The sequence below is a fragment of the Nocardioides sp. CPCC 206347 genome (genome assembly GCF_048654605.1).
In the GTDB taxonomy this organism is placed as follows: Bacteria; Actinomycetota; Actinomycetes; order Propionibacteriales; family Nocardioidaceae; genus Nocardioides.
Window position 1 is genome coordinate 1 of the sequence record NZ_JBMCYZ010000010.1, and the last position, 55,783, is coordinate 55,783.

General features: G+C 70.8%; 53 protein-coding genes, 1 tRNA gene, 1 rRNA gene and 3 riboswitches. Of the genes, 25 read left to right on the forward strand and 30 right to left on the reverse strand.

Annotated features, from left to right (window positions below; translation table 11 throughout):
- Together rrf and ACOACQ_RS23430 are read left to right on the forward strand one after the other, a co-directional pair.
- Window positions 1-90 (forward strand): 5S ribosomal RNA (gene rrf, locus ACOACQ_RS23425); the annotation flags it as partial.
- Window positions 91-180: 90 nt separating this feature from the next.
- Complete coding sequence (locus ACOACQ_RS23430) at window positions 181-1,158, forward strand: tetratricopeptide repeat protein (protein WP_420289403.1); 978 nt, start codon at window positions 181-183, stop codon at window positions 1,156-1,158.
- A gap of 3 nt (window positions 1,159-1,161) precedes the next feature.
- Here the strand turns inward: ACOACQ_RS23430 and ACOACQ_RS23435 are convergent, their stop codons facing one another.
- Entirely contained in the window at window positions 1,162-1,815 is a 654-nt protein-coding gene (locus ACOACQ_RS23435) for a hypothetical protein (protein WP_378596450.1), read from the reverse strand.
- 56 nt (window positions 1,816-1,871) lie between these two features.
- Between ACOACQ_RS23435 and ACOACQ_RS23440 the strand changes: the two genes are divergently transcribed.
- Both ACOACQ_RS23440 and ACOACQ_RS23445 read left to right on the forward strand, forming a co-directional pair.
- Window positions 1,872-2,798, forward strand: coding sequence for an alpha/beta fold hydrolase (locus tag ACOACQ_RS23440; RefSeq protein ID WP_378596451.1), 927 nt, complete (start codon window positions 1,872-1,874; stop codon window positions 2,796-2,798).
- Window positions 2,799-2,992: 194 nt separating this feature from the next.
- A complete protein-coding gene (locus tag ACOACQ_RS23445) occupies window positions 2,993-3,490 on the forward strand; it encodes a DUF3145 domain-containing protein (RefSeq protein WP_056712098.1) in 498 nt (165 codons plus the stop codon).
- Between the two features lie 119 nt (window positions 3,491-3,609).
- Here ACOACQ_RS23445 and ACOACQ_RS23450 read toward each other — a convergent pair whose 3' ends face one another.
- The 5 genes from ACOACQ_RS23450 to ACOACQ_RS23470 all read right to left on the reverse strand — a co-directional run bounded on the left by ACOACQ_RS23450 (window position 3,610) and on the right by ACOACQ_RS23470 (window position 8,442).
- Window positions 3,610-4,860: a beta-ketoacyl-[acyl-carrier-protein] synthase family protein gene (locus ACOACQ_RS23450; RefSeq protein WP_378596452.1), complete on the reverse strand. Its 1,251-nt coding sequence runs from the start codon at window positions 4,858-4,860 to the stop codon at window positions 3,610-3,612.
- A 20-nt stretch (window positions 4,861-4,880) separates the two neighbouring features.
- A complete protein-coding gene (locus tag ACOACQ_RS23455; protein WP_056711007.1) occupies window positions 4,881-5,126 on the reverse strand; it encodes an acyl carrier protein in 246 nt (81 codons plus the stop codon).
- Between the two features lie 55 nt (window positions 5,127-5,181).
- The gene (locus ACOACQ_RS23460; protein ID WP_378596453.1) at window positions 5,182-6,180 is read right to left on the reverse strand and encodes a beta-ketoacyl-ACP synthase III; all 999 of its coding nucleotides are present in this window, start codon (window positions 6,178-6,180) and stop codon (window positions 5,182-5,184) included.
- Window positions 6,177-7,154 carry an ACP S-malonyltransferase gene (locus tag ACOACQ_RS23465; RefSeq protein WP_378596454.1) on the reverse strand — a complete coding sequence of 326 codons (978 nt, stop codon included), beginning with the start codon at window positions 7,152-7,154 and terminating at the stop codon, window positions 6,177-6,179. The genes ACOACQ_RS23460 and ACOACQ_RS23465 overlap by 4 nt, the downstream gene beginning before the upstream one ends.
- 106 nt (window positions 7,155-7,260) lie before the next feature.
- Window positions 7,261-8,442, reverse strand: coding sequence for a PucR family transcriptional regulator (locus tag ACOACQ_RS23470; RefSeq protein WP_378596455.1), 1,182 nt, complete (start codon window positions 8,440-8,442; stop codon window positions 7,261-7,263).
- Between the two features lie 106 nt (window positions 8,443-8,548).
- On the opposite strand from ACOACQ_RS23470, the gene ACOACQ_RS23475 reads away from it, so the two are divergent.
- On the forward strand, window positions 8,549-9,520 hold the full coding sequence (locus tag ACOACQ_RS23475) for an alpha/beta fold hydrolase (RefSeq protein WP_420289404.1): 972 nt from the start codon (window positions 8,549-8,551) through the stop codon (window positions 9,518-9,520).
- A 39-nt stretch (window positions 9,521-9,559) separates the two neighbouring features.
- On the opposite strand, the gene aceE is transcribed toward ACOACQ_RS23475, so the two are convergent.
- Window positions 9,560-12,337 carry a pyruvate dehydrogenase (acetyl-transferring), homodimeric type gene (gene aceE / locus ACOACQ_RS23480; protein WP_378596520.1) on the reverse strand — a complete coding sequence of 926 codons (2,778 nt, stop codon included), beginning with the start codon at window positions 12,335-12,337 and terminating at the stop codon, window positions 9,560-9,562.
- 285 nt (window positions 12,338-12,622) lie between these two features.
- Between aceE and ACOACQ_RS23485 the strand changes: the two genes are divergently transcribed.
- The 3 genes from ACOACQ_RS23485 to ACOACQ_RS23495 are packed head-to-tail and all read left to right on the forward strand — an operon-like array spanning window position 12,623 to window position 15,142.
- Window positions 12,623-13,000, forward strand: a complete 378-nt coding sequence (locus tag ACOACQ_RS23485; protein ID WP_378596521.1) for a DUF3052 domain-containing protein — start codon at window positions 12,623-12,625, stop codon at window positions 12,998-13,000.
- 10 nt (window positions 13,001-13,010) lie between these two features.
- The gene (locus ACOACQ_RS23490; protein ID WP_378596457.1) at window positions 13,011-14,642 is read left to right on the forward strand and encodes an AMP-binding protein; all 1,632 of its coding nucleotides are present in this window, start codon (window positions 13,011-13,013) and stop codon (window positions 14,640-14,642) included.
- Entirely contained in the window at window positions 14,639-15,142 is a 504-nt protein-coding gene (locus ACOACQ_RS23495; RefSeq protein ID WP_378596458.1) for a peroxiredoxin, read from the forward strand. The genes ACOACQ_RS23490 and ACOACQ_RS23495 overlap by 4 nt, the downstream gene beginning before the upstream one ends.
- 313 nt (window positions 15,143-15,455) lie before the next feature.
- On the opposite strand, the gene ACOACQ_RS23500 is transcribed toward ACOACQ_RS23495, so the two are convergent.
- Entirely contained in the window at window positions 15,456-16,136 is a 681-nt protein-coding gene (locus tag ACOACQ_RS23500; protein WP_378596459.1) for an alpha/beta fold hydrolase, read from the reverse strand.
- Between the two features lie 96 nt (window positions 16,137-16,232).
- Here ACOACQ_RS23500 and ACOACQ_RS23505 point away from each other — a divergent pair, with 96 nt between their 5' ends.
- Both ACOACQ_RS23505 and ACOACQ_RS23510 read left to right on the forward strand, forming a co-directional pair.
- Window positions 16,233-17,189 carry a helix-turn-helix transcriptional regulator gene (locus ACOACQ_RS23505; protein WP_378596460.1) on the forward strand — a complete coding sequence of 319 codons (957 nt, stop codon included), beginning with the start codon at window positions 16,233-16,235 and terminating at the stop codon, window positions 17,187-17,189.
- A gap of 51 nt (window positions 17,190-17,240) precedes the next feature.
- A tRNA-Val gene (locus ACOACQ_RS23510) sits at window positions 17,241-17,312 on the forward strand.
- Between the two features lie 15 nt (window positions 17,313-17,327).
- Here ACOACQ_RS23510 and ACOACQ_RS23515 read toward each other — a convergent pair.
- Entirely contained in the window at window positions 17,328-17,576 is a 249-nt protein-coding gene (locus tag ACOACQ_RS23515) for a superinfection immunity protein (protein WP_378596461.1), read from the reverse strand.
- A 317-nt stretch (window positions 17,577-17,893) separates the two neighbouring features.
- Between ACOACQ_RS23515 and ACOACQ_RS23520 the strand changes: the two genes are divergently transcribed.
- Together ACOACQ_RS23520 and ACOACQ_RS23525 are read left to right on the forward strand one after the other, a co-directional pair.
- Window positions 17,894-18,679: a hypothetical protein gene (locus ACOACQ_RS23520; protein WP_378596462.1), complete on the forward strand. Its 786-nt coding sequence runs from the start codon at window positions 17,894-17,896 to the stop codon at window positions 18,677-18,679.
- A 132-nt stretch (window positions 18,680-18,811) separates the two neighbouring features.
- Window positions 18,812-20,365, forward strand: a complete 1,554-nt coding sequence (locus ACOACQ_RS23525; RefSeq protein WP_378596463.1) for an AMP-binding protein — start codon at window positions 18,812-18,814, stop codon at window positions 20,363-20,365.
- On the opposite strand, the gene ACOACQ_RS23530 is transcribed toward ACOACQ_RS23525, so the two are convergent.
- Window positions 20,332-20,880, reverse strand: a complete 549-nt coding sequence (locus ACOACQ_RS23530) for a hypothetical protein (RefSeq protein ID WP_420289405.1) — start codon at window positions 20,878-20,880, stop codon at window positions 20,332-20,334. The two genes, ACOACQ_RS23525 and ACOACQ_RS23530, sit on opposite strands and share 34 nt — an antisense overlap.
- Window positions 20,865-21,019, forward strand: a riboswitch (cobalamin riboswitch). (Overlaps the previous gene by 16 nt.)
- A 30-nt stretch (window positions 21,020-21,049) precedes the next feature.
- On the opposite strand from ACOACQ_RS23530, the gene cobN reads away from it, so the two are divergent.
- The 5 genes from cobN to ACOACQ_RS23555 are packed head-to-tail and all read left to right on the forward strand — an operon-like array spanning window position 21,050 to window position 27,935.
- On the forward strand, window positions 21,050-24,685 hold the full coding sequence (gene cobN, locus ACOACQ_RS23535; RefSeq protein WP_378596465.1) for a cobaltochelatase subunit CobN: 3,636 nt from the start codon (window positions 21,050-21,052) through the stop codon (window positions 24,683-24,685).
- Entirely contained in the window at window positions 24,682-25,440 is a 759-nt protein-coding gene (gene cobF / locus ACOACQ_RS23540) for a precorrin-6A synthase (deacetylating) (RefSeq protein WP_378596466.1), read from the forward strand. The genes cobN and cobF overlap by 4 nt, the downstream gene beginning before the upstream one ends.
- Complete coding sequence (locus ACOACQ_RS23545; protein WP_378596467.1) at window positions 25,427-25,789, forward strand: hypothetical protein; 363 nt, start codon at window positions 25,427-25,429, stop codon at window positions 25,787-25,789. The genes cobF and ACOACQ_RS23545 overlap by 14 nt, the downstream gene beginning before the upstream one ends.
- Window positions 25,786-27,210, forward strand: coding sequence for a cobyric acid synthase (locus ACOACQ_RS23550; RefSeq protein ID WP_378596468.1), 1,425 nt, complete (start codon window positions 25,786-25,788; stop codon window positions 27,208-27,210). Before ACOACQ_RS23545 ends, ACOACQ_RS23550 begins: the two co-directional genes overlap by 4 nt.
- Window positions 27,207-27,935 carry a cobalt-precorrin-6A reductase gene (locus ACOACQ_RS23555; RefSeq protein WP_378596469.1) on the forward strand — a complete coding sequence of 243 codons (729 nt, stop codon included), beginning with the start codon at window positions 27,207-27,209 and terminating at the stop codon, window positions 27,933-27,935. The genes ACOACQ_RS23550 and ACOACQ_RS23555 overlap by 4 nt, the downstream gene beginning before the upstream one ends.
- A 4-nt stretch (window positions 27,936-27,939) precedes the next feature.
- Here the strand turns inward: ACOACQ_RS23555 and ACOACQ_RS23560 are convergent, their stop codons facing one another.
- Entirely contained in the window at window positions 27,940-28,362 is a 423-nt protein-coding gene (locus ACOACQ_RS23560; RefSeq protein WP_378596470.1) for a hypothetical protein, read from the reverse strand.
- A gap of 38 nt (window positions 28,363-28,400) precedes the next feature.
- Entirely contained in the window at window positions 28,401-29,246 is an 846-nt protein-coding gene (locus ACOACQ_RS23565) for an SDR family oxidoreductase (protein WP_378596472.1), read from the reverse strand.
- A gap of 101 nt (window positions 29,247-29,347) precedes the next feature.
- On the opposite strand from ACOACQ_RS23565, the gene ACOACQ_RS23570 reads away from it, so the two are divergent.
- Window positions 29,348-29,740 (forward strand): winged helix-turn-helix transcriptional regulator, encoded by a 393-nt coding sequence (locus tag ACOACQ_RS23570; RefSeq protein ID WP_378596474.1) that lies wholly within the window; start codon window positions 29,348-29,350, stop codon window positions 29,738-29,740.
- A 45-nt stretch (window positions 29,741-29,785) separates the two neighbouring features.
- Here the strand turns inward: ACOACQ_RS23570 and ACOACQ_RS23575 are convergent, their stop codons facing one another.
- The 5 genes from ACOACQ_RS23575 to ACOACQ_RS23595 form a co-directional block, all read right to left on the reverse strand.
- Window positions 29,786-31,390 (reverse strand): HYR domain-containing protein, encoded by a 1,605-nt coding sequence (locus ACOACQ_RS23575; protein ID WP_378596475.1) that lies wholly within the window; start codon window positions 31,388-31,390, stop codon window positions 29,786-29,788.
- A 99-nt stretch (window positions 31,391-31,489) separates the two neighbouring features.
- A complete protein-coding gene (locus ACOACQ_RS23580; RefSeq protein ID WP_378596477.1) occupies window positions 31,490-32,407 on the reverse strand; it encodes an SDR family NAD(P)-dependent oxidoreductase in 918 nt (305 codons plus the stop codon).
- Complete coding sequence (locus tag ACOACQ_RS23585; protein WP_378596479.1) at window positions 32,404-33,342, reverse strand: cobalamin biosynthesis protein; 939 nt, start codon at window positions 33,340-33,342, stop codon at window positions 32,404-32,406. The genes ACOACQ_RS23580 and ACOACQ_RS23585 overlap by 4 nt, the downstream gene beginning before the upstream one ends.
- 11 nt (window positions 33,343-33,353) lie before the next feature.
- The gene (locus tag ACOACQ_RS23590) at window positions 33,354-34,175 is read right to left on the reverse strand and encodes a CbtA family protein (protein WP_378596480.1); all 822 of its coding nucleotides are present in this window, start codon (window positions 34,173-34,175) and stop codon (window positions 33,354-33,356) included.
- A gap of 4 nt (window positions 34,176-34,179) precedes the next feature.
- Window positions 34,180-34,398 carry a CbtB domain-containing protein gene (locus ACOACQ_RS23595; RefSeq protein ID WP_182376890.1) on the reverse strand — a complete coding sequence of 73 codons (219 nt, stop codon included), beginning with the start codon at window positions 34,396-34,398 and terminating at the stop codon, window positions 34,180-34,182.
- 59 nt (window positions 34,399-34,457) lie between these two features.
- Window positions 34,458-34,528, reverse strand: a riboswitch (cobalamin riboswitch).
- An 83-nt stretch (window positions 34,529-34,611) separates the two neighbouring features.
- Here ACOACQ_RS23595 and ACOACQ_RS23600 point away from each other — a divergent pair.
- The gene (locus ACOACQ_RS23600) at window positions 34,612-35,286 is read left to right on the forward strand and encodes a GOLPH3/VPS74 family protein (RefSeq protein WP_378596481.1); all 675 of its coding nucleotides are present in this window, start codon (window positions 34,612-34,614) and stop codon (window positions 35,284-35,286) included.
- A 6-nt stretch (window positions 35,287-35,292) separates the two neighbouring features.
- Here ACOACQ_RS23600 and ACOACQ_RS23605 read toward each other — a convergent pair whose 3' ends face one another.
- The 12 genes from ACOACQ_RS23605 to ACOACQ_RS23660 form a co-directional block, all read right to left on the reverse strand.
- Window positions 35,293-35,814, reverse strand: coding sequence for a DUF1990 family protein (locus ACOACQ_RS23605; RefSeq protein WP_378596483.1), 522 nt, complete (start codon window positions 35,812-35,814; stop codon window positions 35,293-35,295).
- 770 nt (window positions 35,815-36,584) lie between these two features.
- Window positions 36,585-37,895 carry an HNH endonuclease signature motif containing protein gene (locus ACOACQ_RS23610; protein ID WP_420289406.1) on the reverse strand — a complete coding sequence of 437 codons (1,311 nt, stop codon included), beginning with the start codon at window positions 37,893-37,895 and terminating at the stop codon, window positions 36,585-36,587.
- A 246-nt stretch (window positions 37,896-38,141) separates the two neighbouring features.
- Window positions 38,142-39,140, reverse strand: a complete 999-nt coding sequence (gene cobC / locus ACOACQ_RS23615) for an Rv2231c family pyridoxal phosphate-dependent protein CobC (protein WP_378596486.1) — start codon at window positions 39,138-39,140, stop codon at window positions 38,142-38,144.
- Window positions 39,133-40,515, reverse strand: coding sequence for a cobyrinate a,c-diamide synthase (locus tag ACOACQ_RS23620; protein ID WP_378596487.1), 1,383 nt, complete (start codon window positions 40,513-40,515; stop codon window positions 39,133-39,135). The genes cobC and ACOACQ_RS23620 overlap by 8 nt, the downstream gene beginning before the upstream one ends.
- Window positions 40,516-40,522: 7 nt before the next feature.
- Entirely contained in the window at window positions 40,523-41,137 is a 615-nt protein-coding gene (gene cobO, locus ACOACQ_RS23625) for a cob(I)yrinic acid a,c-diamide adenosyltransferase (RefSeq protein WP_378596488.1), read from the reverse strand.
- A complete protein-coding gene (bluB, locus tag ACOACQ_RS23630; RefSeq protein WP_378596490.1) occupies window positions 41,130-41,771 on the reverse strand; it encodes a 5,6-dimethylbenzimidazole synthase in 642 nt (213 codons plus the stop codon). Before bluB ends, cobO begins: the two co-directional genes overlap by 8 nt.
- Complete coding sequence (locus ACOACQ_RS23635; protein ID WP_378596491.1) at window positions 41,768-43,843, reverse strand: magnesium chelatase subunit D family protein; 2,076 nt, start codon at window positions 43,841-43,843, stop codon at window positions 41,768-41,770. The genes bluB and ACOACQ_RS23635 overlap by 4 nt, the downstream gene beginning before the upstream one ends.
- Window positions 43,840-44,598 (reverse strand): precorrin-4 C(11)-methyltransferase, encoded by a 759-nt coding sequence (gene cobM / locus ACOACQ_RS23640; RefSeq protein ID WP_378596493.1) that lies wholly within the window; start codon window positions 44,596-44,598, stop codon window positions 43,840-43,842. The genes ACOACQ_RS23635 and cobM overlap by 4 nt, the downstream gene beginning before the upstream one ends.
- Window positions 44,595-45,809 carry a precorrin-6y C5,15-methyltransferase (decarboxylating) subunit CbiE gene (gene cbiE / locus ACOACQ_RS23645; RefSeq protein WP_378596495.1) on the reverse strand — a complete coding sequence of 405 codons (1,215 nt, stop codon included), beginning with the start codon at window positions 45,807-45,809 and terminating at the stop codon, window positions 44,595-44,597. Before cbiE ends, cobM begins: the two co-directional genes overlap by 4 nt.
- Window positions 45,797-47,341, reverse strand: coding sequence for a precorrin-3B C(17)-methyltransferase (gene cobJ, locus ACOACQ_RS23650; RefSeq protein WP_378596522.1), 1,545 nt, complete (start codon window positions 47,339-47,341; stop codon window positions 45,797-45,799). The genes cbiE and cobJ overlap by 13 nt, the downstream gene beginning before the upstream one ends.
- 8 nt (window positions 47,342-47,349) lie before the next feature.
- Window positions 47,350-48,024, reverse strand: coding sequence for a precorrin-8X methylmutase (locus ACOACQ_RS23655; protein ID WP_378596498.1), 675 nt, complete (start codon window positions 48,022-48,024; stop codon window positions 47,350-47,352).
- A complete protein-coding gene (locus tag ACOACQ_RS23660; protein WP_378596500.1) occupies window positions 48,017-48,889 on the reverse strand; it encodes a nitrite reductase in 873 nt (290 codons plus the stop codon). Before ACOACQ_RS23660 ends, ACOACQ_RS23655 begins: the two co-directional genes overlap by 8 nt.
- Window positions 48,890-48,958: 69 nt before the next feature.
- Window positions 48,959-49,168: riboswitch (cobalamin riboswitch) on the reverse strand.
- Between the two features lie 55 nt (window positions 49,169-49,223).
- Between ACOACQ_RS23660 and ACOACQ_RS23665 the strand changes: the two genes are divergently transcribed.
- From ACOACQ_RS23665 to ACOACQ_RS23685, 5 genes are all read left to right on the forward strand, one after another.
- Entirely contained in the window at window positions 49,224-50,345 is a 1,122-nt protein-coding gene (locus ACOACQ_RS23665; protein ID WP_378596502.1) for a Nif3-like dinuclear metal center hexameric protein, read from the forward strand.
- Between the two features lie 31 nt (window positions 50,346-50,376).
- On the forward strand, window positions 50,377-51,123 hold the full coding sequence (locus ACOACQ_RS23670; protein WP_378596504.1) for a zinc ribbon domain-containing protein: 747 nt from the start codon (window positions 50,377-50,379) through the stop codon (window positions 51,121-51,123).
- Window positions 51,120-52,373, forward strand: coding sequence for a bifunctional RNase H/acid phosphatase (locus tag ACOACQ_RS23675; protein ID WP_378596506.1), 1,254 nt, complete (start codon window positions 51,120-51,122; stop codon window positions 52,371-52,373). The genes ACOACQ_RS23670 and ACOACQ_RS23675 overlap by 4 nt, the downstream gene beginning before the upstream one ends.
- Window positions 52,374-52,430: 57 nt before the next feature.
- The gene (locus ACOACQ_RS23680) at window positions 52,431-52,904 is read left to right on the forward strand and encodes a DUF4279 domain-containing protein (protein ID WP_378596508.1); all 474 of its coding nucleotides are present in this window, start codon (window positions 52,431-52,433) and stop codon (window positions 52,902-52,904) included.
- 93 nt (window positions 52,905-52,997) lie between these two features.
- Window positions 52,998-53,366 (forward strand): hypothetical protein, encoded by a 369-nt coding sequence (locus ACOACQ_RS23685; protein WP_378596509.1) that lies wholly within the window; start codon window positions 52,998-53,000, stop codon window positions 53,364-53,366.
- 156 nt (window positions 53,367-53,522) lie between these two features.
- On the opposite strand, the gene yaaA is transcribed toward ACOACQ_RS23685, so the two are convergent.
- Window positions 53,523-54,302: a peroxide stress protein YaaA gene (gene yaaA, locus ACOACQ_RS23690; protein ID WP_378596510.1), complete on the reverse strand. Its 780-nt coding sequence runs from the start codon at window positions 54,300-54,302 to the stop codon at window positions 53,523-53,525.
- Window positions 54,303-54,338: 36 nt separating this feature from the next.
- Between yaaA and ACOACQ_RS23695 the strand changes: the two genes are divergently transcribed.
- Complete coding sequence (locus tag ACOACQ_RS23695; RefSeq protein ID WP_378596511.1) at window positions 54,339-55,781, forward strand: RNB domain-containing ribonuclease; 1,443 nt, start codon at window positions 54,339-54,341, stop codon at window positions 55,779-55,781.
- Window positions 55,782-55,783: the final 2 nt, after the last annotated feature.

Here is a 55,783-nt window from a genome sequence, read left to right on the forward strand (position 1 = left end):
CCCGGTCCCATCCCGAACCCGGAAGTTAAGCCTGCCAGCGCCGATGGTACTGCAACCGAGAGGCTGTGGGAGAGTAGGACGCCGCCGGACATACATTCAGGTAGAGGCCACCCTCGGGTGGCCTCTACTCTGTTTTGTACCCAACACTTTTCAATAGCGATTCGACACCAGGAGACTGCCGTGGCAGACCAGCGTGGACGGCGCGATGACGCGCCGAAGAAGGGTGGCCCCCGCGAGGGAGGCGCCCCCCGCAAGGGCACCTCGTCCCGTGGAACCAGCGGCGCCCGCAGCGGCGCCGGCTCGGACCGCGCACCCTATGACCGGAGCCCGCAGGGCCGCGGCAAGCCGTCGGATCGCTCGGGCAAGCCCGCTGAGCGTTCGGGCAAGCCGTCGGATCGCACCAGTGGTGGACCGCGTCGTTCGCCCGACCGCACCTCGGTGCCTCGTAACGAGCGCGTCGTGGACCAGGCGACGTACGACGGCCCCCCGTTGCCCGAGGACGTCAACGGGATGGAGCTCGACGCCTCGGTGCGCGCCCACCTCAAGGACCTGCCCGACAAGCTGGGGTCCCGGGTCGCGCGCCACCTCGCTGCTGCCGGCCGGCTGATCGACGACGACCCGGAGACGGCCTACCAGCACGCCCTGGCCGCCAAGGCGCGTGCACCGCGCCTGGCCGTGGTCCGTGAAGCGGTCGGCGAGGCCGCGTACGCGGCGGGTCACTACGCCGAAGCGTTGTCCGAGCTGCGCGCCGCCAAGCGGATGAACGGCGCCACGGCGTACCTCCCGATCATGGCGGACTGCCACCGGGCGCTCGGCAACCCCACGCGCGCACTCGAGCTCGCCAAGAGTCCTTCGGTCGTCAGGTTCGCTGCTCCGGCGAAGGCGGAGATGACGATCGTCGAGGCCGGCGCCCGTCGTGACCTGGGCCAGATGGATGCTGCCCTGCGCACCCTCGAGGTCTCCCCGCTCAACCACAAGGGCCGTGAGGCCTGGGTCGTACGCCTGCGCTACGCCTACGCCGACACCCTCGAGCACGCCGGTCGCCTGAACGAAGCCTTGGCCTGGTTCCACAAGACCAACGCGATCGACGCCGACGAGGACACCGACGCGGCCGACCGTGCCGAGTCGCTCGAGAAGCGCGTCGACCGGGAAGGCTGAGGCCTACTCCGTCGCGGTCCCATCGTCCGTCCCGGTCTCGGCTGGGCGGCCGGTGACCGTGACGATGGCCTGCTGGTGCCCAGCGGGCTGGGTGTCCCACCGGACGTCCTCGCGATAGGCGATGCGGATCCGGTCGATGACGGCCACGACCGGCTCGTCGGAGACGATCTTCAGCACGATCGAGTCGCCACCGACCATCCGGGCGCCCTCGGGATTGACCAGTTCGGCGCAGAACTGTTCGGGCTGCGTGGTGACGCCGACGGTGCCCCGGCGGCACAGGACGGGCGTGACGTCCATGTCGGCGCTCGTGGTGGCGTGCACCTGGACCCCTGAGATGCGCAGCGTCCGTCCGAAGTCATCGGAAGCGCTGAACATGCCGACGTACAGCGGGGTGCCGACCACGCCACTGGCGCTCATCGTCTTGGTGTCCGTCGGCAGGTCCTCGGGTGTGGTGGCATACCAGGCGAACCAGCCGATCAGCATCAGGACAGCGACCGCGACGATCGCAATGCGCCACGTCTTCGACTGGAACGACGGGCGGGGCACACGAGGCGCGCCCAACGAACCGCGTGTCCGCGAGCGCGCCTTCTTGGTCGGTTCGGCCCTGCGTCGTCCCGGGCCCTGCTTCGGAGCCGACTCCGTTCCCCCCACGGTCATGGTCGAACCTTAGGACACCGCCGCCCCGGCGCCGGGGACCTGCCAGACTCCGGTGCATGAGTCTCCGTGGGCGCAGTGCTGTGCAACCGAGGCGGCCGACGCTCGAGGGAAGTGTCGCGGTCCGCGACGGGCGCCGCCTGAGCTTCGCCGAGTACGGCTCTCCGCGCGGCCCGGCCCTGGTGTGGATGCACGGGACCCCGGGCGCCCGGCGCCAGATCCCCATCGATGCACGCAGGTACGCCGCGGAGGCCGGCCTGCGGATCATCGGTATCGACCGTCCGGGGATCGGGTCGTCCTCGCCGTACCTGTATCCGAACCTGTTGGACTGGACCCGGGACCTCGAGCTGCTGCTCGACGCACTGGCCGTGGACAAGGTCCGCGTGATCGGCCTGTCCGGTGGTGGCCCCTACGCGCTGGCCGCAGGCGCTGGCCTGCCCGATCGCGTGGAAGGGGTCGGGGTGCTCGGGGGAGTGGCGCCGACCAGGGGCCCCGATGCTGCTGCGGGCGGCATCATCCAGCTCGCGGTGCACACGGCGCCCCTGCTCGCGGCGACCCGGGTGCCGCTCGGCGTCGCCCTGACCGGCGCGATCCGCGCCGTACGGCCGTTGGCCGGTCCCGGGCTGGACCTGTACGCCGCCGTACAACCGGCGGGGGACAAGACCCTGCTCGGTCGTCCGGAGTTCAAGGCGATGTTCCTGGACGACCTGCTCAACGGCAGCCGCTTCCAGACCTCCGCGCCGATCTCCGACCTGGTCCTGTTCACCCGGGACTGGGGCTTTGCCCTGGCCGACGTCGCGGTTCCGGTGCGCTGGTGGCACGGCGACGACGACCACATCGTGCCGTTCCGGCACGGGCAGCACTGCGTCGACCGGCTCCCGGACGCCACGATGACCACGATCGACGGGGAGAGCCACCTGGGCGGCCTCGGGATCGCGCACCAGGTGCTGGACGAACTGATGGCTCTCGGGCAGGGTTCGGCGTAGGCGAGGACACGCGCTGAAACTCTGGTGTAGCGGCGTCCCATGGGCCACAATGGAGTTCACAACTACACACGCGTCACTCAACTGACCGATTTCATCAGTTCCGAGACAGATCACCTCCGAAGAGAGACCGCTGGGGAAGGCGTAACTCGCGCCGGAGGTAGGGAGTAGTCGAGGAGTTCGTGGTGACCGGAAGCATGAGTGCAACCAGGGGCGTGTTCTACGTCCACTCTGCGCCGTCCGCGCTGTGCCCTCACATCGAATGGGCCGTGGGCGGTGTTCTTGGCGTTGCCGTGAACCCGAACTGGACGCCCCAGTCGGCCCAGTCCGGCAGCTACCGCTGCGAGTTCTCGTGGGCGGGCAAGGCGGGTTCCGCGGCCGAGATGGCCTCCGCGCTGCGCGGCTGGAACCACCTGCGCTTCGAGGTGACCGAGGAGCCGACGCCGTCCACGGAGGGCGCCCGCTACTCCTACACCCCCGACCTCGGCGTCTTCCACGCCGTCACCGGCATCCACGGCGACATCATGATCCCCGAGGACCGGCTCAAGGCCTCCGTCGTGCGCGCAGCGCTCGGCGAGGTGACCCTCGAGAACGAGATCGACAAGCTGCTCGGCAAGCCGTGGGACGACGAGCTCGAGACCTTCCGGCACGCCGGTGAGGGCGCTCCCGTCCGCTGGCTCCACCAGGTCGTCTGAACCACCGACGAGAACCAGATCGACCCGGGTGCTGTGAGCACCCGGGTCGGTGTGGTTTTGCAGTCAGGACCGCCAGAGGGGAGGGCTCCAACGGTCCCGAGTCGAGGGGCCGGCGCCCGTCAGCTCATCGAGCCGAAGAGCACGGCCACGTTGGCGCCGCCGAAGCCGAACGAGTTGTTCAACGCCGCGATGTCGCCGAGCGGGAGGTCCCGAGGCTTCGTCGCGATGTCCAGCTCGACCTTCGGGTCCTGGTTGTCCAGGTTGATCGTCGGCGGAGCCAGCCGGCGGTGCAGCGCCAGCACGGTGGCGACCGCCTCGAGGGCGCCGGCGCCGCCGAGCAGGTGCCCGGTCATCGACTTGGTGCTGGTGACGACCAAGTCGCTCGCGTGCGCACCGATCACGGCGTGCAGCATGAGCGATTCGGCGACGTCACCCTGCGGGGTCGAGGTTGCGTGCGCATTGACGTGAGCGACGTCGGACGGGGAGATGCCCGCGTCCTGGATCGCGAGCCGGATGGCCCGCGCACCGCCGCGACCAGCCGGGTCGGGCTGGGCGATGTCATGGGCATCGGCGGTGATGCCGGTGCCGAGGACCTCGGCGTAGATCCGGGCGCCGCGCGCCTGGGCGTGTTCGAGGGACTCCAGGACCAGCGCCCCGGCGCCCTCACCGAGCACGAACCCGTCGCGCGCGGTGTCGAAGGGCCGGGAGACCGTGGTCGGGTCGCCCGGGTTCTTCGACAGCGCCATCATGTTGGCGAACGCAGCCATCGGCAGCGGGTGGATCGCGGCCTCGGTGCCGCCAGCAATCGCGACGTCGACCCGGCCGAGCCGGATCTGGTCGGCAGCCAGCGAGATCGCTTCGTTGCCCGAGGCGCAGGCGGACACCGGAGTGTTCACCGGCCCGCGGGCGCCGAACTTCAGGCTGACGGTGGCGGCCGGAGCGTTCGCCATCAGCATGGGGACGGCGATCGGGGAGACCCGTCGTACCCCCTTGTCGCGCAGCGCGTCGTAGTTGGAGAGCAGCGTTGTCACGCCGCCGATGCCGGACGCGAAGGCGACGCCGAAGCGGTCGCCGTCCACGTCGCCGGCCTCCATGGCCACGTCCAGCCCTGAGTCGGCCCAGGCCTCGAGCGCCGCCACGAGGGCGAACTGCGAGGACCGGTCCAGACGACGGGCCACGACTCGGTCGAGGACCTCGGACGGGTCGACAGCGACGGGCGCCCCGATGGTGACGGGCAGGCCCTCGGCCAGCTCACCGAGCTGGCGTACCCCTGAACGACCGGCGAGGAAGCCCTCCCAGGTGCTGGCGACGTCGCCACCGAGCGGGTTGGTGGTGCCCAACCCGGTGACGACGACGCGTGTGCGCGACATGGCTCTGTTCACCGTCCGGTTCAGGCCGCGCGGTTGCGCTCGATGAAGGCGACGGCGTCGCCGACGGTCTTGAGGTTCTTGACCTCGTCGTCGGGGATGGTGACGCCGAACTTCTCCTCAGCCTCGACCACGACCTCCACCATCGACAGCGAGTCGACGTCGAGGTCGTCGCTGAAGGACTTGTCGAGCTGCACGTCGTCGGCGGGGATGCCGGCGACCTCGTTGACGATGTCGGCGAGGGCGGCGCGGATCTCTTCGGTGCTCATTTTTTCTCCAGTGCTGATTCGTTGGTTGGTGGTGCTGGTGAACTGTGGGTGTGGCTCAGGGAACGACGACGACCTGGGCGGCGTAGGACAGGCCGGCGCCGAAGGCGATCAGCAGGGCGATGTCGCCAGGACGTGCGTCGCCCTCCTCGATCATCCGCTGCAGGGCCAGCGGGACCGAGGCCGCGGAGGTGTTGCCGGCGTCGATGATGTCGCGCGCGATCCTGACGGTGGGCGGCAGCTTCATGGACCGGGCCATCGCGTCGGTGATCCGGTTGTTGGCCTGGTGGGGGATGAAGCAGTCGAGCTGGTCGACGGTGACGCCGGCGCGGTCGAGCGCCTGCTGCGCCACCTTGGCCATCGCGAACGACGCCCAGCGGAAGACCTCGCTTCCCTTCATCGACAGGTACGGCATCTGGGGCTGGTCCGTGGCGCCGAGGTCACGCAGGTCGGGCGTGCGGATGTGGTCGTAGTGCTCGCCGTCGGAGCCCCAGACCACCGGTCCGATCCCGGGTGTCTCGGAAGGACCGATGACGACCGCACCCGCACCGTCGGCGAAGATGAAGGCCGTGCCGCGGTCGGCCGGGTCGGTGATGTCGGAGAGCTTCTCGACGCCGATGACCAGCGCGTAGCGGGCGCTGCCACCGCGCACCATGTCGTTGGCCAGCGCGACGCCGTGGCAGAAACCGGCGCACGCGGCCGAGATGTCGAAGGCCGCGGCCTGGTCGGTGCCGAGCTCGTGGGCGATCGCCGTCGCAGCGGACGGGGTCTGGAGCAGGTGGCTGATCGTCGCGACGATCACGCAGTCGATCTGGCGGATGTCGATGCCGGAGTGCTCCACCGCCTTGCGGGCTGCACCGACGGCCATCGAGATGACCGTCTCGGAGTCATCGGCGAAGCGGCGTGTGCGGATGCCCGAGCGCTGCTGGATCCACTCGTCGCTGGAGTCGATCGCGTCAACGACCTCGGAGTTCGGCACCAGGCGCGAGGGACGGTAGGCGCCGACGCCCAGGATCGCGGCGTGCGCCGCTCCTGTCTCGACGGTGAGCGCGCTCATGCCGACACGGCTTCCGGGCGCAGGATCGTCGACGGGTCGCCGTGCTGCAGGCAGAAGGCACGCGCCTCGTCGAGCTGTTCGGGGCCGTTCAACGAGAACGTCTCGACGTCGAGGCCGCGGTTGCGGAAGTAGCGCTTCGCGATCCCGGTGAGGGTGCCGGCGGGCGGCATCTCGAGGAAGCCGGTGATGCCGAGGTCGACCATCGACTCGAGGCAGAGGTCCCAGCGCACGGGCCTGGCGATCTGGCCGACGATCCGGTCGAGCACCTCGCGGCCGTCGTGGACCACCGTGCCGTCGGAGTTCGAGAGGAAGCGGGTGCGCGGATCGTGGACCGACACCGACGTGGCCAGCTGGGCGACGTGGTCGACTGCAGGAGCCATGTGCGGGGAGTGGAAGGCACCGGCGACGGGCAGGGGCCGCACGCGTGCGCCCTTGGGGGCGTGGGCAGAGAGCTCTTCGAGCTGCTCGAGCGTTCCGGCTGCAACGATCTGGCCGGGGCCGTTGTCGTTGGCCGCGGTGAGGCCGCACTGCGTGAGCGCGGCCAGCACCTCGTCCCGGTCGCCGCCGAGGACGGCGCTCATGCCGGTCGGCGTGACGGCTGCTGCGTCGGCCATGGCCTGACCGCGCTCGCGGACCAGCACCATGGCCTGCTCGGCAGTGATGACGCCTGCGCCGACCGCCGCGGTGATCTCGCCGACGCTGTGGCCGGAGACGGCACCGAGGCGGCCGAAGGCGTCGGCCGGGTGGGGGTACAGCGCCAGGGACGACACCAGGCCGGAAGCGACCAGCAGCGGCTGCGCGATCTTCGTGTCGCGGATCGTGTCCGCGTCGGCCGCCGTGCCGTAGTGCGCCAGGTCGAGACCGGCGACCGTCGACAGCCAGTTCAGGCGCGACTCGAAGACCGGATCCTCCAGCCAGGGCGTGAGGAAACCGGGAGTCTGGGCCCCTTGTCCGGGAGCGACGATGACGAGCACAGGAACAGCCTGCCTGCCCGACCCACACGCGTGCGCCTGCACGGCCCACGAAACTGCTGCTTCGCTGTTGTGGGACCCCTACAACTTGGACTGGCCGAGCGGGTGCTCAGACGCCCTGGCGGCCGAGCACGAGGGCCAGCTGCAGGACCAGCGCATCGCGCGGGACGGACGGGGTGAGGCCGGTCAGGTCGCCGATCTGGCCGAGCCGGTAGCGCACGGTGTTGGCGTGGACGAACAGCGCGCGGGAGGTCGCCTCGATCCCGCCGCCGTTGGCGAAGTACGCGACCAGGGTCTCGACGAGCTCGCCCCGCGCGTCGTTCAACGGCGCGTAGATGTCGTCGATCGCCTCGAGACGGGCGGACTCGTCGCCGGCAAGGATGCGCTCGGGCAGGAGGTCATGGGCCGACACGGGTCGCGGGGCGTGCGGCCAACCGACAGCCGCCCGCAGCGCGCCCAGGGCGACGCTGGCGGACAGGTGCGCGTGGGACAGGTCGGCCGCGACCGGTCCCACCACGACGGCACCCTCGCCGAACAGGTGGACGACGGAAGCGGCGTCGGTCTCCGGAGCCGTGACGCCACCGAGGATCACCACGAGGAGATGTCCCTGGACCGCACTCAGGGCGTCCAGGCCACCTTCCTTGGCGGCCCGCCGTACGTCCTCGAAGACGCCGGTCTGCTGGCCGGATGCCTCGGCGGGCGCGGTCCCGACGACGACCGCCACCTCGCCCCGTGCCGTCCAGCCGACGGCGCTGGCCCGGGAGAGCACGGACTCGTCGGTCTCGGCGCGCAGGACGGCGTCGACGGCGAGCGCCTCCAGGCGAGCGTCCCAGCGACCGCGGACCTCGGCGGCCCGGGCATAGACCTCGGCGGTCGCGAAGGCGATCTCGCGCCCGTAGCGGAGGATCGCGGCGTGGATCTCCTCGTGGACGTCGGGCTCGACGAGCCGGGCGATGTTGGCCTCGACCTCGTCGATGGTCAGCTTGATCAGGTCGACGGTCTGGTGCAGGTCGACCACGCCGGCCATGGCCCGTGGGGCGACGCCGAACACGTCGATGACGACGTCGTCGTCACCGATGTCGGTCCCGCCGCCCTCGGCGAACCAGTCGACGAAGCTCTTCACACCGGCCTGGACGATCATCCCGACCCAGGACCGGTCCTCGGCGCTCATCTCGCGGAACCAGGGCCGGTCGGCCTCCATGCGCGCGATCGCCGCCGTACCGAGGGACCCGGTCGCTGCCCGCAGCTGCTGGGTCGCATTGGCCCGTGCAGCGGGCCCGGTGGGGGTCATGGACCCAGCCTAGGGCTCGCATTTGTTAACGGGGCCGTCACATCGGTCAGGGCGGCCCCGTGATTGAATCGTGGATCACCTGCAGGGCTGTCGGGGAGGGGGCGCGATGACGGATCAGTCGAAGCACGAGGTCCAGTTCTTCACGCTGCACGGCAAGAGACGCGCATTCGTCAAGGCCGGCGAGGGACCCGTACTTCTCCTGTTGCACGGTCTGGCGTGCGACCACCGCACCTGGCTGCCCGTCATCGACGAACTCGCGAAGAAGTACACGGTGATCGCGCCCGACCTGCTCGGGCACGGCGTCTCGGACAAGCCGCGTGCCGACTACACGCTCGGCGGCTACGCCAACGGGATGCGCGACCTGCTGACGGTGCTGGGCATCGACAAGGTCACCGTCGTCGGCCACAGCTTCGGTGGCGGCGTCGCCATGCAGTTCGCCTACCAGTTCCCCGAGCGGACGCAGCGGATGGTGCTCGTGGCGACCGGCGGGTTGGGCCCCGAGGTCACACCCCTCATCAAGCTCATCCAGGCGCCGGGCTGGTTCCCGGCGATGGGCGTCCTCACGCTCCCCGGCATCCGCCACCTCGAGACGTTGGCGCTCCGGTCGGCGGCGGCGCACGGCGGCGGTCCGCTCCGCAAGTACACCCGCGACCTCGCCGAGGTCGCCGACATCCTCGAGTCGTGGAAGGACCGCCGAACCCGCTTCGCCATCCGGCACCTGGTGCGCGCGGTGATCGACTGGCGTGGCCAGATCGTCACCATGTCCGACCGGGCCTACCTGACCGAGGCCATCCCGATGGCCGTGGTGTGGGGACGTGACGACCAGGTGATCCCGGTGCGGCACGCCAGCAATGCGGCGGCGCTGGCACCCGAGCTGCGGGTCGAGGTGATGGCCGACTCCGGACACTTCCCGCACAAGGACCACCCCGAGCAGTTCGCGCGCATCCTGGACGACTTCATCGCCACCACCGAGCCGGCGACGTACAACCGGGCACGGTTCCGTCGGATGCTCACGTCGGGCATGTCGAAGCGGGTCGCACCGCTGGCGAGCGTGCCGACGGCCGTCACTCCCGCCTGAGGCCTGGCCGGGCGGCGAGCACGCTCGCCGCCCGGCGACTCAGGCGTCGCCGCCCTCCTGGAGGACGCCGGCCACCGACGTCGGGTCCGCGATCTGGTAGCGGTCGAGGGCTTCCTGGACCCGGGCCGGGTCGATCTCTCCGGCGTCGGCCAGCGCGGCCAGCGCCTGGACGACGACCGACTCGGCGTCGATCTGGAAGAACCGCCGCGCGGCCGGCCGGGTGTCGGCGAAGCCGAAGCCGTCGGCACCGAGCACGCGGTAGTCCTCGGGCACCCAGCGGGCGATCTGCAGGGGAACCGCGGTCATGTAGTCCGACACCGCGACCACGGGACCCTGGCCACCGCTCAGCGCCTCGGTGACGTACGACGTCCGATGGGCCTCCTGCGGGTGCAGCAGGTTCCACTTGTCGGTCGCGATCCCGTCACGGGCGAGCTCGTTCCACGACGTGACGGACCAGGTCTCGGCCTGGATGCCCCAGTCGTCGGCGAGGATCCGGCGGGCGTCGTCGATCCACGGGAAGCCGACGCCCGACGCGAGCAGGCGGACCCGGGGTCCTTCCGCGGCCGCGTCCGGTGCCGAGACGCGGTAGAGCCCCTTGAGCAGGGCCGCGACGTCGAGGTCAGCGGGCTCGGCCGGCTGCGGCACCGGCTCGTTGTAGACGGTGACGTAGTAGATGACGTCCTCGCCGCGGGGGTGCTCCTCGCTGGCGCCGTACATCCGCTCCAGACCGGCACGCATGACGTGGCCGACCTCGTAGGCGAACGCCGGGTCGTAGTGCACGACGGCCGGGTTGGTCGCAGCGAGCAGCGGCGAGTGGCCGTCGGCGTGCTGCAGGCCCTCGCCGGTCAGCGTCGTACGGCCGGCGGTCGCGCCGATCAGGAAGCCGCGGGCCAACTGGTCGGCCATGGCCCAGATCGAGTCGCCGGTGCGCTGGAACCCGAACATCGAGTAGAAGATGTAGAACGGGATCATCGGCTCGCCGTGGGTGGAGTACGCCGAGCCGGCTGCTGTTGCGGACGCCATGGCGCCGGCCTCGGAGATGCCCTCGTGGAGCATCTGGCCCTGCGGCGACATCTTGTACTGGAGCAGCATGTTGCGGTCGACGGACTCGTAGGTCTGGCCGTGCGGGTCGTAGACCTTGGCCGACGGGAACATGGCGTCCATGCCGAAGGTGCGGTACTCGTCGGGCGCGATCGGGACGATCCGCTGGCCGATGCCCGGGTCCTTCATCCAGTCCTTGAGCAACCGGACCGCGGCCATCGTCGTGGCGACCTTGTTCTTGCCGGCACCCTTCTTGAGCTCGGCGTAGACCGAGTCGCCGGGGAGGGTCAGCAGCTTGGACCGGTCCTCGCGCTTCGGCACCGATCCGCCGAGCTGGCGGCGACGCTCGAGCATGTACTCGATCTCGGGTGAGCCGGCGCCGGGGTGGAAGAACGGCGCACCGCCGGTGGCCTCGTACGACGTCTCGAGGTCGCGGTCGCTGATCGGCAGGTAGAGCCGGTCGCGGAACTTCTTGAGGTCGTCCTTGGTCAGCTTCTTCATCTGGTGGGTGGCGTTCTTTCCCTCCAGCGAATCGATCGTCCAGCCCTTGACGGTGTGGGCGAGGATCACGGTCGGCTGGCCGACGTGCTTCGAAGCGGCGTCGAACGCGGCGTACACCTTGCGGTAGTCGTGGCCGCCGCGCGGCAGCTTCTCGATCTGCCGGTCGCTCATGTGCTCGACCATGGCGCGCAGTCGCGGGTCGGGCCCGAAGAAGTGCTCGCGGTTGTAGGCACCGCTCTCGACCGAGAAGGTCTGGAACGCGCCGTCGGGGGTGGAGTTCATCTGGTTGACCAGCACGCCGTCGACGTCGCGGGCGAGCAGGTCGTCCCACTCGCGGCCCCACACGACCTTGATGACGTTCCAGCCCGCGCCGCGGAAGTTGGCCTCGAGCTCCTGGATGATCTTGCCGTTGCCCGTGACCGGACCATCGAGCTGCTGCAGGTTGCAGTTGATGACCCAGGTGAGGTTGTCGAGCTCCTCGCGGGCCGCGATCCGGATCGCGCCGAGCGACTCGGGCTCGGCCATCTCGCCGTCGCCCAGGAACGCCCACACGTGCTGGTCGCTGGTGTCGCGGATGCCGCGGTTCTGCAGGTAGCGGTTGAACCGTGCCTGGTAGATCGAGTTGATGCCGGTCAGGCCCATGGAGACCGTCGGGAACTCCCAGAAGTCCGACATCAGTCGAGGGTGCGGGTACGACGGCAGGCCGGCGCCCTTGCCGTGCTGGACCTCCTGGCGGAACCGGTAGAGCTGTTCCTCGGTCAGGCGTCCCTCGAGGAAGGCGCGGGCGTAGATGCCGGGGGAGGCGTGGCCCTGGATGAAGAGCTGGTCGGCGCCGCCGGCGCCCTTGATCGCGGGCGCGTCCTTGCCGCGGAAGAAGTGGTTGAAGCCGACCTCGTAGAGGCTGGCGCTGGACTGGTAGGTCGCGATGTGGCCGCCGACCTCGAGGCCCTTGCGGTTCGCGCTCGAGACCATGACCGCGGCGTTCCACCGGATGAAGGCCCGGATGCGGCGCTCGACCTCTTCGTCACCGGGGAACCACGGCTCGCGCTCCGGCGGGATCGTGTTGATGTAGTCGGTGCTGCGCAGTGCCGGGACCCCGACCTTCGCCTCACGTGCGCGTTCCAGCAGTCGCAGCATCACGTAGCGGGCGCGTTCGCGGCCGCGTTCGTCGATCAGCGAGTTGAAGGACTCGATCCAGTCCTTGGTCTCGTCCGGGTCGATGTCGGGCAGCTGGGTCGGCAGGCCTTCATGGATGACGGTGGGCGACGTGATCACGCGGTCGGCGGGGGTGGTGCCGGACGGCGTGGCGTCGGAGGTGTCAGAGGTCACGGACCCCATCGTGGCACCTATCAGGTGCCCAGAAAATCTACCCAGGAGTAGTGGTCATTGAGTCCGTTCAGTGGCGCAGGGTTGCGCCGCGGTACCTGACTCCGCTGGACTGTTCCCCAACCCGCGCGATGCGGGACCTTCGTCGTACCCCTTGAACTGCCCAAACCTGGAGGACTCACCGTGACTTCGACCGCCGCCGGCGGCACCACCCCGACCGGACCCGCAGAGCGTATGGGTCTCAATCCGGGGATGGTGGTTCAGGAACTCGGCTGGGACAACGACACCGACGACGCGCTACGCCTTGCGCTCGAGGACGCCATCGACGGCGACCTGGTCGACGGCGACTACGGCAACGTGGTGGACGCCGTGCTGCTGTGGTGGCGCAACGACGACGGTGACCTCGTCGACGGCCTCGTCGATGCGCTGACCGACCTCGTCGGTGGCGGCGTGATCTGGCTGTTGACCCCGAAGATCGGTCGTCCGGGCGCCGTCGACGCCGCTGACATCGCCGAGGCAGCGCCGATCGCCGGGCTGTCCCAGACGACGGCTGCGACCGTCAGCAAGGACTGGGGCGCGACCCGCCTCGTCGCTCCCAAGACGATCGCCTGACAATAGCTACATGCACAAGCTCTCGACGCGCATCAAGAGCGCCCGCGTCAGCCTGAAGATCCTCACCGATTCAGGCATCGTGCGGCCCTACTCGCCGTTGGTCCTCGCAGGCATGGCCAACGCCCTGCGCCAGTGGAGCACGACACCCGCGGGCGGCTTCAAGACGATCGCGCTCCGCAGGCCCCACGAGACGGCGATCATCGACGAGCTCGGTGCGCTCACGTGGCTGGAGGTGCAGACGCGCACCAACGCACTGGCCTACGGCCTGCGGGAGCGTGGCGTGAAGGCCGGTGACGGCGTGGCCGTCATGTGCCGCAACCACCGCGGATTCATCGAGGCCTCGATCGCGGTCAGCAAGCTCGGTGCCGACGTGCTCTACCTCAACACCGCCTTCGCCGGACCCCAGCTGGCCGACGTGCTCGCACGGGAGAAGCCGCGGGTCGTCATCCACGACGAGGAGTTCACCGCGCTGCTCGCCGGGGCCGACATCGAGGACAGCGTCCTCGCCTGGACCGACAGCGAGCCCGGCGCCGACAGCCTCGAGGGCCTCATCGCCGCGTCGACCGCCGCTGGCAGGACCGCCGACCTGACGCCCTCGGGCCGCAGCGGCCGCACGATCATCCTGACCTCGGGCACGACCGGCACCCCCAAGGGCGCGCCGCGGCCGCAGGGAGGCATCCCTGCCGCTGTCTCGATCCTGTCCCGGATGCCCCTGCGCAGCGGCTGGAAGTGCCACGTCGCCGCGCCCCTGTTCCACACCTGGGGCTTCGCGCACTACCAGCTCGCGATGATGCTCGGCACCACGCTCGTGCTGACCCGCAAGTTCGACCCCGAGGGCGCCCTGAAGGTGCTGCACGACGAGGACTGCGACTCCTTCGCGGTCATCCCCGTGATGCTGCAGCGGATCCTCGCGCTTCCTGAGGCGACCCTCGACCAATACCCGCTCCCCAACCTCAAGGCCGTCGCGTCCTCGGGCTCCGCCCTGCCCGGCGACCTGCCGACGGAGTGGATGGACCGGTACGGCGACAACCTGTACTCCATCTACGGCTCGACCGAGATCGCCTGGGCCTCGATCGCCTCGCCCCAGGACCTGCGCGAGGCCCCCGGCTGTGCCGGCCGTCTGCCGCACGCCACCGTCGTCAGGATCCTCGACGCCGACGGCAACGAGGTCCCCACCGGTCAGTCCGGGCGGATCTTCGTCGGCAACGACCTGCAGATCGAGGGCTACACCGGCGGCGGCGGCAAGGAGATCATCGGTGGCCTGATGTCGTCGGGTGACGTCGGTCGCTTCGACGCCGACGGTCGCCTCTACGTCGAGGGCCGCGACGACGAGATGATCGTCTCCGGCGGCGAGAACGTCTTCCCCAAGGAGGTCGAGGACTGCCTGGCAGCCCACGACCGCGTGGCCGAGGTCGCAGCGATCGGTGTGGACGACCCCGAGTTCGGCAAGCGCCTGCGTGCCTTCGTGGTCCGGGTGCCCGGCAGCGAGCCGGTCACCGAGCCCGAGCTCAAGGACCTCGTCAAGGCCAACCTCGCCCGCTACAAGGTCCCGCGCGAGATCGTGTTCCTCGACGAGCTGCCCCGCAACGCCACCGGCAAGGTGCTGAAGCGGGAGTTGGCCGCGCACGAGTCCCAGGAGTGAGGCCCTCGGCGGGCGGCTCTCCCAGCGCCGCGGAGGGCATCGCGCTCGGTGGCCTCGCCCCCGACTTCACGCTGCGCGACCAGTTCGGCCAGGACATCTCCCTGGCGTCGTACCGCGGGAAGAAGGCGGTGGCGCTGGTCTTCTACCCGTACGCCTTCAGCGGCGTGTGCACGGGGGAGATGGGCGGCATCCGGGCCCGGCTCGACGAGTTCCTCACCTTCGACACCGAGATCCTCGCGATCTCGTGTGACCCGGTCTACGCGCTGCGCGCGTTCAGTGACGCCGACGGCCTGAACTTCGGCCTGCTGAGCGACTTCTGGCCCCACGGCGAGGTCGCCCGGGCCTACGGCGTCCTCGACGAGGCGTCCGGGTGCCCGCAGCGGTCGTCGTACGTCGTCGACAAGGACGGGCGCCTGGCCTGGGCCGTCCATCACCGCAAGCCGGACGCCCGCAACCTCGACGACCTGCTCCTCGCGCTGCGCAGCGCCGCGGGGGAGTAGGCCATCGGGATGATTCGTCTAGTCATTTCGGATCATTTTCAACGAAATTGGCCGCGAGTGGTTGGAACAGGCGGGAACGGCCGTTAGAGTTCATCTTGTTGAACCGCTGGAGACCCGAGACTCCGGCGGTTCAGCTCATTTTTGCGCGAGCCGCGTCTTCGCCGAAGGTGCGGGCGAGCAAGCTCGCCGGTGAACGGCTCTCGCCGCGCTGCCGCGCTCGCGGTTGGCTTGCGTAGGGCTTGCCTTGGTCTGGCGGCAAGCCTTGGGCCTCCGGTGGTTGAGGTGCGAGCGGAGCGAGCCTCGAAACCTCCGGCTACTCGGCGCAGTCGGCCAGGATCTGGGCCAGTTCCTTCGGCTTGGTGTACATCGGCCAGTGGCCGGAGTCGATGTCGGCGTAGGCGAGGCGGGTGGACCTTGCGAGCTCGGGGATCTCGCCGGCCTCGAGCCACTCCTTCGCCTCGGCGGGGGTGAACTCGGGGCAGACCAGGGTCACGGGTACGTCGTGGCGGCGGCCATCGGTGAGGCTGACGATGCCCTGGGTGACGGCGGCGGGTACGGCGACCGTGCTCGCGGCGACCGTGGCCTTCAGGTCGTCGGACATGTCGTCGGAGTCGGGGCCTGCGAACGGCTCCCAGCCCGGGAACGGCACGACGCCGTCGACCGGCTCGAAGAAGCCGAAGTACTTCTCGCCGTCCTGGCGGGGCATGCCGCCGATCAGCGCCGTGTGGGCGACCTTCTCGGGCCGCGCGTCGACGGCGGCCCAGGCGAGGGCGCAGGCTGCCGAGTGACCGACCACCAGGGCCGGGCCGTCGGCGGCGTCCACCGCGTCCACGACGGCAGCCACCTGGTCGGCGTAGGTCGCGTCGACGTTGCCGTCGCCCTGTCCCGGGAGGGTCAGTGCGACCGGGCGGTGGCCCAGCGCCTCCAGCTCGGGTACGACGGCGTCCCACGCCGACCCGTCGAGCCACATCCCGGCGATGAGCACGATGTCCATGTCAGTTCTCCTTCTCGTTGGGGGTGCGGCACCAGCCTAGGAAGGGTTCCGGACAATTCCCTTCCGGATTGTTCGCGTCGGTGTCAGGGTGTCGCCATGAGCGAGACCAGTCCGACGGCGCGGGCGTTGCGCACCCTGGAGATCCTGCAGAACCGCCCGGGTTGCACGGCCGACCAGCTCGCCGAGCGGTTGGGCGTGACGGATCGTGCCGCGCGGCGGTACGTCGCGATCCTGCGCGAGGCCGGCATCCCGGTCGAGTCCGTGCGGGGGCCGTACGGCGGCTATCGGCTCGGCCGCGGCGTGCGACTGCCGCCGCTGGTCTTCAGCGCTGCCGAGGCGCTCGGACTGGTGATGGCGGTCCTGGACGGGCGGCACGCCGCTGCTGACAACGACGACCCCGTCGGCTCCGGCCTCGGCAAGATCATCCGCGCCCTGCCGGTCCACGTGGGCCGACAGGCGGCGACGATGCGCGAGCACGCGCGCGCCGTACCCGATCCCTGGGCGAAGCCCGACCCGGAGGTGGCGAGCGCGCTGGTCGAGGCCGTGGGGGAGCGGCGGCAGGTGCGGATCGGCTATCGCAGTGGGGCCGGGAACAGCCACACCTTCGAGGTCGACCCGTGGTCGGTGGTGGTGCGGCACGGGCGGTGGTACCTCCTCTGCTTCGCGCACCACGCTGACGCCGTACGCACCTATCGCATCGACCGGGTGACGTCGGTCGGAGGGGGCACCCGGACCTACGAGGTGCCCGACGGGCTCGATCCGGTTGCCGTGCTGGAGGAGAACCTCGCCTCCGGCTGGGCCCACGACACCTGGGTCGTCTTCCACGCCCCCGCTGCCGAGGTGGCGCCCTGGCTGCGGTCGACGATGGGCCGGCTCGAGGCGCTGGACGCATCGCGCTGCGTCGTCGTGGGCAGCACCAACAATCCGACCATGTACGCGGGCGAGTGGCTGGCCGGGATGCCGTTCGAGTTCACGGTCGAGGGCGGGCCGGAGCTGCGGGCGGCGGTGGGTGCCGTGTCGGAGAAGCTCGCGCGGGCCGTGGGGAGCGCGTAGCCCGCCGTTTCGGGCCTGAGGGGCGCCTTCGCTACGCTGATGCGGCTTCTGGGGCGTATAGCTCAGCGGTAGAGCGTCCGCCTTACACGCGGATGGTCGGGGGTTCGATCCCCTCTGCGCCCACCCGCACGTCCAGCGTCACTCCGTGATCCGCAGACCGGCGAGCCCGTGGCCCTTGCTGGCCATGCCCAGCGCAACGAACCAGCCGACAACCGTCCAGCCGAGCGCGAGGTTCATGATGCCGATCGCGTCAGCGTTCGCCTTGCCGCGGGTGGTCGCGACCGCCCACGGCAGCAGGTAGCCGCAGGTGCAGAAGGTGGCGAGCCAGGTCAGCAGGATCCGCCGGAAGCGGCGGCGGTGCTGGTCACTGACGAGTTCGAAGTACATGGCCGCACGGTAGAGCAGAACGACGACCCGGGGTATGGGAAATCGCGAGGCTGGGTACCGGGGTCCTGGGTGGTTGTGTCGGCCGACTCGGCGGCAGGACAACCGGATGAGGGGCGTCAACCTTTGCTTCGCGGACAGCGCGAAAGCAGCGGTGGGCGCTCCACTGCTGGTTTTCGGGCCAGCGCCCGTTCGAGTTCAACCGTCGCGGGTCCCGGCCCGCTGCACCTGGGGGTTCCACAATGTCCGTTCACTTCCGCCGAGATCGGTCGTTGTCGCACACGCGCGCGAACAGCCGACTTGGCCGCGTCGTTCTCGCTGTGCCAGGAGTCGTCCTGGCCGCCACCTTCCTCGCTGTTCCTGCCCACGCCGATCCGGGCGCGCCCCTCGATCACCAGACCGGGGGCAGGTCCGGAGAGGCGCCGGGCCGCACGGGTGGTGCCCCGCCCGCGCCGGACCACGCCTCGGCTCCCGATGCGGTCGGCCAACCCGCGGCGGCCGCACCTGCGGCGCCTCCTGCGGCAGCGCAACCGGATCCCGCCCCGCAGGGATCCGGCGTCGAGGCCGTGCCCGACCCAGCGCCTGTTGCGCTCGACGCGCCGGAGGCGGCTCCCGCAGCAGCGCCCGCCGAGGTGCGAGCGGCGAAGGGGAAGAAGGTCGTGGTCTGCAAGTACGTCCGCAAGCCCGGTGTGGCCGAGATCTTCTCGCACATCATCGTCGTCAATGAGAACGCCCTGCTGGGCAAGGGATTCGCGGGAACGTTCCCGTTCGCCTTCTCCGATGCTCACTTCAAGTCGGTGGCGGTCCGCTACGCCGCGAAGGGTGAGCAGGCCAGGGACATCAGCCCGTCAGCCTGCCCGGCTGGCGAGGAGCCGCCCGGAGAAGAGCCGCCCGGAGAAGAGCCGCCCGGAGAAGTGCCGCCGGCCGGCGAGGTCGGTGGCATCTCGGAGGAAGCGGGTGGCCCGGCGGTGAGCGCCGACGAGGCCATCCCGAACACCGGTGCGCCGTCCAACCTGCCGCTGCTGGCCATGCTCGGTGGACTCTGCAGCCTGGCTGGTGGGTGGCTGGTTGCCAGGGACGTCCGGGGTCGCCGCCAGACCATCTGATCGGCAATCCCTTCCGAACAGACGGAGCCCGCGCCGGAGCATGGCGCGGGCTCCGTCGCGTCTCGGTGTCCCGGCGCGCGCGGTGTCTCCTATGGTGGTCGTCGTCACACCTTCGTCCTGCCAGGAGGCCCCGTGTTCGTCCCGTTCAGCGTCAATGACTTCCTCGACCGTGCCGTCACGGTCTACGGCGAGCGGGTCGGTGTGGTGGACGAGCCCGACCAGCCCGCAGCCAGTCTCGGTGAGCTCACCTATGCGCAGTTCGGGGAGCTGGCCCGGCGCCAGGCCGCGAAGCTCGACGAGCTCGGCATCGGCGTCGGCGACCGGGTCGCGATCGTCAGCCACAACAGCAGCCGGCTGCTGACGTCGTTCTACGGCGTGAGCGGCTGGGGCCGGGTGCTGGTTCCGGTGAACTTCCGGTTGAGCCCCGACGAGGTGCAGTACATCGTCGAGCACTCCGGAGCGCGGGTCCTCTACATCGACCCCGAGCTCGAGGAGTCGCTGGCCGACGTCACGTGCGAGCAGAAGTTCGTGATCGGCGACGACGACGCGCTGTACGCGCCGGAGGGCACCGAGCCGCGGTCGTGGGAGTACGACGAGGCGGCGACGGCCACCATCAACTACACCTCCGGTACGACGGCCCGGCCCAAGGGCGTCCAGATCACGCACCGCAACATCTGGGTCAACGCGCTGACCTTCGGGCTGCACGCTCAGATCAACGACCGCGACGTCTACCTCCACACGCTGCCGATGTTCCACGCCAACGGCTGGGGGATGCCGTTCGCGATGACCGGCATCGGTGCCCGGCACGTCGTGCTGCGCAAGATCGACGGTGCCGAGATCCTGCGGCGGGTGCGCGACCACGGCGTCACGGTGATGTGTGCCGCTCCTGCGGTCGCGGCCGCCGTACTCGAAGCGGCGCAGACGTGGGAGGGCGAGATCCCCGGGCGCGACCGGGTGCGGATCATCATGGCGGGCGCCCCGCCGCCGACGAAGACCGTCGTGCGGGTCGAGGAGGAGCTCGGCTGGGAGTTCATCCAGATCTACGGCCTCACCGAGACCTCGCCGCTGCTGACGTTCAACCGCACCCGTGCGGAATGGGACGACCTGTCGGCCCAGGAGCGGGCCGCGAAGCTGACGCGCGCGGGTGCGCCGGCGCTGGGCGTCCGGCTGAGGACTGACGAGTCCGAGGAGGGCGCAGGGGAGGTGCTGGCCCGGTCGAACGTCGTCCTCGAGGGGTACTGGGAGCAGCCCGAGGAGTCGGCGGCCGCGCTGAAGGACGACTGGTTCCACACCGGTGACGGCGGCTACCTCGGTGACGACGGCTACCTGACGATCGCGGACCGCAAGAAGGACGTGATCATCACCGGAGGCGAGAACGTCACGTCGATCGAGGTCGAGGACACCTTGTTCTCGCACCCTGCGGTGGCCGAGGTCGCGGTGATCGGCGTCCCCAGCGAGAAGTGGGGCGAGACGATCAAGGCACTGGTGGTCCTGACCGCCGACGCCACCGCGGGCCCCGAGATGGAGGCCGAGCTGATCCGGTGGTGCAAGGACCGCCTGGCGGGCTACAAGGCTCCGACGTCGGTGGAGTTCCGTGACGAACTGGCCCGGACGGCGACCGGCAAGCTGCAGAAGTTCAAGCTCCGCGCGCCCTACTGGGACGGGTTGACCCGCCAGGTGAACTGAGCCGCCGGGACGAGCGAGGCGGCCCAGCCGGCACCCTGCCAGGCGGCAACGGTGTCGGTGGCCCAGGTCGACGCTGCGGCGTCGAGGGAGTCGATGACGTCGATCTCGGTCTCGACCGGCGAAGCCGTCGCGACGAGCGGCTGGCCGCTGATCGGGTCGGTCAGGTCGGGCCCGCCGTCGACGCAGGTCGCGCGGACCAGGCCGATGCCGAGCCGCCGCTGGTTCAGGGCCAGGCTCAGCGCGGCGATCCCGGCGTCGCCGTACCCGACGACCGAGAGGCCGTCCGGCGGGTGCACCGAGGACTCGCGGGCATAGCGGACCGAACGGAGCAGGTCACCCCCATCGGTCCACGTCGGTACGACGACCCGGACCTTCGCCCGGGTGGCGATCCGGCTCGCCAGTGCCGCCACGGCGTCGGGGTCCGTGCGCACCGCCGGATGCCACAGGAGGAGGGTGTCGGCGTTGGGATGTCCGTGTACCGCGACCTGGATGCCGGGCGACTGCTGTGTGACCACGGGACCACCGTAGGCTGAGCACCCACATGTCCGTGGCACAGGAACCCGGTGCGAGACCGGGGCGGTTCCGCCACTGTGATCCCAGCCGAGCAGATCGGCACGGGTGAGCCAGACACTGGTCGCGGACATCAGCCACCGATCGAGGGGCGCGAACCCCGAGGAGGAACCCGTGCGCATCGCACTCCTGTCCACGTCCGACACCGACCTGCTCTCTGCCCGGTCGAGTGGTGCGGACTACGGCTGGGCCAACCCCAGCCGCTCCGACCTCGCCGACCTGACGGTCCTGGCGGAGGGCGCCGACCTGGTCGTGCTGCGCCTGCTGGGCTCCCCGCAGCAGTACGACGCCGAGCTGGCCGCGTTGCGCGGCACCGGGCGTCCGCTCGTGGTGCTCGGCGGCGAGCTCACGCCCAGCGCAGAGCTCATGGAGACCTCGACCGTCCCCGTCGGTGTCGCCGCCGAGGCGCACCGCTACCTCGCCGAGGGTGGCCCGCGGAACCTGGCCCAGCTGCACCGCTTCCTCTCCGACACCGTGCTGCTGACCGGTGAGGGGTTCGAGGCGCCGGAGGTGATCCCGGCGTGGGGGATCCTCGAGCGACCGGCGGTTTCGAGGCTCGCTGGCGCTCGCACCTCAACCACCGGCGATGTCGCGAAGGTGGGGGTCCTGTTCTACCGGGCGCACCACGCGAGCGGGAACACCGATTTCGTCCACGCGCTGTGCGACGCCATCGACGCGACCGGTGACGCGATCGGCGTACCCGTGTTCGCGGGATCGCTGCGCGCCGCTCCCGACGAGCTGTTCGCGGCCCTGGCCGACCTGGACGCACTGGTGGTCACGGTGCTGGCTGCCGGCGGCAGCACGCCCGCGGCCGTCAGCGCTGGTGGAGACGACGAGACGTGGGACGTGGAGCGGATCGCCGCCCTCGACGTCCCCGTCCTGCAGGGGCTGTGCCTGACCAGCAGCCGCGAGGAGTGGGAGGAGTCGGACGACGGCGTCACGCCGCTCGACTACGCCAACCAGGTCGCCATCCCGGAGTTCGACGGCCGGATCAGCACCGTGCCGTTCTCCTTCAAGGAGATCGACCCCAACGACCCGGCCGGCCTGCCGTCGTACGTCGCCGACGCGGAGCGATCGGCCCGTGTCGCCGGCCTCGCGGTGAACTATGCGCGCCTCCGCTCGGTGCCGCCGTCGGAGAAGAAGCTCGCGCTGATGCTCAGCGCCTACCCGACCAAGCACGCCCGGATCGGCAACGCTGTCGGCCTCGACACCCCGGTGTCGACGGTCCGCCTGCTGCGCCGGCTCCAGGAGCAGGGCTACGACCTCGGGGTTTCGACGAGCTCGACCGGCGTACCTTCGGTGGTCGACATCATTGCGATGGACGACGACACCGAAGCCGGTGACGCCCTCATCCACGCGCTGATCGCCGCGGGTGGGCAGGACGAGGAGTGGCTGACGCAGGCGCAGCTGACCGACGCGCACGTGCGGATCAACAAGGCCGACTACGACGCCTGGACCTCGGACGTGCCGGCCGACCTGCGCGACGCAATGGTCGAGGCCTGGGGCGAGTCCCCGGGCTCGCTGTTCGTCAACGACTCCGGCGAGATCGTGCTCGCCACGCTGCAGGCCGGCAACATCGTGCTGATGATCCAGCCGCCCCGCGGCTTCGGCGAGAACCCCGTCGCGATCTACCACGACCCGGATCTCGCTCCGAGCCACCACTACCTGGCGGCGTACCGCTGGGTGCAGCACGGCTTCGGTGCCCACGCCGTGGTCCACCTCGGCAAGCACGGCTCGATGGAGTGGCTGCCCGGCAAGAACGCAGCACTGTCGGCCTCCTGTGCGACGGACGCCGCGATCGGCAGCATGCCGCTGATCTACCCGTTCCTCGTCAACGACCCGGGCGAGGGTGCGCAGGCCAAGCGCCGTGCGCACGCCACGATCATCGACCACCTGGTGCCGCCGATGGCGCGCGCCGAGAGCTACGGCGACATCGCTCGGCTCGAGGGCCTGCTCGAGGAGTACGACAAGATCTCGGCGATGGACCCGGGCAAGCTCGCGGCCATCCGCGGCGAGATCTGGCAGCTCATGCACGCCGCCGAGATGCACCGCGACCTCGGGCTCGAGGAGCGTCCCGACGACGAGCAGTTCGACGACTTCCTGCTGCACGTCGACGGCTGGCTGTGCGAGATCAAGGACTCCCAGATCCGCGACGGCCTGCACGTCCTGGGCCAGGCGCCGGACGGCGAGGCCCGGGTCAACCTGGTCCTCGCGATCCTGCGTGCGTCGCAGGTGTGGGGCGGACAGGCCCAGTCGGTGCCTGGCCTGCGGTCCGCGCTCGGCCTGGCCGTCGACGCGCCCACCACCGACGTCGACCGCGTCGAGGCGGAAGCCCGCGAGCTGGTCGAGGCGATGGACAAGGCGGGCTGGGACCCGGCTCGTGTCGCCGAGCTGACGACCTCCCCGGAGGTGCGCCAGGTCCTGACGTTCGCCGCGACCGAGGTGGTCCCGCGGCTGGCCCGCACCACCGACGAGCTCGACAACACGCTGCACGCCCTCAACGGCGGCTTCGTGCCCGCCGGGCCCTCCGGTTCGCCGTTGCGCGGACTGGTCAACGTGCTCCCGACGGGCCGCAACTTCTACACCGTCGACCCGCGGGCCGTGCCGTCCCGCCTGGCCTGGCAGACCGGCCAGGCGATGGCTGAGTCGCTGGTCCAGCGCTACCTCGACGACGAGGGCAGCTACCCGGAGTCCGTCGGCCTGTCCGTGTGGGGTACGTCGGCCATGCGGACCTCCGGCGACGACATCGCCGAGGTGCTGGCGCTGCTCGGCGTCCGCCCCGAGTGGGACGAGGCGTCGCGTCGCGTGACCAACCTGGTCGTCGTACCGCTGGCGGAGCTGGAGCGTCCGCGGATCGACGTCACCGTGCGCATCTCGGGGTTCTTCCGGGATGCGTTCCCGCACGTCGTCGCGATGCTCGATGACGCGGTCCAGCTGGTCGCCGCCCTCGACGAGCCGGCCGACCAGAACTTCGTGCGCGCCCACGCCCGGGCCGACCTCGCCGAGCACGGCGACGAGCGCCGTGCAACGACGCGGATCTTCGGCTCCAAGCCGGGGTCCTACGGTGCGGGCATCCTGCAGGCCGTCGAGTCGGGCACCTGGCGCGACGACGCCGACCTCGCCGAGGTCTACACGGCGTGGGGCGGCTTCGCCTACGGCCGCGGGCTCGACGGGGTGCCGGCTGCGGACGACATGCGCAGCAACTACAAGCGGATCAAGGTCGCGGCGAAGAACATCGACACCCGCGAGCACGACATCGCCGACAGCGACGACTACTTCCAGTACCACGGCGGCATGGTCGCCACCGTGCGTGCGCTGTCGGGCACCAACCCGAAGGCGTACGTCGGCGACTCGACCACGCCCGACGCGGTCCGCACGCGCACGCTGCAGGAGGAGACCAACCGCGTCTTCCGGGCGCGCGTGGTCAACCCGCGCTGGATCGGCGCGATGCAGCGCCACGGCTACAAGGGCGCGTTCGAGCTCGCCGCCACCGTCGACTACCTGTTCGGCTTCGACGCCACCGCCGGCGTCGTCCACGACTGGATGTACGAGTCGCTGGCCAAGGAGTACGTCCTCGACGAGACGAACCAGGAGTTCCTGCGCAAGTCGAACCCGTGGGCGCTGCGCAGCATCGTCGAACGGCTCCATGAGGCGAAGGACCGCGGCCTGTGGGCGGAACCGGACCCTGAGGTCCTGGCGGCCCTGCAGCAGGCCTACCTCGAGGTCGAAGGCGATCTGGAAGACCGATGAGGGTCCGCATCCTTGGCTTCGGAATGGGGCCGCAGCACGTCACCCCGGAGGTCGCCGAGGCGCTCCGCGGCTGTGACTACGCGTTGGCGGTCCAGAAGGGCGACGACGACTCCCTGCTCGCCGTACGACGGGCCGTGTGCGAAGCCCACGGTGTCGAGCTGGTCGTGGTGCGCGACCCCGAGCGGGACCGGTCACCGGGACTCGATCGCGCGGGCTACGAGGGCGCCGTTGCCGACTGGTACGACGCCCGCCTGACGGCGTACCGCGACGTGCTCGAGGAGCGCGGGGGAGTCGCTGCGTTCCTCGTGTGGGGCGACCCCTCGCTGTACGACGGCACGATCCGGATCGTCGAGGAGCTGGCCGAGACGATCGACCTGTCGTACGACGTGCTTCCCGGCATCAGCGCGCCGCAGGTGCTGGCTGCGCGCCACCGCATCGTCCTGCACCAGGTCGGCAAGCCGGTGCACGTCACGACCGCGCGGCGGCTGCGGCACGACGTCACGTCGGGGCAGCAGAACCTCGTGGTGATGCTGACCTCGGGGGTCGACCTCGACGGGTTCGAGGACTGGCACATCTGGTGGGGTGCCAATCTCGGCGGCGTCGGCGAGCACCTCGTCAGCGGTCGGGTCGGAGCGGTGCGCACCGCGCTGGTCGAGGCACGTGCCGCCGCGAAGGCCGAGGCCGGCTGGGTGATGGACCTGTTCCTGATCCGGGCGCCGGAGCTGCCGCTGGAGGACTCCGATGGCGCTGCCTGATCGCGACGTCCTGCTGTGCCGCGACTGCTGCTGCGGCACCACCAAGAAGCACCCGGCCGTCGACCACAGTGCCCAGCGCGACGCGATCGAGGCGCTCGACGACCCCGCCGGGCGCCGCGGTCCGCGGATCCGGGTGCGGGTCGTGGACTGCCTCGACGAGTGCGATCGCAGCAACGTCGTGCTGGTGCGCGACTTCACCTACTTCCCGGGCGGCCGCCGGCCCAAGGACACCTGGCTCGGCGGTGTGCTCTCGGAGGCGACCACGGACGAGGTCGTGGACTGGGTGCGCGAGGGTGGCGCGGTGCCGGCATCGCTGGTGCCGCGGGTCTTCCGGGGACGCCGACAGTGAGTGCCCTGCTCGTCGCCGGCATGACCTCCGACGCAGGCAAGAGCGTCGTGGTGACCGGGCTGTGCCGGGCGTTCGCGCGCCGCGGCATCTCGGTGGCGCCGTACAAGGCGCAGAACATGTCGAACAACTCGATGGTCGTGACGGACACGGACGGTGTCGCGGGGGAGATCGGGCGTGCCCAGTGGGTCCAGGCCCTCGCCGCCGGTGTCGTGCCCGAAGTCGCCATGAACCCGGTGTTGCTGAAGCCCGGCAGCGACCGCCGCAGCCACGTGATCCGGATGGGGCAGCCCGACGGCGAGGTGTCGGCGCGCGACTGGCAGACCGGGCGCCAGCGGCTCGCGGAGAGTGCGTTCGCGGCGTTCGACGACCTGCGGTCGCGGTTCGACCTGGTCGTCGCCGAGGGCGCGGGCAGCCCGACCGAGATCAACCTGCGCTCGAGCGACTACGTGAACATGGGCCTCGCCCAGCACGGCACCGTCCCGACCGTGGTGGTGGGCGACATCGACCGCGGTGGCTGGTTCGCCTCGGCGTTCGGCACCCTCGCCCTGCTCGACGAGGCCGACCAGCGGCTGGTCGCGGGCTTCCTGGTCAACCGCTTCCGTGGCGACGTGGACCTGTTGCGCCCCGGTCTCGAGGACCTGCAGCGCCGCACCGGACGGCCGACGTACGGCGTCCTGCCGTGGCACCCCGACCTCTGGCTGGACTCCGAGGACGCGCTGGACCTGCAGGGCCGCCGGGCGCCCGTCGACGGCGCCCGGAAGGTCGCCGTCGTCCGCCTGCCCCGGATCAGCAACTTCACGGACGTCGACGCGCTCGGCCTCGAACCCGGCCTCGACGTCGAGTTCGTCTCCGACCCGCAACGGCTCGCGGACGCCGACCTGGTCGTGCTGCCCGGCACCCGCTCGACCATCGCGGACCTCGCCTGGCTGCGCTCCCGCGGCCTCGACGCTGCGATCCTGCGTCACGCAGCGGCAGGCCGACCCGTGCTCGGGATCTGCGGTGGCTGCCAGATGCTCGGCGCGACCATCTCCGACCCGGACGGGGTCGAGGGATCCGCCGGCGCTGTCGTCGAAGGGCTCGGCCTGCTCGACCTCGTCACCGACTTCGACGCCGTGAAGACCCTGCGCCTGCACGAGCCCGCCGGCTACGAGATCCACCACGGACGCATCACGGGGGAGCGCACGCGCGGTTCCGTGACCGGCACCATGGTCCACGGCAGCCTGGAGGACGACGCTGCCCGCGCTGCCTACCTGTCCGGCGCGCTCGGCATGGAGTCGACGGTGTCGTTCCCTGAGGCGCGGAGTCGCCGTCTCGACCTGCTCGGCGACCTCGTCGAGGAGCACCTCGACCTCGACGCACTGCTCGACCTGGCGCAGGACGGCGTCCCCGCCCTGCCGGTGGTCACGGGAGGACTGGCATGAGGGTGTTGCTGCTCGGTGGCACGGGCGAGGCCCGCGACCTCGCCGAGGCCCTGGTTGCTGACGGTGTCGACGTCATGTCGTCGCTCGCCGGCCGCGTCGCGCGACCGCGCCTGCCCGTGGGACCGGTCCGCATCGGTGGCTTCGGTGGCGTCGAGGGCCTGCGCTCCGCGTTGAGCGAGTACGACGTCGTGGTGGATGCCACGCACCCGTTCGCGCTCGGCATGACGACCAACGCCGCGGCGGCCTGTGCTGCCGAGGGCAAGCCCTTGCTGCGGCTCGAGCGACCGGGCTGGAGCGACCGCGCGACGCCGTCGTGGATCTGGGTGGACACCCACGACGAGGCTGCGATCGTCGCCGGGGAGCTCGGTCACCGCCCGTTCCTCACCGTCGGCCGGCAGGAGCTCGCGCGGTTCGTGCCGCGCCTGCGTGACCTGCACGTGCTGGCGCGGGTCGTGGACGTGCCCGACATCGACCTGCCCGAGGAGTGGGAGCTGCTGACGTCGCGCGGGCCCTACTCGCTCGACGGCGAGCGATCACTGATGGTCGACCGTGACGTGCTGGTCACCAAGGACTCCGGTGGCAGCTACACCTGGCCGAAGATGGAGGCTGCTGCCGAGCTCGGCATCCCGGTGGTCGTCGTACGACGTGCGGCCGGGCCGGCCGGTGTCGACACGGTGCACGAGGTGGCCGGCGTGCTGAGCTGGATCCGCTCACTGCGACAGTAGGGGCTCAGGGCCGTCGCTCGTGGCCCTCCCGCTCGTGGGTGCGCCGGTCCTCCTTCATCTCCGCCTCGTAGAGGTGGCGGCGACCCTGGACCAGTGCGGTCCGTGCCTCCCGCTCAAGGGTCCGGAACGCCTCGTAGTACCCGTCGTCGTACTCCTCGACGACCTGGAAGGTCCAGCGGCCCTGCAGCACGTTGCGACCGACCAATTCCTCCTCGAAGCGGTCGGCCAGGTCGGTGTGGCCTGCCTCGCGCAACTGCTGGACCCCCTTGCCCAGGGTGAGGTCGGCCGTGCCGCTCAGCCGATGGAAGGCGTAGAGATGGCCGCGGGCGATCTCGACCGCCTCGAGGGCCTCGGAGATGTTTCCGAGGCCCTCGACGGTCAGGTCGTCGACGCCGTCCGGCCGGACGTGCTCGTCGTGGTCGGTCATGGTGGGGCGGTACCCACCATCGGCGTGAGCCACCCGGGTCAGCTTGCGCGCAACGCCTCCGCCAGGGTCGTCGCCGGGCGGCCCAGGAGGCCCGCCAGGTCGGTCGTCTCGACGTACAGCTCTCCGCGAGAAAGCCCCTCGTCGCCATCGGCCAGGATCGCGGCGTACGGCTCGGGCAGGCCGGCACCGACCAGGACCTCGGTGAGTGCCGCGGCCGGAACGTCGTTGTAGACGACCTCGCGACCGGTTGCCTCGCTGACGGCGGATGCGAGCTCGGACAGCGTGAAGGCCTCACCGCCGAGCTCGTAGACCTGCGCCGGGTTCTCGGCCAGCAGGGCGGCCGCGGCCGCCTCGGCGAAGTCGGCACGGGCCGCAGCGCTGACGCGGCCCTCGCCGGCGGCGCCGAGCACGACGCCGTGCTCGAGGTACGTCGGCAGCTGTCCGGTGTAGTTCTCGAAGTACCAGCTGTTGCGCAGGAAGGTGTGGGGGAGACCGGACGCAAGGATCGCGCGCTCGGTGGCGAGGTGCTCCTCGGCCAGGGCCAGGCCGCTGCGGTCGGCGTTCGCGATGCTCGTGTAGGCCAGCAGGTCGACTCCGGCCTCCTGGGCGGCGTCGATGACGTTCTGGTGCTGCGCGGTGCGCTGGCCGATCTCGTTGCCCGACACGAGCAGCACCCGGTCGGCGCCGGCGAAGGCTGCCTTCAGGGAGGCGGGGTCGGTGTAGTCGGCCTGGCGGACATCGACGCCGCGGTCGGCGAGGTCGCTGAGCCGGGACGTGTCGCGGGCGGTCGCGACGACCTGGTCGGCGGCGACGCCCTTCTCCAGGAGGGATTCGACGACGAGGCGGCCGAGGTGGCCGGTGGCTCCGGTGACGACGAGGGACATGGTGGTTCCTTTCGGTTGCTGCACGGTGATGTCGGCCTCAACCTGCCCTCGGGGGAGATACTTCCCATTGGTTAGTACGCACTTTGAAGTAAGGTACTGGCGTGGCAGTAAGTAAGACTTCGGAGTCGATCTTCGAGCAGTTCCCTGACGGCGTCTTTCCGGCGGCCTGCTCGAGTCGGGTGTTGCTCGACCACGTCACCAGCAAGTGGGGCGTGCTGGTGCTGGTCTCGCTGACGGACGGGCCCCAGCGCTGGAGCGAGCTGCGCCGTCGGGCCCAGGGCATCAGCGAGAAGATGCTGGCCCAGACCCTCAAGACACTCGAGGCCGACGGGCTGGTCGACCGTGACCAGAAGCCGGTGATGCCGCCGCGGGTCGACTACAGCCTGACCCCGCTGGGCGAGGAGCTGGCCGCCGTGATGGTGCCGTTGCTGCGCTGGGTGGGACGCAACAGTGAAGAGATCATCGGGACGCAGGCGCCGGCCCTGCCGGCCTGACCCGGAGGGTCACGCCGACAGGGCCGGTCGTTGGCGGTGCTGCGGCTACTTCGGCGGTGCCGGGACCAGGCAGGCCACCGGTGCGGCGACGTTGCCCGAGAAGTCCACGGCGTACAGCTCGCCGTCACCCGTGCCGGTCAGGTGCAGGATGCCGCTGGGCATCGACTTCTGCTGGGGACCGGAGTTCGCCTCGGTGTACTTGATCTTCTGACCGCTGGCGAACGGCCCCCACACGTGGCCACTGCCGGTGTCGCGCAGGTAGACGTCCGGGGAGGTGTCGACGATGTCGGTCGCGTCGAGCCGGTAGAAGCCGTCCTGGTTCTGTCCCTGCGGGTTCGGCCGGGTGTTGCCCGCGAACGGCACGTTCAGGCCCGGGTTGGTCGACTCGGTGCAGGCGACGGTCGGCGGGGTCGTGTCGACCACCTCGATCGTGCCGGAGCCGTAGCCCGTGTTGCCCGCGGCGTCGGTCGCTTCGCAGTCGACCGTGGTCGTCCCGAGGGCGAACTGCGAACCCGACGGCGGTGCGCAGGTCGGCGTGAGCGGACCGTCGACGTTGTCCAGTGCGCTGGCGTCGTAGTCGACCACGGCGCCGTCAGGGCTGGTCGCCTCGACGACCTTGCTCTCGACGGTGACGACCGGCGGAGTCACGTCCGCCACGTCGATGTCGACGGTCTGCACGAACTCCGGTCCGGGGACCGAACCGTTGACCTTGAACGACACCGTGCACGACACGGTCTCACCCTGCGGGGCGTCGTCGGCGAGGGTGATCGTCTCCTCGAAGGAGACCGTGCCGCCGCTGGTGACGCTCTGCGAAGCGGGTGTCAGCGTGGCCGTCACACCGGCGTCGCAGGAGACCTCGTGGGTGACCTCGGCCGGCAGGTTCTGCAGCTGGCTGAGGATCACGTCGGACACCTCGTCGGGGTTGGCGCTGGTGAGCGTGCCGCCCGTCTGTGAGGTGACGTACGACGCCTGGCCGGTCGTGTTCAGGCCGTCCCACAGGTAGCCGTCGGCGCCGGGGACCGAGATCGCGATGACCCGGATGCCGGCCGCCTGCAGGGCGGACGTCGCGGACGCCAGCGTGTCACCGGCGGACGGGTCGTGGCTGGTCGAGTCGCCGAACATCACGACGATCGGGGTGCCGTTGTCGCGGAAGTCGACGGCGCCGGGGATGTCGGCGAGCGCGCCGATCCAGTCCTCTGCGGCGTCGCTGCCGCCACCCGAGAGCGGCGTCCACGCGTTGATGCCGTCCGTGACGTCGGAGGTGTCGCCGGTCAGCTGCTGCCGGAGCAGGAAGTGCCCGGTCGCGTCGGCGGTGTCCTTGTAGTCGGCGACGGCGAACTGGGCCGTCGGCTGCGCCGCCAGGATCTGGTTGACGATGCTGCTGGCGTTGGACTGCACGTTGCCGATGCTCGCGGTCATGCTGGTGGTGGTGTCCGCCAGGAAGACGATGTCGGGGTTCGGCGGGATGGGCGGCGTCTCCACCGTCTTGGTGATGGTCACCGAGGCGCCGGGGGCGAGCTCGTCGGCGTAGTGCTGGGGGCTCACGCCCGGGTCACCGATCGCGGCGACCGTCGAGGCCGCTCCGAGGGCGAGGGCGATCAGTCCCAGCGGGACGGCCCGGGTGAGGGCGTTGGGGGGTTGGAGATGCATGTCAGGTTCCTTTCCGAGGGGGTGTGACTGACCCACCTCGGAGTCGGGAACCGGACCTGCTGATACGTCGAGTTCCGGATCGGTCCTGCAGACCCGATCTCAGTGGTGCGTCTGCACGGTCCTCAGTGCTGCCGCGGAGTCCGGCTCGCGTCGGTGCGCGACCGCCATCACCAGGTCCGACAGCCGTGGAGCCACCACGTTGAACGCGGCGTAGAACGTCCCGAACGCTCCGTCTACGGTGACCGGACGGTCCTCCAGGGCACGGACGACGCGGTCGGCGCACTCCTCGGCGCTCTCGCCGCGGCCTTCGTAGGCGGCCGTGGGTCCGATCATCGGCGTCCGCACGATCGCGACGCGCATGTTCGTGCAGGTGACGTTGTCGAAGAACGCCTCCCGGGCCAGGATCCGGCCGAACACGTCGAGCGCGGTCTTCGAGGCGATGTACGGCGCGAACTTCGGGGCCCTGATCTGGTTGCCCCAGGTGACGATGTTGACCACGTGCCCGAAGCGCTGCTCGCGCATGGCCGGCAGCAGGCCCATCGTCAGGCGCACGGGGCCGAAGTAGTTCACCGCCATCATCCGCTCGAAGTCGTGGAGCCGGCCGTGGGTGTGCTCGAGCGAGCGCCGGATGGAGTGCCCGGCATTGTTGACGACGTAGTCGACCGCGCCATGCTCCGCGAGCAGCTGCTCGACGAGCGCGTCCACCTGGTCGCCGTCGGTCAGGTCGGCGACGTAGGTGCTCGCCCGTCCGCCCTCCTCGACGACCTGGTGCCGGACCCGCTCGAGCTCCTCGGCCCGGCGCGCGGCCAGCAGCACGTGTGCGCCGCGACGGGCGGCGGCATGCGCTGTCGCCTCGCCGATGCCGGAGCTCGCTCCGGTGATGAGGACGGCGCGTCCGTCGAGCGGGCTGGGGGACTGGGTCACCGAGCGGGCCAGGCGCGAGAGTGCGGCTCGCGGCGTCTGGAGCAGTGGCGTGCGGGTGAGCAGCGCGGTGGTCTGGTGCAGCAACTGGTTCATCGTGCCTGCCGGTTCCGGGAGCGCGTGGCGACCGCCACGCCTGCAGCGGTCGCTGCTGCGGCCCACCCTATGCGTCGAGCCAGTGTGCGCGCCCGGTCGAGGTCGGCCCGGGTGGGTGGCGGTCCGTCGCCCATCACCGCGCGATGCTCGATGCGACCCGCGTAGTCGTTCGTGCCACCGAGGCGGATCCCGAGGGCGCCGGCGAAGGAGGCCTCGACCGGACCCGCATTGGGGCTGGGGTGTCCGCCGGCGTCGCGCTGCCAGGCCCGCCAGGCGCCTCGGTGGTCGGCGCCCAGCGCGACGGTGAGCAGGGCGGTGAGCCGTGCCCCGGGAAGGTTGAGCACGTCGTCCAGGCGGGCCGCTGCCCAGCCGAACCGTTCGTGGCGGGCGCTGCGATGGCCGACCATGGCGTCGAGGGTGTTCGCCGCGCGGTACCCGACCAGTCCCGGCACGCCGGCAAGGGCACCCCAGACGAGGGGCGCGACGACGGCGTCGGAGGTGTTCTCGGCGAGTGACTCGAGGGTGGCCCGAACAATCTCCGGCTCCTCGAGCTGCGAGGTGTCGCGACCGACGAGGTGGGTGAGCTGGACCCGCGCCTCGGGAAGGCGGTCGTCGGCAAGGAGGCGGCTGACGGCGGCCGCCTCGCGGTCGAGCGAGGTGCCGCCGAGGACGGCCCAGGTGGCTGCTGCGGTCAGCAACGTGTGGGGGAGCGGGTGGGCGCGGGTGGCGCGATCAGCCACGACGCCGATCGCCACCGTGCCGCCGACCAGCACGGCGACGTACCCGACGCCGGTGGGGCGGTCGTCGCGCCACACGCCCTTCTCCAGTGCTGCGGCCACCTGGCCGAAGCCGGCGACCGGATGGCCGCGCCGCGGGTCGGCGAGGAGCCGATCCGCGGCGAAGCCGAGCACCAGCCCGCTGGCGGTGCTGAACATCCAGGATCCGATCAGATGCTGGCGGCGAGCTCGCGCCGGTTGGCCTCGGCGACCGCGCGGTCGTGGAGACGCCCGACCAGCGCCACCAGGATCACGCCGATCGTGGCCCACAGGGTGGCGAGGACGAGCAGCGAGGAGCGGCGGAAGTACCAGAGCGTGTCGGCCGGGAAGTTGCCGATCTCATTGACCGTCGGCAGCAGGAACGCGGTGACGGCGACGACGACGACGTAGCCGAGCGCTGCGATGGTGGCGGCGGTCCAGGCCTCGAGCCGGCCGCGCAGCTTGTTGGCCAGGACCACCATGGCGATGGCGGCCAGGACCGAGACCAGCTGCAGGGCGAAGTACGACGCCGTACGGCCGCCGATCGTCTCGCCGCTGCCCACGGCAGGCGGCGTGGCGGGGTACTTCGTGAACGGGACGAGCGCGATCGCGATGAACCCGATCAGTGCGACCAGTGCCGTGGAGGCGCGGGCCGACAGGTTGCCGAGGCGACCCACGACTCCTGCGACCGCCAGCGAGACCAGGCCGCCGAGGGCGGTGCCGACCGCGAGCGTGCCGGTGAGCAGGCCCCAGCTCTTCTGGTTGTCGCGCGAGATCTCCACGATGCCGGTGTGGTCCTCGTGGGCCGCGGCTTCCTCTTCGGCGGCGATCTCGGCGGGGGTCATCTGCGCGGCAGCGGCCTCCTCGAGCGCGATCGCGTCCTCGACGTACGGCTCGCCGAAGGCGAAGGCGACGACGAACGCCAGGAGCCCGGCGATGAGGCCGGCCGCGAGGCCGCGGATCAGGAAGGCACCGGGGGTGAGGACAGACTTGTCCTTAGAAGTGGTGCTCACGAGCTCAGTGGCAGGGGTAGCCGAGCAGGTGGCGTGCGTCGTGCACCCACTCGTGAACGCCGTTGCCGGCGAAGAGCGAGACGGCGCCCTGGTCGCTGCTGACGAAGAAGATCGCGAGCATCGCGAGGAGGCCGAAGAAGACGACCCACGTCCCGAGCTTCAGCAGCGGGACCACCGGGACGGCAACGGCGCCTGCGGTGGGGGTGGCGGTGATCTGAGACATGTGTCCTCCTCAGGGATTCTGCGTCCCTGCTCGGTTTGGATTGAGGTGAAGGGCCTCGGGTCTGACTTCACCGCTCCGATCAGGGGCGGTGTCACAGTAGCGCGACTGTGCCGGACTCTCACCGGCTTCCTGGACCTACGGGGCTGACTTTAGGGCATCCTGAACCGCCGCGGACAGGGGCACCGCCGCGCGGACCGCGACTATCGTCACAACATGGGCATCGCCGCGGACCTGACCCTGATCTCGATCGACCCCGGGACGGGCAGGAGCCTGATCGGATCGACCGAATCGGAACCCGTGACCGGCGGGGCTGCGCTGGTCGACCTGGTGCTCGCTGAGCGCTGTGAGATGGCGGGCGAGGGCCGGAAGGCGCGGGTCCGGCTGGCCGCCCCCACGTCGCTGGGTGATGGCGCGCTGGACCATGCCCTGTCGCGGATCAAGCCGGGCCGGGACCACAAGGCGTCCTCCCTGGTGCCGCGCATCGGCAAGGGCACCCGCGCCCTGTTGCTGGACCAGTTGGTGGTCGAGGGTGCGTTGGTGCCGCGACGCGAGAAGGTCCTCGGTCTGGTCCCGGTCGTCCGGTACGACGTCGTCGATGGTGCCCGGCGCGATGCGCTCGTCGCGGGTGTCGTCGGGGTGCTGCTGGGTCACGCGGAACCTGACGACGCCACCGGACCGCTGATCGGTCTCCTGTGGGCCGGCAACGTCATCAAGCGGATCGTCCCGGGACCGGAACGCTCTGCCGCCCGCAAGCGCGCCAAGGTGATTGCGAAGGGCGAGTGGGCGGGGGCTGCCAGCAAGGCCGCCGTGGCCGCCACGAACGCTGCGGTCACCGCGGCCATCTCTGCCGCGATCATCGCGTCCTCGGCGGGTGGGGCGGGGTCGTAGGTCTCGTCAGGGGCGGAGCGACCGCGTGTAGCGGAAGCGATACCAGCGCTGGGCGAGGAGCGCCGCGGGAAAGACGAGGCGCCAGGACCCGCGCGCCGGACGCGTCAGCGAACGCAGCGTCAACCACACGGCACCGTCCGGTGTGCGGTGGACGATGAACGCCTCCTCGCCTGACACCGGGTGGCCGTCGCGGGTGCCGTAGGCGAATCCACAACGGTTCGGATCATCGACGATCGCGACCACCGTGACGGGCTCACGCAGCTCGAACGGCCCGAGCGAGGCGATCAGGGTGCGCTCCTGGCCTGGCCTGACACGCAGGTCCTCGCCCGGCGCGGACTCCACCGCAAAGCCGCTGCGGGTCTTGACCGACCACTTCATGACCGCTGCGGACGCCTCCTGCCACAGTCGGTCGCCGTCGCCGAGGCGGGTCGTCTGTTCGTGTCGGCGGTAGCCGTGGGGAGCGGCACTCCAGCCTTTGTCGGCGACGTGGGTGTGTCCCACCGCGTCGTAGCTGAGTGCCATCGTCATCGCTCGATTGTGTCGGACAGGGGCGGTGCGCCGTGGCGGTACGGGTGCCTACTGGGGCCAGGAATCCCATTCCCGGAGGGTTGCGAATGGCGCGATCGGCGCAGGCCAAACGATGAGCGCGAGGTGCTCATTGCTGTTTCCCTGCTCGTCCATGCCTTCTCGCAGACCTGGGGCCAGCCCGCCCCAATGAACGCGGAGCCGCACGGATCCCACGGGAATCTCATGCTTTGACCGCGGCTCCTGGTCCCCGGGCCAGCTCAGGATTTCCAAGGCGCCGCCACCATCGAGACTTACCTCTGCGACGTGCTGCCAGCACCCTGAGGGAGGCGCGGGTTCGTCGGCGACGACGTCGAGAGTCAGTGGTGTCGTTCCAAACTTTCGAAGCGTGCTGATCACTACGAACCCGCCATCAGTCCACAGGCGATGCCGGTAGGTCTCATCTGTGGCGCCTGAAAGCCATTCCGCCCCGACTCGCTTCGCGTAGAACTGAAAGTAGTCCGGCTCGACGACCCCGCTCCACCTCATACCAGAAGTGTTCCAAACGCCAAGGCACTCCCTCACGATTCGCGGCACAGTCGGACGGAACGGGTGCGCGTCGTACCTGACGAATCTGTCCTGTTTTGGCCGTTCGGACGACAGATTCGTCAGGTGCGTTGAGCCGAGGAGGCCGCACGGTCCTCGGCATGTGCGTGCACGTCAGTGGCGCGCTCAGCGACTCACCCTGAGCGCGCCACTGACCCCGCTGGTGGGCGGGGTGCGGGGCGGGGGAGCTATTCGTCGGGGTCGGGTGAGCGGGGTGGGTCGAGTGCTCTGGTGCCGTCGGGTCCGACGAGGAGGTGTCGGCCGTGGGGACTGGTCCAGAGGTAGTGCCCGGGCAACACGATCACGTAGCGCCACTTGCTGAAGGTCTTGGCGCGATGATGTCGCCGACACAGGGGAACGAGGTTGCACGGACAGGTCACGCCACCCTGCCCGTACGGTTGCGCATGATCCAGATCGCAGCGCGAGGCCCGATGCGGGCAGCCGGGGAACCGGCATTGGTGGTCGCGGAGCTCGACGCGGCGGCGGATGCGGTCGGGGATCTCGTAGGAGTCGACCGGCACACAGTGCTTGAGGTCGATGACGGGCCGCACGATGACGGTGGTGTCTCGTGCGCGCAGCCATTCCTTGATCTGCGCGGTGGAGATCGGGGTGCGGCCCTGGTCCCACCGGCCGACCGGGTTCGCGAACGGGTTGTCCTCGTTCAGGGCGGTGTCGGTGATGTGGACGCTCAGCTCGACCTTGCGCCCGGGGCTGGTCGCCATCACTTCACCGGTCTCTTCGTCGGCGAACAGCAGGTCAAGGCCGAGGTCCTGACGGGCCATCTCGCCGACAGACTTGGCGCGGCGCACGTCGAAGGAGTCGGTGTCTCCGAGTTGTCCGCGGAGCTTGGCTCGACGAGACAGGGCCTGGTCGAAGTCGTGGGCGTCGGCGGCGTCCAGGACGCTGTGGGACTCGACCTGCCCGTTCGGGTCCACGTCGTCGAAGTCCACCCGGCGACGGTCGGCGGCGGCCTGTCGTTGGGCTTCGGCGCGTTCGGGGTCGAACCGGATCACCGCCTCGGTGACCAGGCGTTCGAGCTGTGCCCAGCCGACACCCCCGACCGCGGCCAGCTGGCGGTCCACGAACGCAGCAGCCTCGGCGTTCAACGGCCGGGTGAGGTCCGCGATGCGTTCGGCCCGCCAGGGCTCCAGGCGGCCCTCGAGCACTGAGGCGTAGATGCCGGGGAGGCGCCAAGCGCACTCGATGACCCGCCCGACGTACGCACGGCCACCGTCAGGGGACCGGCCCAACACGGCGATGAGCTCCATCAGGTTGAACTCCGACACGAGCGGTGCACCCTCGCCCGCGATCGGAACACCCGTGTCGATCACACCGTCCACGATGGTCGCTGCCAGCTCAGGCGTGGTCACGATATTGCGGTTGGCCCAGGCCACGATGTCGACCCATTCCTGGACCAGGGACGCCTGCCGGACCTTGACGCCCTTGCTGAGGTCGGACAGCAAGGTCCGATCAGAGCGGGTGTCGGTTCCGAGATCCATACATGTATTAGATCACCGAGGTCCGACATCGCGAAGCGTCGCGAGCCTGCCTGTGGACAGGGGACGTCCACAGGCAGGCTTGTGGGGAGTCGGTGGACCGTGCGGGGGTTTCGAGGCTCGTCGCTGGCGCTCCTCGCACCTCAACCACCGTGCCCGGGTGGTCTCGAGACGGTTGCTGCGCAACCTCCTCGACCAACGGGCGACGGTTGCTGCGCAACCTCCTCGACCTGCGACGATCCGGCGAACCTAGAGGTTGGCGAGTGCGGCGAGGAGCTGGTCGGTGAGCTCTTCGGGGCGGACGGCGATGCGGATCCAGGAGCCGTCGAGGCCGGGGAAGGTGTCGGCCCGTCGTACGGCGATGCCGGCGGCGCGGAGGCGTTCGTGGACGCCGTCGCCGACCTGGGCCAGCACGAAGGAGGCCGTGGAGGGGAGGTGGTGGACGCCGAGGTCGGCGAGGCCCTTCTCGAGGTGCTCGCGCCAGTCGCGGATCTCCTCGGCGCGGCGCCGGCCCTCGGCGACTGCCTCGGGGGAGGTGCAGGCGAGGACGGCTGCGGCGGCCGTCGTACCGACGGACCAGGGGGCCTGGTTCAGGGCCAGGCCGGCCACGACCATCGCGTCGCCGACGAGGTAGCCGGCGCGGATGCCGGGGATGCCCCAGTGCTTGGTGAGGGAGCGGATCACGACGAGCCCGGCGACGCGGAGGCCCGCCAGGGACTCGGACTCGTCCGGGTCGCAGTCCATGAACGCCTCGTCGACCACCACGACCCGGCCCGGCTTGAGCAGCGAGCGGATGGTCTCGGCGGGGTGGAGGGCGCCCGTCGGGTTGGTGGGGTTGCCGATGATGACGAGGTCGGCGTCGTCGGGGACCAGGTCCGGGTCGAGCGCGAACGGCGGCGGCAGGACCACGGACCGGACCCGGTGTCCGGCCTGCTCCAGCGCCGCGTGCGGCTCGGTGAACTGGGGGTGCACGACGACGGGCATGCTCCACGGCCGCAGCCGCGCGACGAGGGTGAACGCCTCGGCAGCGCCGGCGGTGACCAGGACGTTGTCGAACGGACGCCGGTGGTGGGCAGCGACGGCACGCTGCGCCCGCTCGGCGCTCGGGTAGACGCCGACGTCGTCGAGCGAGGCCCGTAGGGCTTCGTCGAGCCACCCGGGCCGCGCGCCCGCATAGACGTTGACCGCGAAGTCGAGCGTGGCCTCGCGGGCCTCGGAATCGCCGTGGTGGCGCAGCGGGTCATCCACGCGCGTGCCTGTCGTGTACGGCGGCCGCGAAGCGTGCGGCGAGCTGGGGATGTCCGGCCCAGTGGGTGTGCAGGTAGGACGCGTGCAGGGTGTCGGACGCGAAGCCGACCTGTTCGCCGTCGACCTCCCACGCGGCGGTGGCGCCGGAAGCCGGCGCGACCTGGGTGCGGTGGAACTCGTGACCGGTGACCTGCTCGCCGACCCGGGTCAGCAACGTGTCGGCGACGCCCTCGGCCACGGGGTAGCGCAGGGTGAGCCGCTCGTTCATGGCGGCGTCGGCGTCGATCACGCCGGCCATCGGGACGTCGTCGAGGGTGCGGCAGAGGTACAGCAGGCCGGCGCACTCGGCGACCGTCGGCAGCCCGTCGGCCACGGCCGCGCGGATCTCCTCGCGCAGCGCGGCGTTGTCGGTCAGGTCCTTCGCGTGGACCTCGGGGAAGCCGCCGCCGAGGTAGAGACCCGCCGTGCCGGCCGGGAGCGCGGCGTCGAGGGCCGGGTCGAACGGGACGACCTGGCAGCCGGCGGCCTCGAGGAGCTCGGTGGTCTCGGCGTACTGGAAGGTGAAGGCGCGGCCGGCGGCGACGGCTACGACGGGGCGGGCAGGTGTCGAGCCTGCGGGGGTTTCGAGGCTCGCTGACGCTCGCACCTCAACCACCGCAGGGGACCAGGCGACCGCGTCGAGGTCGGGGGCGGACCGGGCGATGTCGAGCACCGCAGCCAGGTCCACGTGCTCGGTCACGACCTCGGCCAGGCGGGCGACGACCTCGGCGGACTCACCGCGCTCGGCAGCCGTCACCAGACCGAGGTGGCGGGAGGGCGTGGCGATGTCGGGGTTGCGGGGGATCACCCCCAGGACGGGCACCGAGATCGAGGAACGCACCTCCTCAGCATGCCGTGCGGAACCGGCCTGGTTGAGAATCACGCCCGCGATCTCGATGGTCGGATCCCACGTCGCCATGCCGTGCACCACGGCACCGATCGACCGCGACGACCTCGAGATGTCGACGACCAGGACGACCGGGGTGCGGGTCAGGCGGGCCACGTGGGCGGTGGAGGAGAAGCCGTCGCCACCGATCCGGCCGTCGTACAGGCCCATGACGCCCTCGATGACCGCAACGTCCGCCGGCACCGGCACCGCGGCGCCGTGCAGGAGCAATGGAGCGACGAGCGATTCGCCGACGAGGTGCGGGTCGAGGTTGCGACCGGGCCGGCCGCACGCCAGGGCGTGATAGCCGGGGTCGATGTAGTCGGGGCCGACCTTGTGGCCGCTCACGACGTGACCGGCGCGGACCAGCGCAGCCATCAGTCCCGTGGCAACCGTCGTCTTGCCCTGGCCGGTGGCCGGGGCAGCGACGACGATGCGCGGGAGACTCACCGCTCCGTCACCATTCAATGCCTCGCTGGCCCTTCTGGCCCGCGTCCATCGGGTGCTTGATCTTGGTCATCTCGGTGACCAGGTCGGCCACCTCGACCAGCTTCGGGTCCGCACGGCGGCCGGTGATGACGACGTACTGCCGACCGGGGCGGTTGGCCAGCGTCTCCACGACGTCGTCGATGTCGACCCAGCCCCAGTTGATCGGGTAGGTGAACTCGTCGAGCACGTAGAGGTCGTGCCGTTCCTCGGCCAGCGCCCGCTTGATCTCGGCCCAGCCCTCGACGGCGTCGGCGGCGTGGTCCTCAGCGGTGCCCTCCTTGCGGGACCAGGACCAGCCCGACCCCATCTTGTGCCAGGCCACGGGCCCGCCCTCGCCGGTCTCCTCGTGCAGCGCACCGAGGCGCTCGAGCACGGTCTGCTCGCCGATGCGCCACTTCGCGGACTTCACGAACTGGAAGACGCCGACGTTCCAGCCCTGGTTCCACGAGCGGATCGCGAGGCCGAAGGCGGCGGTGGACTTCCCCTTGCCGTCGCCGGTGTGCACCATCACGAGCGGCCGGTTGCGGCGCTGGCGGGTGGTGAGTCCGTCGTCGGGGATGACGAGTGGCTGGCCTTCAGGCACGGTCGCTCCAGGTGTTCCAGGTGTCGTGGTGGATGGCGTCGGCGAGCGGGCGGCGGTTGCGCCATCCGTGCCGTTCGAGGTCGGGGACGGCTTCGAGGTGGCTCACGGTGCCGAGGCACAGCCACGCGATGGGTCGGATGTGGTCGGGGATGCCGAGCAGGCTGCCCAGGAACGGCTCGCGGTAGAACGACACCCAACCGACGCCGAGGCCCTCGGCGGTCGCGGCGAGCCAGAGGTTCTGGATGGCGAGGACGGTGGAGTAGAGCCCGGCGTCGGCGATCGCGTGCCGTCCCAGGACGTGCTGGCCGCCGCGGCTCTGGTCGTGGGTGACGACGATGCCCATCGAGGACTCGCAGATGCCCTCGACCTTGATCTTGTCGAAGGTCGTACGACGCTCCGGCGGCAGCGACGCGGCGAACGTGTCGCGCTCGTGGGCGACGTGGTCGCGGAAGGTACGACGAAGTCCCGCATCGCGCACGACGACGAAGTCCCACGGCTGGCTCATGCCGACGCTCGGGGCACGGTGCGCGGCACCGAGGACCCGCAGCAGCGTGTCCTCGTCGACCGGCTCACCCGTGAACTCGGCGCGGACGTCGCGGCGGCGCTCGATGACGTCGTACAGGGCTGTGCTCACGCTGCCCAGCTCCGGGCTGCGGAGATCAGGTCCTCGGCGTTGACCTCGCCGATCGGCACGTGCTCGGCACCGAGGTGCTCGGCGAGCGTGGCAGCCAGGCCCATCCGCATCGGACCGCTCTCGCAGTCGATGACCACGCTGGTCACGCCGGTCTCGGCGAGCAGCGCGGCGGCCATCCGGGACCGGTGGACGGCCTCGGCCCCGGCGGTCGCGCGGCCGTCGGTGACGACGACGAGCAGCGGCCGTCGTTGCGGGTCGCGGGTCCGTTCGACGGCCAGCAGGTGCGCGGCTTCGAGGAGGCCCTCGGCGAGCGGCGTGCGGCCGCCGGCGGGGAGCTCTTCGAGTCGCGTGGCGGCGGCATCGACCGAGTGGGTCGGCGGCAACGCGACCTCGGCGCCCTGCCCACGGAAGGTGATCAGGCCGACCTTGTCGCGGCGCTGGTACGCGTCGAGCAGCAGGCTGAGGACGGCGGTCTTGACCTGCTCCATCCGGCGCCGTGCGGCCATGGAGCCGGACGCGTCGACGCAGAACAGCACCAGGTTGGACTCGCGCCCCTCGCGTACGGCGATCCGCAGGTCCATCGCACGCAACAGCAGCCGTCCGTCGACGCGACCGCGCGCGAACTGATGCGGTGCGGCGGCGCGGATCGTCTCGGTCAGGTGGACGGCGCCGCCCTGTCCGGTGGGGACGGTCGCGCCGATCCGGCGACCGCTCGAGGTGCGGGCCCGGCTGCGTCGTCCGGCGGTGCCGGTGCCGACGCCGCGGACCGTCAGCAGGCGGGTGCGGTACGTCGACGTGGTGCCGCTCAGGCTGGTGGCGCCCGACCCCTTGTCGGGCGACGTCGGCGAGCTCAGGTCGCTCGGAGCCGGTACGTCCTGGTCGACGGTCTCGGTGTCGGTGGCTTCAGGTCCTTCGACCTCGCTCGGACCGTCCTCGGGACCTGCGTCCAGCCCGTCGTCCGGCCCTTCCTCCGGGCTGGGCGGATCCGTCGGGTCCTCGGGATCCGTCGGATCCTCCGGCGGCAGCTCCTCGTCGCCGAGCACCTTGTCGAGCAGGTCCTCGTCGAGGCCGGGGGCGTCGAACGGCTTGCGGCGGCGGCGGTGGGGGAGCGCCAGCGTGGCGGCGACCCGGATGTCGGCGAGGGTGACCTCGTCGCGAGCCGACCAGGCCGCGTGGGCGACGGCGGTGCGGGCGGTGACGATGTCGGCGCGCAGGCCGTCCACGTCGAAGGCCGCACAGACCTCGGCGATCTTGAGCAACGCGGCATCGGTCAGCCGGACCGCGCCGACCAGTCCCTGCGCCGAGGAGATCCGGTCACCCAGGGCCTGCTCGGCCTCGGCGTAGCGGGCGGAGAACGCGGCCGGGTCGGCGTCGTACGCCATCCGTCGGCGGACGACCTCGGCACGAAGTGCGGGGACCCGCGGTGCGGCGACCTCGACGGTCAGGCCGAACCGGTCGAGCAGCTGCGGACGCAGCTCGCCCTCTTCGGGGTTCATGGTGCCGACGAGCACGAAACGTGCGGCGTGCTCGACGGAGACACCGTCGCGCTCGACCGTCGAGCGGCCCATGGCGGCGGCGTCGAGGAGCAGGTCGACGAGGTGGTCGTGCAGCAGGTTGACCTCGTCGACGTACAGGATGCCGCGGTGTGCGCGGGCCAGCAGGCCGGGCTCGTACTCGGCCTTGCCCTCGGTCAGGGCGCGCTCGAGGTGCAGCGAACCGAGCACCCGGTCCTCGGTCGCACCGACGGGCAGCTCGACCAGGCGCACGGCCCGGGTCTCGACAGCCGCATCGGCAGCGAACGGGCCGTCAGGTGAGGAGTCCGGGTCGTGCGGGTCCGAGGAGAACCGGTCGCCCGCGATCACGTCGATGGGCGGGAGCACGGCGGCCAGGGCCCGCACGATCGTGGACTTGGCGGTGCCCTTCTCGCCGCGCACCAGGACGCCACCGACGTCGGGGGCGATCGTGGTCAGGATCAGGGCGAGCGCCATCGGGTCGGGACCCTCGGGCCCATCGGCGCCGCCGACGGCCCCACCAGACCCGACAACAGCAGTGAACGGGAAGTGCTGGGTCATGTGAGACGTGCCTTTCGCTGGACGCGCTCGGTTGAGTAGAGGTACGACTCCGCTGCGGAGCCCGACGCGAGGGCCGGTCCGACGAGGATCACGGCCGCCTGCCGGAGACCGGCCTCCTCGACCAGGTCGGCGATCTGGCCGACGGTCGCACGCAGTACCTGCTCCTCGGGCTGGGACGCGCGGGACACGACGGCCACCGGGCAGTCGGCTCCGTAGAACGGCTCGATCTCCGCCATCAGCTCGCGGGTCCGCGTGATCGCCAGGTGCAGCACCAGGGTCGCGCCGGTGGCGGCGAACGCGGCCAGCGACTCGGTCTCGGGCATCGCGGTGGAGCGGACCTGGGTACGCGTCAGCACGACGGACTGGGCGACCAGCGGCACGGTCAGCTCCCGCCCGACGATCGCGGCCGCAGCGGCGTACGCGGGAACGCCGGGCGTCACGTCCCACGGCACTCCCGCGGTGTCGAGGCGCCGGGTCTGCTCGTGCAGCGCGGAGTAGAGCGACGGGTCACCCGAGGTCAGTCGTACGACGTCCAGGTCGGCCACGTTCGCCTCCACCATCACGGCGGTGATCTGGTCGAGGTCGAGCTCCTGGGTGTCGACCAGGTTCGCGTCCTCCCGGCAGTGCGAGAGGACGGCGGCGTCGATGTAGGTGCCGGGATACAGCACGACGTCGGCACTCGCCAGCATCGACGCGGCGCGCAGGGTGATCAGGTCGGCGGCGCCGGGGCCGGCTCCCACGAAGTGGATGGTCATGCCTTCTCCCAGGTCCACTGGACGACGGCCCGCGAAGGGGTCCAGCCGGTGAACCGGCCGCCCAGCGGGGTGACGTGCTCGACGGACAGGCGGGTGAGCTCGCCGCCGTACTCGTGGAAGGCGTCCACCAGCAGCGACTCGGTCTCCAGCGTGACACCGTGGACGACGAGGAGGCCTCCGGGACGCAGGGCCTTGCGGCACAGGTCGAGCAGGTCGGGCGCGGTCGCGCCACCGCCGACGAAGATCGCATCGGGCTGGGGGAGTCCGGCCAGTGCCTCGGGTGCGGTCCCGAGCACGACCTTGAGGCGCGGAACGCCCAGTGCGGTGGCGTTGCGGCCGATCCGTGCGGCGCGGTCCGCGTTCGCCTCCACCGCAACGGCGTCGGTCAGCGGGTGTGCGCGCAGCCATTCGATCGCGACCGATCCGGCGCCGGCACCGACGTCCCAGAGCAGTGCTCCGGGACGGGGCGCGAGCCGCGAGAGCGCGCTGGCGCGCACGTCGCGCTTGGTGATCTGGCCGTCGTGGTCGAAGGCGTCGTCGGGCAGGCCGGGCGCCCAGGATGACGTGCCGGTTCCGGGGCCCCGGACGTCGATGGCGAGCACGTTGAGCCGGGGAAGGTCGGCCGGCAGTTCGTCCGTGTCGGCGGTGAAGTCGATCTGGCTCTCCTGCGTGCCGCCGAGGTCGCCGAGCACCGTGATCACACTGGCGCCGTGGCCGGCCTCGAGGAGCAGGCCCGCGACGGCGATCGGCGTCCGGTCGTCGGACGACAGCACGATCAGCTTGCGGCCGGCAGCCAGCTCGCGGCGCAGCGCGGCGGGATCGCGGCCCACCAGCGTCACGACCTCGGACTCCTCGGCCGACCAGCCCATCCGGGCGCGAGCGAGCGCGACGGACGAGACGGCCGGAACGACCGTCACCGCGTCCGGGCCGAGCAGGCGGATCAGCGTGGTGCCGATCCCGGAGACCAGCGGGTCACCCGAGGCCAGGGCAACGACCCGGCGGCCGTCGTACTGCTCCAGGAAGGTGGGAAGGGTGGTCATCGGCCGCGGCCAGGGTGCGCGCTCCTGGCCATCGATCGGCGGCACGAGGTCGAGGTGGCGCTCGCCGCCGAGCAGCACTTCGGCGCTCTCCACGAGTGCGCGGGACGACGGGACGAGGCCGTCCCAGCCGTCCGCGCCGATCCCGACGACGGTGACGTTCACTCCACCCATCGGGGTGTCCAGACCGAGCCGTTGGGCTCCACGCGGGTGGACGAGGCGCCGATGATCAGCAGGCACTTCATGTCGATGGAGTCGGTGTCCAGGTCCCCCAGGGTGGTCACGGTGACCGACTCCTCGGAGCGACCGACGTCGCGCCCGATGATCACCACGGTGTCGGGGGAGCGGTGCTCGAGCAGGATCTTCTGGGTCTCGACGACCTGTTCGCGACGTGATCGTGACGCGGGGTTGTAGATGCCGAGCACCAGGTCGGCGTCGGCGATCGCGCGCAGGCGCTTCTCGACGACGGCCCAGGGCTTGAGCCGGTCCGAGAGGCTGACGATCGCGAAGTCGGCGCCGATCGGGGCGCCGGCGCGGGCCGCGACGGCCTGGACCGCGCTGACGCCGGGCAGGACGCGGACGGGCACGGTCGCGTGCTCCGGGTGGGCCGGATCGGCGGCGGCCTCGAAGACCGCGGCGGCCATGCCGAAGACACCGGCGTCGCCGCCGGAGACGACAGCAACCCGCTCGCCGGACAGCGCGAGGTCGAGGGCGAACCGGGCGCGGTCGACCTCCACGGTGTTGCCCGACGCGTGGCGGGTCAGGCCGGCACGCTGGGGGACGCGGTTGACGTACGGCGCGTAGCCGACGACGTGCGACACCTCGGCCAGTGCGGCGGAGGCCTCGGGGGTGAGCCAGCCGTCCGGGCCGGGGCCGAGGCCGATGACGAGGAGCTCCGCAGCGTCCATGGTCTCGGTGGTTTCGAGGCTCGTCGCTAGCGCTCCTCGCACCTCAACCAACGAGCGGAGGCGGGAGGCGGTCGGGCGGTGCGCGGAGTCACCGGGAACGACGATGAGCGAGAAGTACGGGACCGACTCGGCGTCCACCTCGGCGACGGGCAGCCAGCGCTGCTCGGGCTGCGAGGCACGTTCGACGTACCAGGCGCCCTCGAGGCGACCGGCCTGCGCCAGGGCCGAGCGGACGGCCGGGAAGGTGCGGCCGAGCTTCATGATGATGGCGCCGTCGGTGTCGGCCAGGCGCCGGGCGAGCTCGGCCTCGGGGAGCGTGCCGGGCAGGACGGTCAGGACGTCGGTCTGGCGCACCAGGGGAGCGGGGATGGCGGCGGTCGCGGCAGCGAAGGCCGGGATGCCCGGGACGACCTCGGTCTCGAAGCGGTCGCGGAACCGGTCCAAGAGGTACATCGAGGAGCCGTAGAAGAGCGGGTCCCCCTCGGCCAGCAGTACGACGTCACGACCCGCGTCGAGGTGGGCGGCAAGCCGTGCTTCGCACTCGTCGTAGAAGTCGGCCAGCGCGCCGACGTACCCGCCGGGGTGGTCGGTGCTGCCCGTGGTGACGGGGTAGCGCAGCTCCTCCTCGACGGCGTCGGCCGGGATCAGGTGCGCGGCGATCCGGCGGGCATGCGACTGCTTGGTGACGCCGGCATGGAACGCCACGACGCTGGCGGCACCGATCAGGCGCTCGGCCTTGCGGGTGATGAGCTCGGGATCACCGGGGCCGATGCCGACGACGTGGAAGGAGCCGGTCATGGGGAGGGTCACTCCTCCTCCTGCGCCAACGCGTTGACGGCCGAGGACGCCATGGCGGAGCCGCCCCGGCGACCGCGCACGGTGACGAACGGGATGTCGATGCCGTGGTCGGTGGCGAAGGTGGCGAGCGCGTCCTTGGATTCAGCGGCGCCGATGAAGCCGACGGGGCAGCCGACGATCGCGGCGGGTCGGGGTCCGCCGTCGAGGATCATCTCGAGCAGGTGGAAGAGCGCGGTCGGGGCGTTGCCGATGGCGACGACGGCACCCTCGAGCAGCGGCTCCCACAGCGAGACTGCCGCAGCGGTACGGGTGGTCGACCACGCCTTCGCCAGCTCGGGCGTCCGGGGGTCGGTGAGGAAGCAGTGCACCGGGTTGTCGGCGGGCAGGCGGCCGGCGGTGATGCCCATCGCGACCATCCGGGCGTCGCACAGGATCGGTGCACCGGACGCCAGCGCGGTGCGGGCAGCGGACACGAGGCCCGGGTGGATCACGAGGTCGCGCACGAGGTCGGTCTGGCCGCTGCCGTGGATCATCCGTACGGCGACCTTCTCGGCCTCGGTGGGGATCCCGGTGAGGTCGGACTCCCGGCGGATGGTCGCGAACGAGTCGACGTAGATCGCGGGGCCGTCGGCGATGTACTCGTAGCGGCGCGGCGGTGCCGTCAGGTCGATCTGCTCACTCATTGCGGTTCTCCTCAGGGATCAGCACACCGTGCCACGGCGTCACGACGACCAGGTCACCCCGGCCGGTCCGTGACGCGAGCATGGACGCGACCATGCTGGCATCGATGCCGGTCTCGTCCACCTGCACGTGCTCGCCGCCGGCCACGGGGCCGAAGGGCAGGGATGCGCTGGTGATGTCGGCGCCGGGCGCGGGTGCGACCGGGTCAATCAGGGGTGCGGGGAGCTCGGTCACGTGCCAGGGCGCCTCGGGCCCCTCGCCACGCGCCTCGAGGAACAGGCGGGCCAGGTCACTGATCGCGTCGGCGGCGCCGGCGAGGGGCACCACGGGCCCGAACCCGGTCCCGACGCGCAGCTGCGCAGACTCGGGGGACAGGGCGACGAGGCCCAGGTCGCGATGCCGGTCGGCGAGGTCGCCGCGGCCGTCGTCGAGCGTGAAGAGGAAGCGGCCGGGCAACCCGGCGAGGGTCGGGTCGCCGAGCAGGAGCGCGTCGAGCGCGGCCACGACGGGGCGCAGGTCGGCGCGACCGCCGGCGATCCCGGTCTGTGGGGAGACGAGGACGTTGCGGATCCGGTCGTGCTCCCGCGACGGAAGCAGCCCGGTGGCCTCGAGGGCGACGAGGGCCGGTTCGGCGAGCCGGTCCCCGGCCTCGCTGTCGACGGGCATCGAACGGACCTGCAGGTTGGCGCGCGCCGTCAACCGCACCCGCCCGTCGCCGTACTCCTCGGCCACGGCTACCAGCGCCTGAAGGGACGACAGGGAGATCCGCCCGCCAGGGATCCGGATCCGGACCAGTCCGCCGTCCTCGGCGAGCCACGGGTGCACGACGCCCGGGCAGCGGTCCGGCCGGCTGCGATTCGTGGCCATGGCGATGCGGTCCTTCGAGGTCAGGGGGCTCGTCGCGTTGCCCCTGCAAAATTCCTTGGTGACCTCGCGACGGTTGTCGCAAGGGCCAGCAGGTCTTCGGACTCGGGATCCTCCGGTGCGGAGCGCCTTCCCGGACCCGAAGGTCCAGTGGCTGTACCGGTTTCCCGGTGCTCCGTCCGTCACCCATACCGCTGCGCGTCAGTCCCGGACTCTCACCGGGTTCCCTGACTTCCACGTTTCGCACTTCTGTGGAGGTCGACTGGCCCCGGCAGGGTATCAATCCCGGGCCGGTGTCCGTCCCGGCGCCCACGGCGACCGCAGTAGCCTGACGCTCATGCCCACGCTCCAGGACGTCACCGACCTGATCCATGGCTGGTACCCGCCCTCGACCGCGGACAGCTGGGACGCCGTCGGCCTCGTGTACGGCGACCCGGGCCAGTCCGTGAAGAGGGTCCTCTTCGCCGTCGACCCCACGCCTGCCGTTGCGGCCGAAGCGGCCGAGTGGAAGGCCGACCTGCTCGTCGTGCACCACCCGCTGTTCCTGAAGGGCGTCACGGGGTTCGCCGCGACGACGCCGAAGGGCCGCACGCTGCACACCCTCGCGAAGGCCGACTGCGCCCTGCTGACCGCCCACACGAACGCCGACCAGGCCGTCGGGGGAGTGTCGGAGTCCCTGGCCCTCGCGCTCGGCCTCACCGAGCTGGCACCGATCATCCCGGCCTCCTCGGAGCCGGTCGACAAGCTGACGGTCTTCGTCCCGGCGGACGCTGCCGCCCCGGTCCGCGCCGCGATCGCAGAAGCGGGCGCCGGCCGGATCGGCGACTACGACTTCGCGTCCTTCACCAGCGCACCCGGCCAGGGCCGGTTCCGCCCGCTCGACGGTGCGAACCCGATGATCGGCACCGTCGGCGACCTCGAGACGGTCGAGGAGGTGCGGATCGAGGTGGTCCTCGCGCGCTCGCTGCGGACCGCCGTGGTCCGGGCGATGCTCGCCGCGCACCCCTACGAGGAGCCCGCGTACGACGTCGTCCAGCTCGCCGACAACGGCCTCACCACGACGGGGACCGGCCGGATCGGCACGGTCGCGCAGGTGACGCTCGCCGAGTTCGCCGAGTCCGTCGCGAAGGCGCTGCCCGCCACCTCGCACGGGGTCCGGGTCGCCGGGGACCCGGAGCGCCCGATCAAGCGGGTCGCCGTCTGCGGCGGGGCCGGTGACTTCCTGCTGGACCGGGTGGCCGGGCTCGACGTGGATGCCTACGTCACCAGCGACCTGCGGCACCACCCGGCCGCCGAGTTCTTGGAGAAGGGCGGGCCGGCACTCATCGACATCGCCCACTGGGCCGCCGAATCGACCTGGTTGCCCGTCGTCGAGCAACGCCTCGTCGAGGCACTGGGCGACGCCGTGGAGACCCGGGTGAGCACGATCGTCACCGACCCTTGGACAATGCACCTGTGAGCGCATCCGTGAGCATCCCCGAGAGCATCCGATGAAGGCCGACCCCGCCGCCCAATTGCGCCTGCTCGACCTGCAGGCGCTGGACGCCCAGATCGACAAGCTGCGCCACCAGCGCACCCATCCTGCAGAGGGTGCCGAGATCGCCGAGCTCCTCGGCAAGCGTGCCGATGTCGACGGCAGGATGCGCGACCAGCGGATCGTCGTCGACGACCTCGCCGTGGCCCAGGCCAAGGCCGACGCCGACGTGGAGACGGTCAAGGTGCGCCGCAAGCGGGACCGCGACCGGATGGACGCAGGACTGATCGCCAACCCCAAGGACCTCGAACGGATGCAGCACGAGCTCGACACCCTCGAGCGCCGGATCACGGTGCTGGAGGACGAGGAGCTCGAGGTCATGGAGCAGCTCGAGGAGGCGCAGTCCGCGCTGGACGAGCTCACCGCCGCGATCGAGAGCATCGACACCCGGCTCGGCGAGCTGACCGCGACCCGCGACGCCCGCGGTGCCGAGCTCGACGCCGAGGCGGCCACGGTGGGTGCCGGTCGCGACGCGATCGTCGCCGATCTCCCGGCCGACCTGCTCGCGCTCTACGAGAAGCTGCGCGCCAACCAGGGCGGCATCGGCGCCTCCGAGCTGCGCCAGCGCGCCTGCGGCGGCTGCCAGATTCGTCTCGACGCGGCGGAGCTCCAGGTCATCCGGGCCACCCCGGCCGACACCGTCGTGCGGTGCCAGGAGTGCCAGCGGATCCTGGTGCGGACGGCGGAGAGCGGCCTCTCGTGACGGGAGCGGGTCGTCGTACCGTCCTCATCGAGGCTGACGGCGGCTCCCGCGGCAACCCCGGCGCGGCGGCGTACGGCGCCGTCCTCAAGGACGCCACGACCGGTGAGGTGCTGGCGGAGGACGGGTCGACGATCGGGTTCGCGACCAACAACGTCGCGGAGTACTCCGGCCTGATCGCCGGCCTCAGGCTTGCTGCGGAGTTCACTCCGGACGCCAAGGTCGAGGTCAGGATGGACTCGAAGCTCGTCGTCGAGCAGATGGCCGGCCGCTGGAAGATCAAGCACCCCGACATGAGGGTGCTCGCTGACGAGGCGCTGGCGCTCGCTCCGGCCGGGACCGTCTACACGTGGGTCCCGCGGGAGCAGAACGGCCACGCGGACCGGCTCGCCAACGAGGCGCTCGACGGTACGCGGTCGGGCGTCACGGCCGTGATCGAACCGGCCGCTGCTCCTGTCGGGCTCATCGTCGGTGACGGTGCCCGTGACGGTGACGGGGCCGGTGACGGGGTCGCCGACGAGCCCGAGTCGCTGGTCGAGGAGCTCGAGTCGCCTGCGGCAACTCCGGTTGCACCGCCGGGGATGGGCTCGCCGACGACGATCGTGCTGGTCCGCCACGGCGTCACGCCGCACACGACCGGTCGCCGGTTCTCGGGTGGACTCGGCGGCGACAACCCCGCCCTCTCCGAGGAGGGTCGGGCGCAGATCGCGGAAGCAGCCGAGTGGCTGACCGAGCTGCGTGACCACATCAGCGTCGTCGTGTCCTCACCCGTGCGACGCACCCGCGAATCGGCCGAGATCATCGCCGAGAAGCTGGGCCTTCCCGTCGAGGAGGAGCCCGGTTTCGCCGAGATGGAGTTCGGCGACTGGGACGGGATGACCTTCACCGAGGTCGGCGAGAAGGACAAGGCCGGACTGGAGGCGTGGTTCGCCGACATGGCCGCCTCGCCCCCGGGCGGGGAGTCGTTCCTGGCCGTCCAGGCCCGCGTCCTCGACGCCCTGGCCCGGCTCCTGAAGAAGCACGCCGGCAAGACCGTCGTGCTGGTCAGTCACGTGACACCGATCAAGACGCTCGTCGCGCACGCCGTCGACGCCCCGCTGGAGTCGCTGTTCCGGATGGAGCTCTCGCCCGCTGCTGTTTCGGTTCTCTCGTTCTACGAAGACCTGGCCACCGGGGAGCAGAAGGGTTCGCTCCGATTCTTCAACGCGCTGCCCGCCGGTCGGCGGACGTTGCTCGACACCGGCCGCTGGTGACCTCGCAGCATGTCGCGACCCGCACGCCCACGCCTCAGGCGTGACCGACGTTTCTGGATGAATCAGTACGCGTACTTCCAGTTGGGATCCACCACTCGGTCGGCTGCTGAACTGTCCACCGAAATTGGGATGGAACCAGACGAAGTGCGGGTACGCGGCAGCAAGCGCGCCGAGCCGCCCATCCCTGCGCGACACTCATGGGAAATCGTCAATCGTGCGCCCAACATGGACGTTGAGGACCTGGTGGCGCCGCTACTCGACCGCATCTCGCCTGTCGCGAGTCGAATCCGCGACCTCACGGACAGCGAAGAAGTTCACGCCACCCTCGTCGTCGTCCGCTACTTCAACGACCGCAATGGAGTCGCTGAAGAGCAGGTCGAAACCGAGCAGGACGGGCATCAACTGGTGAAAATGCCCGGCCAGCATCAGATGCTCGGCTGGGCCCTCGAACCGGAAGCACTCGGGTTGCTCGCGTCCATGAACGCAACGATCTGGTTCGACGAGTACAGCTGGCCACAGACGATGGGCTAGTTGAAGGTCGGGCCACCCATGGGCAGCGCCGCGTCGATTCGCCGCGACTCAGCTGTCTACTCGTGGCTATGAGCGGACGCTAGCGTTCGAAGCATGGGAGAGCGTCAGGGGCGGAGTGTGAAGAATCCGGAAACGCATCGCCTGGAAGGCGACCTGTACGTCAACGTCACGTTCCTCGCGCTTGCTCTTTCGGCCTCTGGCCTCTGCCTGGTCGTGGGAGCCCCAGCGGCGCTGGAGGTCCTTCGCGAGGGAACGAGCGAGTACGTGACTCCTCTTGATGTTGCGGTGTCCGGCGGCGCGCTACTGATCATCGTGCTGTTCCCCATCGCTGCTCTGGGCGTTCTTCTGATGCGTCACGCACTACAACCCGCTTCTACGTGGGCGGGCACGATCGCCACTGCCGCACGAGTCACCGGGGCCCTTGCCGGGCTTTCCGTACTGGCTACGTTCCTCCTGGCGTGAAGGGCACGGCGGGGAGCCCGTTCATGCGACGTTCCGCTCGGTGGTGCCGTGAACAGGGCTCAGTGAAGCGGCGCGACATCGACAGTGGGTTGTCCAACCCGCTGCGTCTCGATACGCGCCTCGCTGGCGCTCGCCGCTACTCGACGAGCTTGCGAACTACAGCTCGCTGACGACCACGTCGAGCTGGGTTCCGGTCTTGCCGGGGGCGCTGATCTCGACGGTCCAGCCGAGGCGTTCGAGCGTCGCGGCGAGGGCTGCCGGGGTGCGCGGGTCGGCGCCGTCCTCCAGCAGCTCGCGGACGATCCGGCCCTTGGTGGCCTTGTTGAAGTGGCTGACGACCTTGCGGGTGCCGTTGTGCTCGTGCAGGACCCGGACGGTCGCGACCCGCTTGGCGAGCTCGGGTGCGGGACGCCAGAAGTTGGCGTACATCCCCGACCGCAGGTCGACGAGCAGTCCGCGGCCGAGCGCCGCGGTCATCACCGGCGGCAGCGCTTCGCGCCAGATCGCCGCGACCGGGCCGACGGGCGGGAGCGAGGCGTCGCCGGAGAGGCGGTAGGACGGGATGCGGTCACCGAGGCGAACCATCCCGAACAGGCTGGAGGCCACGGCCACCCGGCTCGTCGCGCGGCGCTTCGCCGCAGCCGACAGGGTCTCGAGGTCGAGGGCGTCGTAGAGGACGCCGGTGTAGATCCGGTCCGCACGAGCGGTCGGTGCGGCCACCAGGTCGGCGTTGCGGTCGATCAGGTCCAGCTGTCCCGGTGAGAGCCCGAGTACGGCGGCCGCCTTGTCCGCGTCGTCGCGGCACAGCGCGACCAGGGCCTCGAGCACCTCGCTGCGGGCGGCGGTCAGCTCGGGCGAGGAGAGGGACGCGAGGTCGAGCGCCTTGCCCCGGGTCGGAACGGACTTGCCCTCACTCGGCGGCAGCAGGATCAGCACCGGGAAAGGATAGGGCTCCCCGATAGTGTCGGCCGCATGCCGAGCAACGTCGTGGTCCGGGTCAAGGCGAGCTCCCCTGCGCTGACGCAGGGACTCGAGGAGATCGCGAAGGAACTGGAGCTGCCGGGGGAGTTCCCCGCCGACGTGATCAGCGCTGCCGAGCGGGCAGCGACGGACGTCGTACTCCCGGAGCTGGACCGGACGGACCTGCCGTTCATCACGATCGACCCGGCCGGTTCGATGGACCTCGACCAGGCATTGCACATCGAACGATCCGCCAATGAATCAGGCGGTTTCGTCGTGCACTACGCGATCGCCGACGTGGCTGCCTTCGTGAAGCCCGGCGACCCGATCGACCTGGAGGCACACCGCCGCGGCGAGACGTTGTACGGCGCCGGTACCCGCATCCCGTTGCACCCGCCGGCGCTCTCGGAGCGGGCAGCGTCGCTGCTGCCCGACCAGACGGCCCCCGCGTTGCTGTGGACGATCGAGGTCGACGCCGCGGGCACCCCGACCAAGGTGCACGTCGAGCGGGCGCTGGTGCGTTCGACCTTGCGCCTTTCCTACGTCGAGGCCCAGGCGGCGCTCGACGACGGCTCGGCCGGCGAGGTCCTCGTCCTGCTGAAGGAGGTCGGCCTGCTCCGCCAGCAGCAGGAGCTCGCGCGCGGCGGCATCTCGCTGCCCCTGCCCGAGCAGGAGATCGAGGAGACCGCCGACGGCTTCGAGCTCGCGTTCCGCAAGCAATTGCCCGTCGAGGAGTGGAACGCCCAGATCTCGCTGCTGACCGGCATCTCGGCTGCGTCGCTCATGGTCGGCGCCAAGGTCGGCATGCTGCGCACCCTGCCGCCGGCCGACCCGCGCGACGTCGCCCGGCTGCGTCGCGTCGCCCACGCGCTGAAGATCGACTGGCCCAGGGCGACGGACTATCCCGCCTTCATCCGGTCCCTCGATCCCGCGAAGTCCGAGCACCAGGCGATGGTCGTGGCCTGCACGCGCCTGCTGCGTGGCAGCGGGTACGCCGCGTTCAACGGCGAGTTGCCGGAGCAGACGAAGCACTCCGCGATCGCCGCCGAGTACGCCCACGTCACCGCGCCCCTGCGTCGCCTGGGTGACCGCTACACGGGCGAGGTCTGCATCGCGATCTGCGCCGGACAGCCGGTCCCGGAGTGGGTCACCGCCGCGCTGCCGGAACTGCCGAAGACCCTCCAGGACTCGGCCCGTCGCGCCGGCTCCTACGAGCGCGCCGTGCTCGACCTGCTCGAAGCGGCCGTCCTGTCGGGTCGCGTGGGCGAGAAGTTCGCGGGCGTGGTCACCAGCCTGCGCGACGACGACCCGAAGTCGGGCGTCGTGATGCTCGCCGAGGTCGGCGTCGAAGCACCGGTGACGTCGCCGCAGCCGCTGCCGCTCGGCGAGGAGGTCGAGGCCACTCTTGCCACGGCAGACCTCGCGGCCCGTAAGGTCGCGTTCACCGTCGGTTGAGG

Coding starts and splice junctions, on each gene's coding strand:
- ACOACQ_RS23435 (WP_378596450.1), bottom strand. CDS start 1,815: ATGACCGTGGGGGGAACGGAGTCGGCTCCGAAGCAGGGCCCGGGACGA.
- ACOACQ_RS23440 (WP_378596451.1), top strand. CDS start 1,872: ATGAGTCTCCGTGGGCGCAGTGCTGTGCAACCGAGGCGGCCGACGCTC.
- ACOACQ_RS23445 (WP_056712098.1), top strand. CDS start 2,993: ATGAGTGCAACCAGGGGCGTGTTCTACGTCCACTCTGCGCCGTCCGCG.
- ACOACQ_RS23450 (WP_378596452.1), bottom strand. CDS start 4,860: ATGTCGCGCACACGCGTCGTCGTCACCGGGTTGGGCACCACCAACCCG.
- ACOACQ_RS23455 (WP_056711007.1), bottom strand. CDS start 5,126: ATGAGCACCGAAGAGATCCGCGCCGCCCTCGCCGACATCGTCAACGAG.
- ACOACQ_RS23460 (WP_378596453.1), bottom strand. CDS start 6,180: ATGAGCGCGCTCACCGTCGAGACAGGAGCGGCGCACGCCGCGATCCTG.
- ACOACQ_RS23470 (WP_378596455.1), bottom strand. CDS start 8,442: ATGACCCCCACCGGGCCCGCTGCACGGGCCAATGCGACCCAGCAGCTG.
- ACOACQ_RS23475 (WP_420289404.1), top strand. CDS start 8,549: ATGACGGATCAGTCGAAGCACGAGGTCCAGTTCTTCACGCTGCACGGC.
- ACOACQ_RS23485 (WP_378596521.1), top strand. CDS start 12,623: ATGGGTCTCAATCCGGGGATGGTGGTTCAGGAACTCGGCTGGGACAAC.
- ACOACQ_RS23490 (WP_378596457.1), top strand. CDS start 13,011: ATGCACAAGCTCTCGACGCGCATCAAGAGCGCCCGCGTCAGCCTGAAG.
- ACOACQ_RS23500 (WP_378596459.1), bottom strand. CDS start 16,136: ATGGACATCGTGCTCATCGCCGGGATGTGGCTCGACGGGTCGGCGTGG.
- ACOACQ_RS23505 (WP_378596460.1), top strand. CDS start 16,233: ATGAGCGAGACCAGTCCGACGGCGCGGGCGTTGCGCACCCTGGAGATC.
- ACOACQ_RS23515 (WP_378596461.1), bottom strand. CDS start 17,576: ATGTACTTCGAACTCGTCAGTGACCAGCACCGCCGCCGCTTCCGGCGG.
- cobF (WP_378596466.1), top strand. CDS start 24,682: ATGAGGGTCCGCATCCTTGGCTTCGGAATGGGGCCGCAGCACGTCACC.
- ACOACQ_RS23545 (WP_378596467.1), top strand. CDS start 25,427: ATGGCGCTGCCTGATCGCGACGTCCTGCTGTGCCGCGACTGCTGCTGC.
- ACOACQ_RS23555 (WP_378596469.1), top strand. CDS start 27,207: ATGAGGGTGTTGCTGCTCGGTGGCACGGGCGAGGCCCGCGACCTCGCC.
- ACOACQ_RS23560 (WP_378596470.1), bottom strand. CDS start 28,362: ATGACCGACCACGACGAGCACGTCCGGCCGGACGGCGTCGACGACCTG.
- ACOACQ_RS23565 (WP_378596472.1), bottom strand. CDS start 29,246: ATGTCCCTCGTCGTCACCGGAGCCACCGGCCACCTCGGCCGCCTCGTC.
- ACOACQ_RS23575 (WP_378596475.1), bottom strand. CDS start 31,390: ATGCATCTCCAACCCCCCAACGCCCTCACCCGGGCCGTCCCGCTGGGA.
- ACOACQ_RS23580 (WP_378596477.1), bottom strand. CDS start 32,407: ATGAACCAGTTGCTGCACCAGACCACCGCGCTGCTCACCCGCACGCCA.
- ACOACQ_RS23585 (WP_378596479.1), bottom strand. CDS start 33,342: ATGTTCAGCACCGCCAGCGGGCTGGTGCTCGGCTTCGCCGCGGATCGG.
- ACOACQ_RS23595 (WP_182376890.1), bottom strand. CDS start 34,398: ATGTCTCAGATCACCGCCACCCCCACCGCAGGCGCCGTTGCCGTCCCG.
- ACOACQ_RS23600 (WP_378596481.1), top strand. CDS start 34,612: ATGGGCATCGCCGCGGACCTGACCCTGATCTCGATCGACCCCGGGACG.
- ACOACQ_RS23605 (WP_378596483.1), bottom strand. CDS start 35,814: ATGACGATGGCACTCAGCTACGACGCGGTGGGACACACCCACGTCGCC.
- ACOACQ_RS23610 (WP_420289406.1), bottom strand. CDS start 37,895: ATGGATCTCGGAACCGACACCCGCTCTGATCGGACCTTGCTGTCCGAC.
- ACOACQ_RS23635 (WP_378596491.1), bottom strand. CDS start 43,843: ATGACCCAGCACTTCCCGTTCACTGCTGTTGTCGGGTCTGGTGGGGCC.
- cobM (WP_378596493.1), bottom strand. CDS start 44,598: ATGACCATCCACTTCGTGGGAGCCGGCCCCGGCGCCGCCGACCTGATC.
- cbiE (WP_378596495.1), bottom strand. CDS start 45,809: ATGGGTGGAGTGAACGTCACCGTCGTCGGGATCGGCGCGGACGGCTGG.
- cobJ (WP_378596522.1), bottom strand. CDS start 47,341: ATGACCGGCTCCTTCCACGTCGTCGGCATCGGCCCCGGTGATCCCGAG.
- ACOACQ_RS23655 (WP_378596498.1), bottom strand. CDS start 48,024: ATGAGTGAGCAGATCGACCTGACGGCACCGCCGCGCCGCTACGAGTAC.
- ACOACQ_RS23660 (WP_378596500.1), bottom strand. CDS start 48,889: ATGGCCACGAATCGCAGCCGGCCGGACCGCTGCCCGGGCGTCGTGCAC.
- ACOACQ_RS23665 (WP_378596502.1), top strand. CDS start 49,224: ATGCCCACGCTCCAGGACGTCACCGACCTGATCCATGGCTGGTACCCG.
- ACOACQ_RS23670 (WP_378596504.1), top strand. CDS start 50,377: ATGAAGGCCGACCCCGCCGCCCAATTGCGCCTGCTCGACCTGCAGGCG.
- ACOACQ_RS23680 (WP_378596508.1), top strand. CDS start 52,431: ATGAATCAGTACGCGTACTTCCAGTTGGGATCCACCACTCGGTCGGCT.
- ACOACQ_RS23685 (WP_378596509.1), top strand. CDS start 52,998: ATGGGAGAGCGTCAGGGGCGGAGTGTGAAGAATCCGGAAACGCATCGC.
- ACOACQ_RS23695 (WP_378596511.1), top strand. CDS start 54,339: ATGCCGAGCAACGTCGTGGTCCGGGTCAAGGCGAGCTCCCCTGCGCTG.